Genomic DNA, 48,740 nt, shown 5'->3' with positions numbered 1-48,740 from the left:
GATACTACCAAGTACCTTATTCACATCAGCCTCACTGCAGAGGGGGTGGTCGAGAAACCTGACGTAGTCGGTGCCATATTCGGGCAGACTGAAGGGTTACTCGGCGAAGATCTTGACCTGCGGGATCTCCAGCGGACCGGACGTGTAGGACGTATAGACGTCCAGATCACGAGCAAGAAGGGCGAGACAAAGGGCGAGATCCTGATAGCTACCTCGCTCGACCGTGCGGAGACCGCTATTCTTGCTGCTTCCCTCGAAACAATCGATCGCGTTGGCCCCTGTGTAGCCCACGTGGCCGTGGAATCGATCGAGGATATCAGGGTCAGCAAGCGGAAACTGATCGTTGAGCGGGCCAAAGAGATCCTGATCGAACGATTCGATGACGGGACAATCGATAGCGATGAACTGCTGGATGATGTCCGCCAGAGCCTCCGCGTGGAGAAGATAGGCACTGTCGGGGAAGAGAGATCCCCCGCCGGCCCGAACGTGCTGGAATCGGATGCAATCATCATTGTCGAAGGCCGGGCAGATGTGATAAACCTGCTCCGGTACGGGATCAAGAATGCCGTTGCCGTTGAAGGGACCAATATCCCCAAAAGTGTCGTGGATCTCTGCGAGAAGAAGACCACGACCGCGTTCTTTGATGGCGACCGGGGCGGCGAACTGATCCTGCGGGAACTGATGCAGGTCGCCGATATTGATTTTGTCGCCTTCTCTCCCAAGGGCAAGAGCGTGGAGGACATGACAAGAAAGGAAGTCATCAAGACGCTTCGCAATAAGGTGCCCGTGGAGTATGTCCGTGACCAGTATTTCGAGACATCAGCAGAACTTCCGGCGGATTTCAGGATCAGCCGTGCCTCCCCTGATACAGAAGACTCCCATGAACGAAAAGGAAAATCTGCGGACCCGGCAAAACGCCCTCGTGATGCTTCCGGCGGCCCTTTGAGCCTCCGGGAGCATATTGAGGATGTGAAGGGACAGAACATGGCACGGTTCCTGAACAATGACCTGACGGTGGTCAGGGAGATGCGGTCGGACGAAGTGGAGAAGGTGATCGAGACTATCGATCCCTCTGCAACCGGTCTTGTCGTGGATCGTCCCGTTGACCAGAAACTCCTTGACCGGCTGGTCTGGAAAGGGCTCTCGTATGTTGCAGCACGGGATTTTAAGGGAATAATCAAGCGTCCCCTCTCGATCCGTCTCCTGAAAATGGGGTCGTAATCATCCCCACACAAATTTATTTATGCTGCATGGGACCATTTTACTGTCTGAAGTGGTAGCATGCACAAAGATGAACTTATCAGCCTTCACCAGATGCTCTCTGAGGTCAAGGACTATTTTGAGGAGATCAATCCCGATCTCAAGTTCACACAATATACTGCTCTCAAAATTACTCCGTCTCAACAGCATAAGAGTAAGATGGAGCATAAATATGCAATTTTCGTCCTGGGGACAGAGATTGCGAACGCGATGAAAGAAGTGGATTACAGTTCTTCCAGCAGGATCTCGGCACGCATGAAGGAACTTGCTGACAAGGCCTTAAAAGAGATGGATTACCAGCAATAGTTCTTTTTTTATCCCGTTTCACCGGTCCGCCTTTGCAGACCATATTGATACCAACCTTCAAATTCCGGTAGTGTGCATTCCCGTTCATGGAATACTTCACGGATACCGACATGGGGCTTGATATGGGGCTTGTCAACCGTGCCGTGGAATCGGCATTCGCGGATCACGGGAGGGGGCAGATCCAGATGCCCCCTAAAGTGTATGTCACGCTTCCCGAAGGTGACTTCCGGACCATGCCTGCATATCTCCCGTCCCTGGGGATTGCCGGGGTGAAGATCGTCAACGTCCATCCCGCCAATCCCGCCCGGGGCCTGCCGACCGTGATGGCCCTGACGGTGATCCTGGATGTCGGAACCGGCCAGCCGGTTGCAGTCATCAATGCAACCCGGCTGACTGATATGCGGACCGGGGCAGCCGGGGCTGTAGCCTGTAAGTACCTTGCCCCGAAAAAAGAGATCGTCCTTGGCGTCATCGGTACCGGACGGCAGGCAGAAGTACAGGTCATGGCGATATCGCAGGAATGCAGGATCCGCCAGATAAAGATCTGGAGCCGGGATCCGTCTCATGTCCGGAAATTTGCTGATCGGTTCATGGCGTTTCCCTGTGTTGCCGCACCTGTGGAGAAAGCCTGTGACTGTGACGTTCTTGTGACCACGACCCCCTCCCGTGTCCCCATCATACGGGATGATTGGATCCACGAAGGCACTCATATCAATGCCATTGGTGCGGATGCACCGGGAAAGGAAGAACTCGACCCTGCGATCCTCCAACGGGCACAGGTCTTCGTGGACGATCCCGCGCAAGCCGTCCACTCCGGCGAGATCAACGTGCCGATCAGCAAAGGTCTCTATCGTGAATCGGATATCGAAGGAACGCTTGGGGAGGTTGTCATCGGAAAGAAGAAACGGAGGGATGCAGAGGCTATCACGGTCTTTGACTCGACCGGCCTTGCGATCCAGGATCTTGCGATCGCGAAGATCGCGATGCAGCATGGCAGGAAGATTGAGCTGCCATTTCCGTGAATCAGTGCGTTCCTGATCAGGGGGGGTCTGCGTGAGACCCCCCCACAAGTTTGTTTTTAAAACGCTGATACCCCCCCACCCGCATGGGGGGAGGTATCCGGCATACCCCTCCCCCCTTTGGCTGGATCAGACCCCCCATGATCACTATTGAGTAGCCTTGATAAACGGCGGTTTCGTCTGAAGTCGCGTGCAATGCATAGATCCTGGACGTGTGCAATAATGCACAATTCTCATTTTTGAGAAGGGGGGTATCGGGCAGACCCCCCCCTTTGTCAGGATTTTGGGAGGGGATACCCCCCTGCCCGTCCGGAAATTGCTGGTGGGTACCCCCTCTCCTGCTGTATCATGCTGAGCAAAATCTCTCGATTAGATGCGGTGGCAAGAGGGGGATTTCGTGGATTGCATCGAGGGGGTACCGATCATCTCCCTCACATATCACTGTTGGGTTGAACGTGATCCAACCGGTATCGGATGGGTAAGGAAGTTTCAAGAAGGGGCACATCAGATCCGTATCACAGAGCAAAGGAAGGATTTGGCGTGGCCCCCAGAAAAAGACCCGAATATGAAATAAAGGAGGATACTTCCGGCTGTTTCAGCGTCGGACAGATCATTCCTGATTCTCAATACAATTCCGTGAAAGAAGACTATGATATCCGGTTGAAAGAATGGGCCGGCAGTGAAACGCTCGTGCATATCTCCGGCCGGAAACGGGATCTGATCAAGGGTTTTCTCGAAGAGAAACGGTACGCTGTCACCGCTGAATATTTCCATTACACGGTAAGGGCACGCGGGAAGAACATTGATGCTGGAGCCATTTCGATGAGGATCCAAAAACTGGGTCTGAAATTTCTGCGGGTACGCGTTATCGGTGAAACCGGTCCTGACGGGGATTCGGGAAACCGGAAATCAGGGTAAAATACCAATAGTCTCTCTCATTTCTCTGAAATTGCGAGACTGCCCGCCTCCTCCGGCGGCCTAATACCTGTTCGTGGTTGGATGAACAGGTAAGCACAAGGGAATCGCGCCGTGGCTTGCCTGATAAAGAAATTGTAAAAAAGATACAACCCGGAAATCACTTGTTTTCCGGCTGTTTTGCATACTTCTTCCAGATCTGCTCGCGGTACACCGGCCCGCTGTTGTAGGTACAGAAGGGGATCAGTTTGCCATCGGGCGTAGCATAGTGAATGCAGCACCGCTGGACGCGGTCGATGTCATAATTGTACTTGTCCATGAAGTGCATGGTACCGATGAAGAGGGCGTTCCAGTGGAACTCCCGCAGGGCATCGAAGTTCTGGCCAATCAGCGACTTGCTGATCAGCTTCCAGAACTCTGTTGTGCTGCTCTGCTCGCTGTTCTTCACCGAGTCGTGCATGCTCTTCACACCTTCGAGAAGCGCCTTGTACTTGTTGATGGCACCGCCCTTCTTCAGCGTCTCGGCCATGTGCTCGATCGATTCGAATAACGAGTCGACATCCACCATGCGGTTAACCGGGACGATCCCCCCTTCACGGGCAAAGACATACGTTGCCGCCCCGCAGTGCTGGTGGGCGGTGAACCTTACCTGCGGCCGGCCGGTGTAGGCCTCGACCAGGTCCGAGAACGGGAGGACGCAGGGCACCGGGTAGAAATCGTCTTTTTTGAGCACGCCGCCCATCTGCGTTTCGATCTCTGCAAGGACATCCGGAATGGTGATCCGGGCCTTCTGGAGATCCTCGTCGCTTGCGGCCCCGGTGAATGCAACCGGCTGGAAGTTGATCCCTCTTACCACAGCTATGTTGTCGATGGCAAACCGGATGATGTCACCGAGTTCCTGGTCATTCCGCCCGCGGATCACGGTTGGCACGAGGACTGTCCCAAGACCCACCCGTTTAAGATTCTCAAGAGCTTTTTTATGGATCTCGAGGAACGGGTTCGTCTCCTTTGTTACCCCGTCAAAATGGAGATAGACTGTACTGAGCCCTGCATCCTTGAGCTGCTGCGCGAGTGCCGGGTCCTTGGATATCTTCACACCATTGGTGGCGATCTGGACCTGCGGGAATCCCATGCTCTTGGCTTTCCGGATGATCTCGACAAGATCGTCCCGCATTGTTGGTTCTCCCCCGGAGAACTGTACTGCCGGAGCCGGAACGGGTTTCTCGTCCCGCAGGACCTGGAGCATCTTGACAACCTCGTCGAAACTCGGCTCATACACAAACCCGCATGCCCTGGCATTCGCAAAACAGAAATCGCAGTCCAGGTTACACCGGTTGGTAAGGTCGATATTCGCAAGCAGGGTTGCCGAATGATGGTTGCTGCAGAGACCGCATGCCGTCGGGCAGCTGTCCGGCGGTGCGATGTTCTGTGGATTTGCAACACCATTTCCTATGGCTTCGTATTCCTGGAAACGGTGGTACATCGGTGCATCGGACCAGTAGAGATGCCGGGAAGTCCCATGTTCCGGGCACGTCCGCTTCAACCAGATCTTGCCCTCCTCTTCAACTATCTCCGCGTCCACGACGGAACTGCATGTGGGGCAAAGACTTCTTGTCTTTTTTATCAGCATTAACGTCCACCCGAAGGATGTTATTGAATTATTTTCGGTAGTGATTCCGGTTTTAGTAACCTTAATCTTTCTGCCTGTTCTTTATTACAGGTATTGGAGTGCTACATTATTAGTGTTGAGTTCTTCATAATAGCATTGCTGTCAGCACTGTGGATCATGCTGCCTGCCTATCTTCCTAACCCCGTAGCCGCGCTATGTGGCGGAGGTACCCCCATTGATCTCGGGCGGAACTTCACCGACGGCCGGAGGGTGTTTGGTGATGGCAAGACCTACCGGGGGTTGATCACGGGTATCCTTGCCGGCATCATCATCGGGCTCATCCAGATATGGGCTGCCGGTGCATACGGGCTGGAGTACCTGCCCCAGCAGACGGTGCTGTCGGTTACGCTCCTTTCAGTCGGTGCACTGCTCGGGGACCTGATCAAGAGTTTCTTTAAACGCCGGTTCGGCAAGGAACGGGGGGCAAAGTGGCCGGTTGCCGACCAGTATGATCTCGTAGCAGGTGCATTCCTGCTCCTGCTCGTCTTCAACCCGGCATGGCTCTTTGCTGAAGTCACACTCGCGGCGTTTATCTGCATTCTCATCCTCACGCCCCTGCTCCACCGCGCCGTAAATATCATCGGCTATCTGATCAAAGTCAAGGAGGTACCATGGTAACCAATCCGCTTGCGGAGATGCTCATCCGCTACAAGGCCATTGAATTCGGGGATTTCACCCTTGCATCCGGTGTGAAAAGCCCTTATTATATTGACGTGAAGACCGCTGTAACCCGGCCGGAACTCCTCTCCGCAGTCGCAGAGACGATCGCATCATCCCACGATTTCGATATTGTTGCCGGGGTCGCCGTGGGCGGAGTCCCGCTCTGCGTGGCCACAGCCCTTGCCAAGAAAACGCCCTATGCAATTATCCGATCAGCCGAGAAGGATCACGGCAAGAAGAGCCTTATCATCGGCGATGTCAAGGGCAAGGATGTTCTCCTTGTCGAAGATGTAACTACCTCGGGAGGTTCTGCCCTGTATGGCGTCAACATCCTTCGTGCGGCGGGCGCCCGGGTTGACCGTGTCGTGACGGTTGTCGACCGGGAGCAGGGCGCGGAAGCGATGCTTGCATCCAATGGTGTCCGGATCATCCCGCTCGTCAGGTTACACGAGCTCCTGAAACAATAAGGCGCGGGAATGGAAAGAGAAGGAATTTTTATTCTCAATGTAAACTAGGATGGTACTATGAAGATTCTTGTTGTTGGCGGGGAGGCAGGGAGCATGCGATTGCTGCAGCCCTTGCCCGCAACACAACGACCACATTATTCTCCGTCATGGCAAAGCGCAATCCCGGGATTGACGCACTTGTTCGCGATGTCCTTATTCTCAAAGAGACCGAGGTGCCTGCGATTGTTGCTTATGCACGGGAAAAGCAGGTGGATTTTGCCTTTATCGGTCCCGAGTCTCCGCTCGAAGCCGGTATTGTCGATGCTCTTGAAACCGCAGGAATCTCCTGTGTCGGACCGGTAAAATCCGCGGCCCGCATCGAGACGGACAAGGCATTCTGCCGTGACATGATGGAGCGCAATGCCATCGAAGGATGCCCGAAATACCGGGTCTTCCATTCGGTTCCCGAAGCGGTGGAGTTCATCGGCGGGTATGATGGCGATCTCGTTATCAAGCCGATCGGGCTCACCGGGGGGAAAGGTGTCCGGATCATGGGCGAACAGGTTGACCGTAACGGTGCGATCGAGTACGTCAAATCCCTGAATGGCGAGGCGGTGCTTGAGGAGCGGTTGCTTGGGGAAGAGTTCACGCTCCAGGCATTTGTTGACGGCACCCATCTTGTCCCCATGCCCCTGGTGCAGGATCACAAACGGGCATTCGAGGGGGACATTGGTCTGAACACCGGTGGGATGGGTTCGTATTCAATGCCCGATCACATGCTGCCATTCGTGACTGGTGCGGATTATAAGAAGGCAATCGCGATCATGAAAGCCGCAGTAGCCGCAATGGAACGGACGGGCCAGCCCTACAAGGGGATCCTCTACGGCCAGTTCATGAACACCGCCAGGGGCCCAAAAGTAATCGAGTTCAATGCCCGGTTCGGCGACCCGGAGGCAATGAATGTTCTCTCCCTGCTCACGTCAGACCTTACGGAGATTGTGTCCCACATTGCTGAAGGCTCGCTCCTGCCGTCCCATGTGACCTTTGACGCGCAGGCAACGGTCTGCAAGTACCTGGTTCCGGAAGGATATCCGGACGCACCCCTTGCCGGCAATCCGATTACTCTTGGACCACACAACAATGCCCTTCTCTACTATGCAAATGTCGAGAAAAATCTGGGAAATCTTGTCACCATGACCTCCCGGACCCTTGCATTTGTCGGTATCGGGGAGACCCTGGAGTACGCGGAGCAGGCTGCCGAACAGGCTGCATCGGAGGTCAAGGGAAAGGTGCGCCACCGCAGGGACATTGGAACCAGGGAGTTGCTTGACCGGCGTATTGCCCATATGAAGGAGCTGCAATGAAGAAGGATTTTATCTCTATCCTCGATATCAACGAACTTGAGCTTGAACAACTGCTTTCCGAAGCGCACCAGCTCAAGCGCCAGAAGAGGGCAGGTACACCACACCTGCTGCTGGCCGGCAAGACCCTTGCTATGATCTTCGAGAAGTCCTCGACACGGACGCACATCTCGTTCGAGGTCGGGATGAACCAGCTGGGAGGGCATGCGCTCTTCCTGAACGCCCGCGACATGCAGATCCGGCGCGGCGAGGAGATCCGCGACACGGCCCGTGCGGCATCCCGGTATGTCTCGGGTATGATGATCCGTGCCTACAAGCACAGTACGATCGAGGAGTATGCAAAGTACGCGACCATCCCGGTGATCAACGGTCTTTCGGACCTGGAGCACCCGTGCCAGCTCCTTGCCGATATCATGACCATGCAGGAACATTTCGGGTCCACCAGGGATCTGAACGTCGCGTGGGTGGGAGACGGGAACAATGTCTGCAACTCCCTGATCCTCTCAACCGTCCTCACCGGCCTCAATGTAACGGTAGCAACACCCAAGGGATATGAACCCGCAGAAGATATTGTTGCAAAAGCGCGGTCTCTGGGTGGCAATGTGACTCTCGTACGGGAACCAGAGGCCGCGGTTAAGGATGCAGAAGTGATTGTGACAGATACCTGGGTCTCGATGGGTGACGAGGACGAGAAGGAAGATCGTATAACGATCTTCAGGGACTACACGGTTGATTCTGAGCTGATGAAACTTGCATCTCCTGATGCCCGTGTACTCCATTGTCTCCCGGCACACCGTGGCGAGGAGATCTCCGATGAGGTGATGGAGGGCGGACAGAGCCTTGTATGGGACGAGGCCGAGAACCGGCTCCATGCGCAGAAGGCGCTGCTCGTGCGCCTGCTGAAAAACTAGCAATAAAAAAAATTTTCAGATTTACTTTTCGTCGATGAACGCTTTTAGCTGCTCGATCATATACTTCTCAACTTTTTTGACTTCATCCATTTTTCCCCGGAACGCGAGCAGTTCCCGCTCTTCGCCTTCCATGTTGGCGAACTTGAGCGGCTCCATGCGCTCGACAACCTTGACGTCAAACTTGTTGGTTACGTCAAAGATGATCTTCTGGGGGACGCCGGGGGGAATGAGGACATCGAATAACTGTTCGTCTTCTGTATCGGTCATGATTCTTCACCAGTCTTATTTACCTATCTTGATCCGTCGGCTCATAATACATGGGCCCCCACGGACGCCCCCAATCGGGTTTTTGGGCTTGCCAAGGGAGTTCATGCACCGCCCCATGAGCGCCGCGCCCCGGGCAAGGCCGTCATCGACAAAGACCAGGTGGTCGTTCGGATCGTCAAAGAGGTTCCGTTCCGTAATCCCTTCGAGGATATATTCCGGTTTCCGCCCGGAGATTGCCGCCCTGCCGGTGAAACCGATCGAGGCATTTGGTGGCACGAGCTTCTGTTCCACCGCAACATCGATAAGGCGCAGCGCCATCTGTGCACAGACCCGATCGATCACCTCGTTAAGGGTTGCCAGCCCGTGGTTCTTGTGGATCTCGGCACCAATGGCAAGCAGACTTTCCAGTTCGCTGCTGTTAACTCCACAATCGCACCCGATCATCGCGATACCGGACTCCATGGCAAGGCGGGCATTGACCGGGACCCTGCCGAACCGATCACGATCCGCGGGAACGATCCGGATATCAATATGCTCGTGGCACCGGTTCACAAAATCGTCCACGACCTTTCGGTTGCCGCCGGAAAAGAGCCCCCCGGTCACGCTGTGTTCCCCGAAAATATCCAGCGCTGTACCCGTCCGCTCCTGGACAAGCCCGGTGCCCCGCACGATTGCGTCGGGGATGGCACCGGCAAGCCCGCAGAAATTCCCGACTGTCTTGGCAAACGGGTTGGGATCTGTCGGGCTTACGTCGGTTGTGATGCGGCCGTCCAGTGTGGTCCCGAAATCAATGGATATACAGGGATTGCGGAAATCCACCGGGGTCCACTTTGCTCCTTCCTTGATCCCTGCCATGGCAAGTTCGCCTTCCATCTCGTTTGCCACCATCTCGACACCGGTGGAACCGACCGGGGGAACCACACCGGCAACCGCCCCGATAAAAACGACCTTGTCGGCAAAACTGAACGGCTGGAGTTTCTCCGGCTGGTTCTCCTTTGACATGGGGGGGGTCATCTTCCGTGGCGGAACACCGGCAACAAGGCAGCCGTTCGCGAGCGCGATGACGAAGTCCCCGACCTGGTCCGGGGATTCCATCTCCGCTACTACGCCGGTACTCCGGACAACGAAATCCAGATCTTTCTGGACATCGAGATGTGCATCTTCATGACACTTCAGCAGCGTATCCCGGACCAGTTCGGTCACTGCCTCCCGGGTGAGTCTGGTACCGTCCAGCGTTGCCCCGAAGATCGTCTCACCCGGTTTGGGGGGACGGATGTCGCGGCTCATGCTGACGGTCTTGTTGATGACATACGACATGCCTGTCTCGAGGCTCACACCGGTCAGGATACATTTTGTGGTGGTGTTGCCCATCTCGACCGAGGCCACGATAAAATAAGGTTTGTTCTTGTATTCCGGGATCTGCATCCCCGGGCCGTGGCTGATGGAGGGTGGTGACGGGCTCTCCACGATATGCGGCTTTGGTTTTATGAAGCGGGAGAAAAAACTGGCGCACATATACACCGAATCTTGTCTGTCACGCCATATAAGTTTCTCTTTTATGCCGGCGATAACCCGGGCCGCAGCACCAGATTTTCGGAATCTGATCATCCCGTGATGGTGCCTGCAACAGCAAGAGTGATACAGGATCCTGCACGGGGGAGTGCGAAAAAAGAATTACCTGGTCTTCTTATGCATCTGTCTGACCATACGGGCCTGGATGCCGAAATAATGGGAGACGCCGATCGCATGGCACTGGTCAATAGATGCGCTGTCGAATGAGACCATGTCGCTCGAATAGATTGCATTGGGGGATGTCCTACCCAGCACACGCACGCTGCCTTTGTACAGTTCGAGATCAACGGTACCGTTCACCCGCATCTGTGTAGTATTGATGAACGCATTCAGGGCAGCATAGAGTGGTTCATACACGAGTCCTTTATAGGCGAGCTCGGACCACTTGTCATCAACCATCCGCTTGAAGACGAGTTCCTGCCGTGTCAGGGTAAGGCTTTCCAGATCCCGGTGGGCAGCAAGGATGACCGTGGCGGCCGGGTGTTCGTAATTCTCCCGTGCCTTGAGCCCGAGAATGCGGTCCTCGATCAGGTCATTTCGCCCGATCCCATGCTTCCCGGCAAGGACATTGAGTTTCTGGATCAGGTCATACCCGGCATACTTTTTCTTATTGAGCGCAACGGGGATCCCTTCCTCGAATGTGATGGTAAGTTTCTCGGGTTTTGCCGGTGCCTTTTCAGGTGAGGCAGTCCAAAGGTAGATCTCCTCGGGAGGGTGGAAGGCAGGGTCTTCAAGTCTGCCGCCTTCGATACTCCGGCTCCAGCAGTTCTCATCCATACTCCAGGGCTTGTCCTTCTTCACCGGTACAGGGATGCCATGCTGTTTTGCATAATCGATCTCCCAGTCCCGCGTCAGGTTCAGCTCGCGAATAGGGGCAACAACCTCAAGGCCGGCACCCCGGATGATGAAATCGAACCGGAGCTGGTCGTTTCCTTTGCCGGTACATCCATGCCCGATCGCTGTCGCCTTCTCCTTCTTTGCGATCTTGACGACCTCTTCGGCAATCAGGGGACGTGCAAGCGATGTTCCCATGGGGTATCCTTCGTAAGACCCGTTGGCCCGGATTGCCGGGAAGATATGTTCGGCAACAAATTTTTCCCGGACATCGATGGTGTAGTGACGGTCGGCAAGTTTTTTGCCTTTTTTGGTCGCGACATCGATCTCTTCGTCCCGCTGGCCTACGTTGACCGCGACCGTGACGACCCGGTCATAATCGTATTTCTCCTTCAAGAGCGGGATGCAGATTGAGGTGTCGAGCCCGCCGGAATATGCAAGAACTATGGTGCCTTTTCCCATGCTTGTCTCCTCCTATATCGTGTAATACTCATTGGCAGTACCAGAATATATGTTCAGGGGCGGAATCAGGACTTCCCCGTGCAACAGAATTCTTTTACGAAGAAGAGAAAGAACAAAAAAGTGGTTGTTCAGGCATTATAATCCTGAACGGTTATTTTTACTTTACGTATATTACCCCAGTAGTCTCCGGCTGGAACACGGTTGTGTACTCGTATGCACCGGTCTTGTTGAAGGTGACATCAAGAGATGATCCATAGGGAATTGTTGCGCTGGTCATTCCACCGAACCATGCACCATCGGACGGATCCGTTGCCATAACTGAGTGGGGCTTCAGGGAGTCGTTGTTTACCCAGATTACCTTGCTACCGACCGGAATGGTTGCTGAGGTGCCCGGGATGATCGTCATGTCCTGAGTGAATGTAATCGTATATGAGGGGACCGGGGTCGGGGTTGCAGTCGGGGTTGCATTGGGGGTCTTGTTGACAACCACAACGACAACTTCCTTGGTTGGTTCAGGGGTTGGGACGGCCGTTGTGACAACGACGGTCGGAACAGCTGTTGGCGTGGGAGTAGCGGTCGCGGGTGCTGTCTGCTGGGATGTGCATCCCGCAAGCAGAATCCCGATAAACAGGATTGCAAGAACAACAAATAATTTCTTCATGCATGTTTTTTGGTTATTTCGGTATTTAAGGATATTCAATTCTCCTGTATAATTAACCATGATTCCCGAACAGCGAAGATACCGGGAAATACACCGCGAAAAAAATAAAAACGCTGGAAATCAGTGCTTTTGTCAATATGTCCTCAATTATTTGAGATAATAACTGATCGGCTCCAGCGTTACTTTCTCCCGCTTGATGGCATCAATGGCGAGTGCAGCAGCCCGCGCTGCCTGAAGGGTGGTGATATAGGGGATTTGGAAGTCTACTGCCGCACGCATGATCTGGTAATGATCCTGGCGGGACTGCTTATCCTGGGGGGTGTTGATGATGAGGCGAATCTCACCGTGGCGCATCATGTCGAGCACGTTGGGAGAGCCTTCCTGGACTTTCCGCACGAGATTTGCTTCCACGCCTGCTGCATACAGGTAATCCACGGTACCTTCTGTCCCGTAGAGGGTGAGGCCGAGATCGCGCAGTTTCCGTGCTATCGGGATGGCCTCTTCTTTCTGTTCCATATTCACGGAGATGAAAATATTTCCCTTGAGGGGCAGTTCATTGTCTGCCGATATGCAGGCCTTGTAGAACGCAAGCCCGAAATCATAATCTATCCCCATGACTTCCCCGGTGCTCTTCATTTCGGGCCCGAGCATCGTGTCGACGCCGCTGAGCTTGTTGAACGGGAGGAGTACCTCCTTGACCGCAACGTGCTTGATCTCCTTCTCCTTGTATCCCAGGTCGTGGAGTTTCTTTCCGATCATGACCTTTGCGGCGATCTTGGCAATCGGGATGCCGGTTGCCTTTGAGACAAACGGTACCGTCCTGCTTGCCCGGGGATTTGCCTCAAGGATATATACCACGTTGTCCTTGACAGCCATCTGGAGATTGACGAGGCCAACGACACCCAGCCCAAGGGCAAGTTTCCTCGTATAATCCCTGACTGTATCAACAATTGCCGGGGAGAGCGACTGGGTCGGGATGACACAGGCAGAATCTCCCGAGTGAATACCTGCCTGTTCGATGTGTTCCATGATGCCACCGATCAGGACTTCCGTGCCATCGCAGACCGCATCGACATCGAGCTCGATAGCATTCTGGAGATAGGAGTCGATAAGGACAGGATGGTTATGGCTGACCCGGACCGCCTCTCTCATGTACGTTTCGAGTTCGCGTTCATCGTGCACGATCTCCATTGCCCGGCCGCCAAGAACATACGACGGCCTGACCAAGACCGGATACCCGATCTTCTCCGCCATGGCATGTGCTTCATGTTCAGAATACGCCGAACTGTTGGCCGGGCAGGGTATATTGAGTTTCTTTAAGAGCACGCTGAACCGGTCCCGGTCCTCGGCAATGTCCATGGCGTCGGGGCTTGTCCCGAGGATACGGGTTTTGAGGTCGAGCCGTTTGATCTCTTTCTCAATGGGCACGGCAAGGTTGACCGCGTTCTGCCCGCCGAACTGGACCATGACGCCGTAATATGTGTCGGATTTCAGGATATTGATAATATCCTCGAGCTGCATGGGTTCGAAGAAGAGGCGATCAGAGGTATCGAAGTCCGTGGAGACAGTTTCGGGATTATTGTTCACGATGTGGACAAAAACACCCTCTTCCTCCCGGAGAGCCTGCACTGCGTGGACCGTGCAGTAATCGAATTCGATTCCCTGACCGATCCGGATGGGACCGGATCCCAGGATCAGCACCTTTTTACTGTCCGTGGGGACGATCTCTGACTGCTGCCCGAATGTTGAGTAGAAGTACGGGGTATTGGCGGGAAACTCGGCTGCGCAGGTGTCGACCATCTTATAGGCTGGAGCACCGGCGATGGCATCGATCTCCTCCGGTGCTTTCTCGCTGATCTGGACGATCTCCGCATTGGAGAAACCGTATTTTTTTGCCTGTATGATATCATCCCTGTTGCACGGGCATGTAGCCAGGCGTTTTTCCAGTTCCACGATATTTTTGATCTTCTCCAGGAAGAACGGGGTGATGGACGTGAGCTGTGCGATCTCATCAAGGGTGAATCCCTGGCGGAATGCATCGAAAAGGCAGTGGAACCGCTCATCGGTTGGCCGCGAGAGGATCATACGGATCTCGCTCGGACTCGTATGGACCTGCACATCGGTGTCGAGCGAACGCTTTGCCTTCATGAAGGCTTCTTCAATCGTCCTCCCGATTGCCATCACTTCCCCGGTGCTCTTCATGGCGGTTGAGAGTGTCCGGTCAGCGCCTTTGAACTTGTCGAACGGCCAGCGGGGGACTTTGACGACGATATAGTCGATTGCAGGCTCAAAGGATGCCGGCGTACAACCGGTTACGGTGTTGGTGATCTCGTCGAGCCGCAGGCCGATTGCGATCTTGGATGCAACCCGTGCGATGGGGTAGCCGGTGGCTTTGGAGGCGAGTGCGGATGACCGGGAGACCCGGGGGTTGACTTCGATGACGCGGTAATCCCCGTTTTTGAAGGCGAACTGGACATTGCATCCACCCTGTACATCGAGTGCCCGGATGATCTTGATGGCAGCGCTGCGCATCATCTGGTACTCATCGTCGCGGAGAGTAAGGATGGGTGCAACGACCACGCTCTCCCCGGTATGGATGCCCATGGGGTCGACATTTTCCATACCGCAGATGATGATGCAGGTATCGGCCGAGTCACGCATAACCTCGAACTCGATCTCTTTCCAGCCAAGGACGCTCTCCTCGATGAGAACCTGGTGGATACGGGAACGTGAAAGTCCCAGTTCTACGATACGGCAGAGTTCCTCGCGGGTCCGCGCTATCCCACCCCCGGCCCCTCCCAGCGTATAGGCCGGACGGACAACGGCAGGGAGCCCGATGGCTCCGATTGCATCATCGATCTGGTTCAGGCTGGTCAGGATGACGCTCTTCGGTACCGGCTCACCGATCTCGAGCATAAGGTTCCGGAATTTCTCCCGGTCCTCCCCCTTGTAGATCGCCTCGAGCGGGGTTCCGAGGATCTCGACATTTTTCAGTGCCCCCATTTCCGCAAGTTCTGCGGTCAGGTTGAGCCCGGTCTGGCCTCCCATGCCGGAAAGAACCCCGTCCGGCTTCTCTTTCTCAATGATCTTGGCGATGATATTTGCCCTGAGCGGCTCGATATACACCGCATCTGCCATCTCAGGGTCCGTCTGGATCGTGGCCGGGTTGGAATTGACGAGAACGACTTTCACTCCTTCTTCGCGCATAGCGCGGCATGCCTGGCTCCCGGAGAAGTCGAACTCTGCGGCCTGGCCGATCTGGATGGGGCCCGACCCGATGATCAGGACCTTTTTGATGTGCATCTTCTTGGGCATTATACGAGCCTCCGGAAGACACCGTCAAAATAGTGACATTCGGTATCCATGGGACCGGCATGGGCTTCGGGATGGAACTGGACGCAGTTGATCTTCAGGTCCTCGTTCTCGAATCCTTCAACCGTTCCGTCATTGGCGTTGACAAAGGTAACCTCGCAGCCTTCCGGTAGAGAGTCTGCGTCAACAGCAAAGCCGTGGTTCTGGGTGGTGATGAAGATCCTGCCATCATAATATTTCACCGGCTGGTTGGACCCCCGGTGGCCGAACTTGAGCTTGTAGGTGTCCCCGCCAAGGGCGAGTGCTGCGATCTGGTTACCCATGCAGATCCCAAAAATGGGGAGCTCGCCGATGCATTTTTTCACGGTCGCGATGGTTTCCGTTGCCTGTTTCGGGTCGCCGGGGCCGTTGGTGATGAAGAGGCAGTCGGGTTCGCACATAAAGATCTCGTCATGGGTGGCATTATGGGGGAATATATAGAGGTCGCCATTTCTTCGCGAGAGGCTGGTGATGATATTGGTCTTGAGGCCGAGGTCGAGGATGGCTACCCGTTTTCCCTTTCCCGGGATACGATACGGGGCCTTGCACGAGACTTCGGGAATGGGCGTGCATTCAGAAATGGAAGGGGTCTTTCTTGCGAGTTTCACGGCATACTCGCCATCGTCGCTGCCGACAACGAGGGCAGCACGCATGGTGCCGTGGACACGGGTCTTGATCGTGAGGCTGCGGGTGTCCACGCCGTACATCCCGAGAAGTTTCTTCTGCTCGAAATACTCACGAATCGAAGGTTTCACATCAGGGGCGTCGCAGATCTCGTGACAGACGGCCCCGAGAACTTTGGTACTCTGGCTCTGCATGTTCTGCGCGTCCACGCCATAGTTGCCAATGGTCGGGAAGGTGAACATCAGGATCTGGCCAAAGTAACTGGGGTCGGAGAGTGCCTCCATATACCCGCTCATCTGGGTGTTGAACACGAGTTCACCGGAACATTCGCCCTCAACACCAAATCCATCCCCCGTAATATACTGCCCGTCCTCAAGACCCAGAACCGCCTTCATAATTATCCATATATGGTATGCACGAATGGTTATTAACGATAGTGCAGAACAAAATTCACGGATGGAAGAATGCCCATGTGTCCTGAATTTTTACCGTCCGGATGCCTCGTGAAGATACCTGCGAACCTCCTCTGTTGCCATGACGGATATGCATTTAAACGATCCCTGACGATAATGAAATATTACTTCGGATAGGGTGGTGAATTCAGATGGGAACACAAGGACGGAAGATTGTAGGAACTGATGTGAAGGATCTCGTGAACCTGCTCAACAAGGCATATTCAGACGAATGGCTTGCGTATTACCAGTACTGGATCGGCTCAAAGGTCGTGAAGGGGCCCAACAAGGAGGCAGTCATTGCCGAGCTCACGCTCCATGCGACAGAAGAACTGGCTCATGCCACCCTCCTGACAACCCGTATCATCCAGCTGGGCGGGACGCCGGTTACCAAGCCGCAGGACGGGTTCAAACTCACCAACTGCGGGTACGATGCACCTGATGATCCATTCATTGTCAGGGTGCTGGAGCAGAATATCAAGGGCGAGCAGTGCGCCATCAAGACCTATAATTCACTCCTGAAGAAGACACGGGACAAGGATCCTGTCAGTTACAATATGTTCCTCACCATCCTCTCGCAGGAAGTGGAGCATGAAGAGGATCTCCAGGCCCTTCTCGAGGACGTAGAGATCATCATGAAGAACAAGTGATGGCACGAGCTACCTTTTTTTATCCCGCCGTGCCGGATCGCACTATCCCCGGGTATAAATAGTTATTACACAATTTCCTTTCATAGAACAGATCGGTGGCTCATGGCGGTTGAACATGTTGACGGAAAGAACAGGGGGCATGTCATGCTGTATGCCCTCTCCACCTGCGGGTGGTGTGCAAAGACCAAGGAACTCCTGCGCCAGACGGGGGTTGCCTTTGATTACGTGTATGTCGACCTCCTTGAGGGCAAGGATCTGAATGATACGATTGATATCGTGGAAAAGTTCAACCCGAGCGGTTCGTTCCCCACGCTCGTCATCGACAACCGCAAGGTGATCGTCGGATTCCGCGAGCAGGAGATCCGGGAGGTGTTGGGAGCATGAACTTTGCCGGTATCAGCGAACAGGATGTGGAGCGGGCGTACGAGATCCTCCGGAAGGACGCGGCTGAAGGGGGGTACCGGATCAACCCGGATACAGAGTTTGTCAAGAACCTGGTGCAGGGCCTGCTCAGGAACGAACAGCGGTACGGGTACCGGGCCTGCCCCTGCCGCCTTGCCTCCGGGAAAAAAGAGGATGATCTTGACATTGTCTGCCCCTGTGATTACCGTGATTCGGATATCGAAACGCATGGGGCCTGTTACTGTGCCCTGTACGTGAATGAGGCAATAGCGAGCGGGACACAACAAGTGACATCCGTTCCCGAGAGCCGGCCGCCACGCTCGCAACGCGGAACCAAAAAAGAGCGTGCTGTCCAGACTATCCAGATCGGTGCATCGCCCCTCCCCACCCTCCCGTATCCGGTCTGGCGGTGCAAGGTCTGCGGGTATCTCTGCGCACGCGAAGAACCCCCGGGAATCTGTCCCGTCTGCAAGGCAAAGAAGGACCGGTTCGAGCGGTTCATCTGAATTCCCTCTTCTTTTTGTGTCGTTTCCGAATTCTCAAATACTGCCCCGACCAAGAATATGGGTATGGCAGGTACCGTCAAGATCGAGATCATTGGCCTGAAGACCTCGGAATGCTCCCCGTTTCCCTGTGACGAGAACCGCACCTGCGGGTTAGAGGGATGTTACCATTCGGGAAAACTGCTCGATGCATTCCGGGAACTCAAAACCGCCCTCCAGACAATCTATGGCAACCGCGTTGAACTCACGCTGACACTTGTCGACGATGGTGTCCCCGATCGCATAAAAGCGATTATCGAGCGCGAGTATCCCCCGATCCCCATGGTGCTGGTCAATGGCCGGGTGACAAAGATCGGCAGGATTGTGCTGGACCGGATCAAAACCGAGATCGAGAAAGAACTCTAATCGTCTGCATTGCATTGCGCGCATCCTGTGAAAAACTTCAATTTTCCTGTATTTTTCCCATTCGGGCGTCATTTTTTTGTTTTTCCTGATCCTTCACGAATCAGGATCAGTACCTGCGTGTAAATTGCTGGCAGAATTGTCATTTCTCACTATATCCTCGCCATTATAAATATAAGGATAGAGAAATAACCGTGTTAGATTGACATCTGCCGAGGATACACATGTCCATCCTTACGATAATCCCCCGTGCGTTGCCTATCCCTTCTGTACGGTTCGTGGCCGGTACCCGAAGTGGCAGTGACGCGTGCACTCTCCTGCCGGTGATTGCATGATCCAAGAGACCTTGTTCGTCATAGCCCTGCTGGTGTTTGTGGCTGGCATTCTCATCCCGCTTGCAACCGCTTCGCGGGATCAGCGCATCTTCAGGATCGTCTCGCACGGATGCACGGTCATCGGGTCTGCAGCCCTTGGAATCCTGGCTCTCCTTGTTCTCCTCACCGGAGATGGACTCTCCTGGACCCTCTACCAGCCGCTCCCCGGCTGTTCCCTGAGTGTCACCATCGATCGCCTTGCCGCGTTCTTCCTCCTTCTCATCGCTGCGGTATCTGCCTGCGTTGCGCTCTATACCGCAGAATACGTTGAACATCTCGAAGGCGGCTCCCGGAGGAACCTGCTCTGTGCCTGCACCAACCTCTTCATCCTCGCAATGGCACTCGTGGTCGTATCGGCCAACACCTTTGCATTCCTCATCTTCTGGGAACTGATGGCCGGGTGCTCATTCCTTCTCGTCATGTATGACTATGCCGGGCCGGAGACCCGGAAAGCCGGGATCTTCTATTTCGTGATGACTCAGCTCTCCACGCTCTTTGTCCTGCTGGGCATAGTCCTCCTGTACGGTCAGACGGGCTCGTTTGCCTTCACCAGGACCGGTGTATCTCTCATTGCCACGCTCGCATTTATTGCGCTGCTCATCGGTTTCTCGATAAAAGCAGGGATCATCCCGTTCCATAAGTGGCTCCCGTATGCCCATCCCGCAAGCCCGACCCCCATATCGGCGCTCATGTCAGGGGTCATGCTGAAGATCGCAGTCTACGGTCTCCTCCGGTTCCTGCTGGATGTCTTCTCCCCTGATCTGTGGTGGGGAATCCTGATTCTCATCCTTGGTATCGTATCCGCGGTGCTGGGGATCATCTATGCCCTGAAAGAGTACGATATCAAGGCGATGCTTGCCTATAGCAGCATCGAGAATACCGGCATCATCTTCACCGGTATCGGCCTGTATGTCATCTTTGCCAGTTCCGGCCAGCCTGTGATTGCTACCATCAGTCTCCTTGGCGCACTCTTCCATGCGCTCAACCACGCGATGTTCAAGAGCCTCCTCTTCCTGACCGCGGGATCGGTGGTCCATGCAACGCATACCCGTGATATTGAGCATATGGGCGGGCTTGTGCACCGGATGCCCTGCACCTCTGCCCTGTTCTTTGTCGGAGCACTCGCAATCGCCGCCCTGCCCCCGTTGAACGGGTTTGCGAGTGAGATCCTGATCTTCATCTCGTTCTTCTCGTCGGTCGCTGTGGCAGATCCGCTCTTCAAGGTCTTCCTGTTCCTCTGTCTCGGGCTCTTTGCTCTCACGAGCGCGTTATCCGCGGCCTGTTTTGTCAAGGCGTTCGGGTCGATCTTCCTTGCTCTCCCCCGGTCCCCGGAGAGCAGCAGGGCACAGGAAGTGCCGTTCCTGATGCTGCTGGGCCCGGCCCTGCTGGCTTCTGCCTGCATCGTTCTCGGTCTCTTTGCCGCGCAGCTCTTCCTGCTGGTCGGGCTCTCGGTGCCAATCCCCGACATGTTCCTTGTCGGCCTGCTGCTCCTTGCCATGGCATTCCTTACCTTCGCGGTCTTATACTTCACGGCCTCCCGCGAAGTGAGGGTGACCGGGACCTGGGGTTGCGGAACCCCTTCGCTCAAGCCGGCCATGGAATATTCCGGCCACGGATTCTCGGAACCGATCGAGATCATCTTCTCGACTGTTTACCGCACGGAGATGAAGAACGAGCGGAAATTCTTTGACGCAAAGAACTGTATCTTCGCTGAAGGCACGGCGGATATCCGGCTCATGAAAATCTTTGAGGAGTATCTCTATCTCCCGGTTGCCCGGTTCTCGTACCTGGCAGCAACAAAAATCTCCCGGTTCCAGAACGGGTGCCTTGACACGTACCTCCTCTATGTCTTCTGCGCCGTGATCGCCATCATAGTGTACCTGGGGTGGCTGGCATGAGTCTCTCGTTCATCATCTATCTCGTGATCAACACGCTTGTCGTTCTGGCAATTGCCCCGCTCTTTGTCAGCATCATCAAAAAGGTGAAGGCCTGGACGCAGGGGAGGCAGGGCCCCTCCCTGTTCCAGACGTATTTTAACCTTGCCAAGCTCGTGAAAAAGGAGACGATCTATTCCGCCCACTCATCGTGGATCATGCGGATCACCCCGCTCGTCAGTATCGCGGCGATCCTGGTTGCGGCGCTCTTTGTCCCGCTGGTCTTCGTGCCGGAGCCGGTTGGGGGAATCGGCAACATCATCCTCCTGCTCTACCTCCTCGCGCTTGCCAAATTTTTCATGGCACTTGCCGGCCTCGATGCCGGCAGCTCGTTTGGGGGGATGGGCAGTTCCCGTGAGATGAGCATATCCGCCATCATCGAGCCCACGACCATCATCGTGTTTGCCGCGCTCGCATTTGTCTTCAAGACACTCAATGTCTTTACCATGTTCTCCGCGTCGGTGGCATCGGGCACGACCTCAACGCCGACCCTGATCCTGCTGGCCATCTCACTCTTCATCATCCTGATAGTCGAGACCTCCCGGATCCCGGTCGACAACCCGGAGACCCATCTCGAACTGACCATGATCCACGAGGGCATGATCCTCGAGCAGTCCGGCCCCAACCTGGCCCTCATGGAACTCTCATCGGCTGTCAAACTGACGCTCCTGATGGCGCTGCTCATCAACCTCATTGTTCCGTTCGGCCTTTCGACCACCCTGACCCTTGGTGCACTTGTACTTGCGATAGTCCTGTTTGCCCTGAAGGGGACCATCCTTGCCGGGATCATCGGGCTCTTTGAATCATCGATGGCCAAGATGCGTTTCTTCCGCCTCCCCAGTCTCTTTGCCATGGCGTTCTTCTTCTCCACGCTCATCATCATCATCGAGGTGTTCGCATGATCGATCCCGCACTCATCCAGTCCGTTATACGGGTACTGTTTGCCGTCGTCATCATCACGGCGGCATATATCATCTCCACGAGGAACCTGAGCACGCTGGTATCGGCCTATGCTTTCCAGTCGCTGACACTGGTCTTTATGGCGCTCGCCCTCTGGTCCCTTGAAGACGCACCAATCCTCCTGGCCATCGCCATCATCACCTTCATCAGCAAAGTGCTGATCATCCCCTACTTCATCACCACCATCCAGGAGCGCATCCGGATCAAACGCGATATCGAGTTCCATTTCCTGAGCCCCACAACATCACTTCTGCTCTCCATGGGTCTCATACTCTTCATCTACATCGCGCTCTCGAACATCCTCAAGGACACCGCGGCCCGGGAGAGCCTCTTCTTCTTCGGGGCCGTCATCGGCCTCTCCCTGATGCTCATGGGTATGATGGTCACATTCTCGCGGAAGCGGGCTATCACGAAAGTTCTCGGTTACCTTTCCATGGAGAATGGCGTCCTGCTTTTCGGTATGTTCGTCACCGAACTGCCGTTCATCATCGAGTTCCTGATCGTCATCGACCTGATCATCCTCGTCATGCTGACCACGATCCTCTCGGTGGGCCTCGACTCCACTCTGGAAGAATACCACGACCGCCTCCACCGCTTCCACCTTGTTGAGGATACGGAGGAAGGATCATGATCCTGGCGGCCTTTATTGTCACTGCCCTCGCAGCGCTGGGGCTCATTGCGGTCAGTCGGACCCACCGCCAGATGAATTCGATCTGTATTGGCGAAGCAGCTGTCTTCCTTGGCCTTGAGATCTGGCTTCTCCTCTCCGGGCAAATTCCCGTATTGTCCCTGGTGCTCGGAAACCAGTACTTCTTCATCGACCATCTCGGTCTCTATGAAGCACTTATCGCATCCATCATCTTCCTGCTTGCCGCGATCTATGCCCGGGGGTATGTCGACAACCTGCTCGAAAGCAGGGAACTCGGGAGAGGGAGTCTGAAGCTCTTCTACGTGGCGTGGGCGTTCCTCCTTGCCCTCATCGTCTTTGCGTTCTTCTCGGACAACCTGGCCCTCTTCTGGATCTTTACCGAACTGACAACCGTTGTCTCGGCTATCCTCATCGCAATCCTGTATGCGAGGGACAATATCGATGCCGCCATCAAGTACATCTTCATCGCATCGGTTTCGATGCTCTTCTCGTTTGTCGGCCTCATCTTCCTCTTCCAGATCTCGCGGTCAACCTTTGACCCCGGCACCCTGAACTGGACAGTCCTGATGCAGCAGGCACCGGCATTTCCCGCAGGTATGATGCTTGCGGCCTTTGCTCTCCTCTTCATCGGGTTTGCGGCCAAGTCCGGTATCTTCCCCTTCCATACCTGGCTCCCGGAAGCCCACGTGCGGGCACCGTCAGCGGTCAGCGCCCTCCTCTCAGGTGTGCTCCTGAACGTGGGGATCTATGGTATCATCCGCATCTTTGCGCTCGTCCACCGGACCACCGCGGTCTCTACGGTCTCGATCCTGCTCCTGGTATTCGGTCTCCTTACGGTCGGCATTGCAGCCATCTCCATGCTGCCGCAGAAGAAACTCAAGAAACTGATCGCATTCTCCAGTATCGAGAACATGGGTCTCATCCTGGTGGGTCTTGCCATTGCGACACCCGTCGCCATCTTCTGGACGCTCTTCCATGTCATGGCCCACTCCTTCACCAAGGCCGGTCTCTTCTTCTCGGCCGGAATCCTCCACCGCCAGTATCACAGCCCGCTCTCTGCCGATGCAGTGGACGATATGCATGATGTATTCCGGTTCCAGCCGGTGGCCGCATGGGGGATCATCCTTGGCGGCCTTGCGATCATCGGCATGCCGCTCTTCCCGGTCTTCCTCTCCAAGTTGTTCATCCTCACCCAGCTCTTCACCGTCTCGCTGCCTGCTCTGGTCCTCCTGCTGGTCCTGTTGTTCATCGCGGCTGCGTCCTTTGGGTATTACGTGATCAGCACGTTTACGCAGGTATCGCAGCCGGGACCCGATGCCCACGATATCGTGGCGTACAAGACCCCCGCCGGCATGCAATGGCCAATCATCATCCTTATTGTCATGATCTTTATACTCGGCACGGTGTTCACGTCCGGGGAGACCGGATTCCTTAATACGATTGTTGCGGAGCTGATGTTCTGATGGCAGAAGAGACCCTGATGGAAATGGAATCCGTGCAGGACCTCATCGGATCCGCTGGTCTTGCGGCAAAGATTGTTCCCGGGCCCAATGACGAATATTACCTCACGGTCGGGGAACCGGCGTTCGACCCGCTGGTGACCACCCTTGCATCCCGCAAGTGCGTCCTCATCGGCCTCTTCTGCACGGAAGGGTTCTCTCCCGATGCCCGCTTCTCGCTCCTGTACGTCTTTGAGAAGAAGAATATCGTCCTCATCCTCGTACGGAACAGCGACGGGACTGCAACCTCGGTTGCCCGCATCTTCCCCTCGGCCTCATGGTTCGAGCGCGAGTGCCGCGATGGCTTTGGCATCCGGTTTGATGGGGCGTTTGACGAGCGGCGACTCTTCCTGCACGAGACCTATCCCGATGGCTTCCACCCGCTCAGGAAGGATGTTCGGAATATACCGGTCACCATGCGGTCAACCATAGATGTAGTCGGTGAATATCCCTTCCGGAGCGTTTCCGGCAATGGTGTTTACCAGGTTGCAGTTGGCCCGGTGCATGCAGGTATCATCGAACCGGGACACTTCCGGTTCAGCGTGATCGGCGAGAAGATCTTCAACCTCGAGATCCGGATGTTCTACAAGCACCGTGGGATTGAGAAACTCGCGGAGGGAAAGACGCCGCAGGAGGTGGTGCGGATCGCCGAAGCGGTCAGTGGTGATGAATCTGTGGCCAATGCAACTGCCTGCTGCCGTGCCGTTGAGGCGATTGCGCAGATGACCGTGCCCGAACGGGCCCACTATCTCCGGACTATCCTGCTCGAACTGGAACGGATCGGATCGCATCTCGGGGACCAGGGCGGTATGCTGGTTGATGTCGGGTTCCCGCTGGGTGCCAGCCAGTTCGCGGTGCTCCGCGAGGAGGTCTTCCGCATGAACGCCAGCCTGACCGGTTCACGGTTCCTGCGGGGGATGGTCGACGTCGGCGGCCTTTCGCGTGATATCCCAAAACGGCAGCTGGATGAACTCGGGGAATTTATCCGGGAACTGAAGAACCGGTACCGCATCGGGCTGAAGATCGTTCTCTCGACGTCGTCAGTCCTGGACCGGTTTTCGCCAACCGGAGTAATCCGGAGATCGCTCCTGCGCCCGCTCAATATCACCGGGCCGATGGCCCGGGCTTCCGGAGGCCGGGTGGATGTGCGGATCAACCACCCGTACGGCCTCTACGACCGCTACCCTCCCACCATGAAGACGCTCAATGACGGGGATGTGCTCTCCCGGTTCACGGTCAAGGCATCCGAGTTCCTCGACTCTCTGGACCTTATCGAACGGCTGCTGGCAGATATTCCTGAAGGCGGCGTCAGGACAATTCCGGAGATCAAAGACGGGTATGCTCTTTCCCTTGTCGAGTCGCCACGGGGACAGGACCTCTGCTGGGTCTGGATCCGGAACGGCACGATCGAGCGCTACAAGGTACGGACTGCATCGTTCTGCAACTGGCAGGCTATCGAACACGCGGTTCAGGGAGAGATCGTCCCGGACTTCCCGCTCATCAACAAGAGCCTGAACCTGTCGTACGCGGGAACGGACCTGTGAGGGAACAGATATGGTGAATTCGTTAACCTGCCTGCTCAAAAACAAAGTAACGGAAGAGGATATTGTCCGCGACGACGAGATCGAACACCTGGGTCGGGAGATCCGCCGTGAAATTGACGCCGTGTTCGGGAGGAGTCTTGCCATCCGGGAGCTCGATACCGGCAGTGATAATGCTGCCGAGATCGAGATCAACAACCTCAGCAACCCCTATTACGACGTCGAGCGGTTCGGTATCACGTTCGTTGCCTCCCCCCGCCATGCGGATGTGCTGATCGTGACCGGCGCGGTGACGCAGAATATGGTGATTGCGGCACGGAACACCTATGATGCAATGCCCTCCCCGAAATTCGTGGTCGCGGTCGGTGATGATGCCTGCACTGGCGGGATCTTCAAAGGGACCTATGCCGTGCTGGGCGGGGCTGACAGGATCTTCCCGGTGGACATGAAGATCCCGGGCAATCCCCCGACCCCCCGGGAGATCCTGGCCGGCCTGCTGGCCCTGATGAAAACCGCCGGCAAGACCCGGTGATTGCATCGTTTTCCTGTCCGCAGGACACAATTTATACCCCGGCAGGATAACCGGTTAGCCATATGAAACCGGTACGGATGTGGGGGCCCGGGCCCTATAATGTGGCCGTCATTCATGGAGGCCCGGGAGCGCCCGGCGAGGTGGCACCGCTTGCCCGCGAACTCTCCACGCTGACAGGGGTGCTTGAACCGTTCCAGACCGAGACCACGCTGGACGGGCAGGTGCATGAGCTCCGGTCGGTGCTGGTAGAGCACGGTAACGTGCCGGTAACCCTCATCGGGTTCTCGTGGGGGGCGTTCCTCTCGTGGATGCTGGCTGCCCGTTTCCCGGCACTTGTCAAGAAACTTATCCTCGTCAGCAGCCCTCCCTTTGAAGAGCGGTATGTTGCCGGAATCACCCGGACGCGGATGACCCGGCTCCAGGACGCTGGCAAGGCACATGCCGAAGCACTGCTGGCAAAACTTGATGATCCTGCCCAGGCCAACAAGAACGCGATCCTTGCCGAACTCGGGACCCTGCTTGCCCGTGCAGATGCCTATGACCCGGGCAATGTGCCGGACGAAGGCTTCCACTGCCAGTATGATGTCTTCCGCGGGGTCTGGGACGAGGCCTGCGATCTGCGGGAGAAGGAGATCCTCCTCCAGATGGCAAAGGCGATCAAGTGTCCCGTGGTTGCGATCCACGGCGACTGGGACCCCCACCCGGCCGAAGGTGTCAATGACCCGCTCGCAAAAGCCCTTCCGGACTTCCGGTTCGTCCTCCTGGAGAAATGCGGCCATCGCCCGTGGACCGAGCGAACCGCGTCCGATGCATTCTACAAAACTCTTGTCGGGGCGATCTGATCCCGGGTCTCCCCTGCGATTTTCTGGATCACTTCAGAATTTTCCCCAGTCTTTCCTCCAGTTGCCTGCCATGCGACCCGTTCCAGTAGAGTTTCTTACAGTGCTCGCACCAGAAGAACGAGAACCCGTCACGATCCCGGGGTGCATAGTCCGCCCCGCTGATCTCCCCGTGACTGGCATCCCGGAGTAGCGTGTTGCAGAGCGAGCACCGGCTCAGGGTCAACCGCCGCTCGATAAGGCCGGCATCGATCAGCTGTTGTACCTGATCCATCACGTTCCCGGGCCGGACAAAGACCGCACGTTCTTTTCCGCGACGGGCGAGTTCTGCATCCCGGGTCAGGAGGATACGATTCTCCTGTGAGGCCATGTCGAGGAGGAGGGTGTCCTCCTTGGTGTTCCCCTCCGCGAGCCGGTTCGCGCTCGTGGTATCGTACCCCATGAATCTCAGGTAACGTGTCAGGGTACCGAGCATGCGATCAGCGATGAACCGTGTTTCATCACCCGAATCATCAGGCATGGGTAGCGATCCCGATTGTCTCACCGCACTTCCGACACTGCGTCCCGTCCAGCCCGACAAGCCGGCTGGAGAAGCCCTCCCGCTCGATCAGGGTGGCACCGCATGCCGGGCAGTACGTATTCTCGTACCGGTGGTGGTATACATTGCCGAGATAGGGATGCCGGAGCCCGAGTGCCTTTGCCCGCTCGTAGATCTTCTCGAGGGTGGCGATCGGTGTCCCCCCCCGGTCGGTCATCTGGTAATCCGGGTGGAATGCCGAGAAGTGCATCGGGGTATCGGGACCGAGATGATCGATCACCCAGCGGATCAGCGCTTCCTGCTCTTCCATGGTGTCGTTCAGGCCGGGAATGACGAGTGTCACGGTCTCGATATGCATGCCCAGTTCGCGGGCAAGCATGGCAGAGTCGAGGACCGGCTGGAGCCGGGCACCGCAGATCTTTTTGTAAAAATCGTCCGTGAATGCCTTGAGATCAACCCGGTACGCGCCCAGCATCGGAGCAAGTTCGCGGAGAGCCTCTTCTGTAATGTACCCATTTGTCACGTACACGGTGCCGAGCCCCCGCGCCCGGGCAAGCGTGCCCATGTCGAGCGTGTACTCGTGCCAGATGGTCGGCTCATTGTAGGTCCACGCGATGCTGGCGGATCCGCTGCCAATTGCCCGGCTCACGCCCTCCTCTGGTGAAAGGGACCGCAGGTGTGCGGTCTCTCGATCAGCCCGGGAGATGTGCCAGTTCTGGCAGTGTCTGCAATGGAAGTTGCACCCCACACTCCCGAGCGAATAGGAGGTTGTGCCGGGCAGGTAGTGAAAGAGCGGCTTCTTCTCGATCGGGTCGACCGCCTCTGCGCTGATCTTCCCGTATGTCCCTGCGTACAGGATCCCGTTCTCATTGATCCGGACCCCGCAGATCCCGTGCTTTCCCTCTTTGATCACGCACCGGTGGTTACAGAGGGAACAGGTTGCCGCGTTATTCTCTGTCTTCCGATATTGGCGGGCCTCGTGCATGGGGGACTCCACCCCGGATCAGCGGGGATTTTTCTTTGCGTCCCGATCCGCTTCTTCCAGTGCTGCGGGGTCGTCGATCTCAAGAACGAACGATCCACGGTATTTGCACTTCTTGCAGAGATAGACCTGGCCGATATATCCCCCCGCAACCGGGAAGATATCCTGGCTTTTACAGACCGGGCAGTAGAACATGGTCAACAACTCTATATGAGCACCCGGTACAAAAACTAGTGCAATGAAGAAGGTTGTCATCTCGCTGGGCGGCTCCATCCTGATCCCGAAGCTGGACGAGCACCGGATAAAAGAATATGTCCCCGTACTGAAGAAGATCGCACAGAAGCACCATCTCTATGTTGTCGTTGGCGGCGGAGGCATGGCCCGGAGTTATATCGACATCCTCCGGGATGTGGGGAGTGATGAGGGCACCGCGGACGAGGTTGGCATCCTGATCACCCGGCTGAACGCGACCCTGCTGATCGCGGCGCTGGGAGAAGCCGCGTATCCCTCGGTAGCCACGAGCCACGCGGAGGCACTCATGTTCGGGGAGTCCGGCAAGATCGTGGTGATGGGCGGCATCACCCCGGGCCAGACCACCGATGCCGTTTCGGCAGTCCTTGCCGAGCGCGTGGGCGCATCGGTTTTCATCAATACAACCTCCGTTGACGGGATCTATACCGAAGATCCGAAGAAGAATCCGAAAGCAAAGCGGTTTGATACCCTGACACCCGAAAAACTGCTGGAGATCGTTGGCGGAACCGCGCTCGGCGCCGGCTCCAACAACGTGCTCGACATTGTTGCCGCCCGGATCGTGGAGCGGAGCGGCATCCCCCTTGTGGTCCTTGACGGGAGCGTGCCAGGGAACCTTTCGGATGCGATCCTTCTTGGAAAATTCCGGGGCACGGTTGTATCAGATGAGAAGAAGAAACCGCTGCCGGTATGAGTAATCTCCCTCTTCCACCACCACCCTTTTTTATTCCCCCGCCCCAACTATGATACCGCGGGGTAGTAGGGTAGCCTGGTCCATCCTAGAGCGTTTGGGACGCTTTGACGGCGGTTCGAATCCGCCCTACCCCATTGGACCATGAAAAAACAGGATGCCGCACGGATCTATGCCGCTCTTCTGAACCGGTATCCTGATGCCCGCGAGCGCCCGGAGTCGGTTGCCCGGGGCACGCCGTTTGAAGTGCTCATCCTCACGATCCTGTCCGCCCAGACAACGGACAAAGCCGTCCTGAAAGTAAAAAAATCGCTCTTTGCGAAGTATCCCACTCCCGTGAAACTCGCGAAGGCACAGATCGCGGAACTGGAACCCATCATCCACAGCCTCGGCTTCTACCATGCGAAAGCGAGGAACCTCATCGCTGCATCCGGGACCCTGCTCGCGGAGTTTGACGGGAATGTTCCGGAGACGATGGACGAACTCCTGACAATCCCGGGTGTGGGACGGAAGACGGCAAACATCGTCATGTATCACGCGCTGGGCAGGAACGAGGGGATCGCAGTGGACACGCATGTCCGCCGGCTCGCGCAGAGGATTGGGTTTTCTGATACCGACAATGTCGAGGTGATCGAACGCGATCTCATGAAGATCTTTCCCCGGGATCTCTGGGGGGATCTCACGGATGTCCTCATCGCCCATGGGCGGGCGACCTGCGATGCGAAGAAGCCCTTGTGTGCTGATTGTGTGATCAGCGGGGAATGCCGGTATTTCCGGAATGAAAAATCCTGATAGGAAGAATAGGTTTTCGTACATCCGGGCATGGTGTCGCTCTGTTGCCGGCAGGGTTACGGATCTGACCGGATATATCCTGCAGATTCTGTTTGTATGGGTTCGACCGGATCTTTTTTCATAACCAGACCCTGCTCTAAAAAATTTCATGCAGGGTCCGGTTGATCTGCTCGCGGATTTCAGGCAGGGTACGAGGGGTTGATGAAAATTTTTTATGCAAGGTCCGGCAAAAAAATTTCAGGCAGAGTCTGCTCTACATTTTTCAAGCAAGGTCTGCTCTGAAAATTTTAATCAGGGTCTGGTTGAAATCCCGGTTTTTTTCACGTCGGAACCTTGGTTTTGAGATTCCGGTTCATGCAAACCTGGTTACCTTTTTCACAGCAGAGTCTGCTGAAAATTTTTCATGCAGGGTCTGCTCAAAAAAAATCAGGCAAGGTCTGGTTGATCTGCTCGCGGATTTCAGGCAGGGTACGATGGGTTGATGAAAATTTTTCAGGTATGGTCCGGCAGAAAAATTTCAATCAGGGTCTGCTGAAAAACCCTGTCCATGTATGGATCAGTACCCGATGAATACCCGGATCACGGTGAATGCAACAAACCCGATGAAGGCGCTGATGGGTATCGTGAGGACCCATGCCGACATGATCCTTCGTGCCACCCCCCATTTTACTGCACTGGCGCCCATGGTCGACCCTACGCCCATGATGGATGTGCAGATTATATGGGTGGTGCTGACCGGGATCCCGGCAACCGATGCCCCGAGAATTGTTGCCGCACCAGCAGTCTCCGCAGCAAATCCGTGGACCGGGCGGAGTTTTGTGATATTGTACCCCATGGTCTTGACAATCCTCCAGCCTCCGGAGAGGGTGCCGAGTGCAATCGCGGTATAGGAGGCAATGATCACCCACATCGGCACCGGCAGGTTGTTGGGATCCACGGATGCACCGAAATACCCGATCGAGAAGAGGAGGGGAAGGATGATCCCCATCGTCTTCTGGGCATCGTTGGTTCCGTGGCTGAAACTGTAGGCTGCTGCCGAACAGAGCTGGAGCCTCTTGAAATAATGTTCAGCAGACTGCTTGTTGGCTTTTCGTGTAGCCCAGAGGACCACAACCATGAAAAAGAATCCGGCGATCAGGCCGATAACCGGTGAAGCGAACATAAAGGTCACAACGAGCAGGACAGTCTCTATCTTGATTGCGGCAAGTCCCGCTGCCGCGATACCGGCACCAACAAGACCGCCGATTAATGCATGAGAGGACGACGTGGGGAGGCCGATGAACCACGTGATCAGGTTCCAGGTAATTGCACCGATCAGAGCACAAAGGATGATATAGGGAACCACAGCGGTTTCAACGAAGTCGAGGTGAATGATCTTACTGACCGTGGCCGCAACGGCAACGCCGAATCCGAATGCAGCAACGAAGTTGAAGAAAGCAGCGAAAAAAACAGCATTGCGGGGGGAGAGGACCTTCGTTGATACCACCGTTGAGATCGAGTTGGCCGAGTCATGGAACCCGTTGGTAAAATCAAAGACCAGCGCTATGCCGATGATGATGACGATCAGTTCCCATGTTGCTTCGATCATGCCAGCCTCTTAACTATTCCCGGTATCATGAATGCCGAATCGCGATATCCGAGAGCACGTTTGCCACATCTTCGCACCGGTCGGTTGCGGTCTCGAGATGCTCGTAGATGTCCTTGAACTTGATGATCATGATGGCATCGTTGGTCTTGAAGAGGTCGGTGACGGCCTGGGCGAGCACGTCATCGGCAAGGTTCTCCAGCCGGTTCACCTCGATGCAGCGTTCATCTATGTAGCGCGGATCCTTGATCGACCGGATGCCCTTGACCGCGCTCTCGACCTCGATCGTGGACATGTGGATCAGCTTGGCGAGTTCCACCATATGTGAATCGGCAGAGTCGATGCCATAATAGAGCATCTTCTCGGTTGCACCGTCAATATAGTCCAGTACATCGTCCATGGTTGAAGCAAGCCGGGAGATCTCTTCCGGATCCAGCGGTGTAATGAACGTTGTATTCAGCTGGTGGTAGATATCGTGGGTAAGGAGGTCGCCCTTGTGTTCGAGTTTCTCGATTGCGTGGCGTTTCTCCTTGACATTGGAAAAATCTTCAGTGAGGGCGACCAGCTGCCACGCAGCCTCCTTCACAATTCCTGCCTGTTTTTCAAACAGATCAAAAAAAACTTTGTCCTGAGGTATCAGCAATTCCCGCAAGCCCATAACAAACACAAACCCAGTGGTAATCGGCGGTGAATCTTAAAAATATAGCGAAACCCTGCGGGCCTCAGAATGCAGCCATGGCAAGCGAGACCACGGAGTACCCGGCCCATGCCACCGCAATGGCAAGCGGGATCGTGATGATCCACGCGGTCATCATCTCACGGACAACCCGCCACTGTACCGCGTTTTTGCCCCGTGTTGCCCCGACTCCGATGATCGTCCCGTTGATCGCGTGGGTTGACGAGACCGGGATCCCGGCCACCGTAACGGCAACCAGGAGCGTGCTGCTCACGGTAGCGGCACAGAACCCCTGGTAAGGACGGATCTTCGTGATCCCCTTTGCCATCTTGTCCACGACCTGCCACCCGCCGAAACAGGTGCCCAGGCCGATGGTTATGGCACAGGCAAGGATCACCCACAGCGGGACATCGAATGTCAGGAGGATTCCGGATGAGAGGAGCAGTGCCGTGATCACCCCGACTGCGAGCTGGCCGTCGTTTGCACCATGGGCGGTTGCCTGGATCAGGCATGCGAGGATATGCAGGGGCCGGGCAACCCGGTTCACCCGGTTCCGGCGGGAATGCCGGAAGAGGTGGGTGATGAGGAGATCGAAGGAAAAGGCACCCACGGTCCCGATGATGGGGGAGATGAAGATGAAGAGCACGATCGCGAGCAGGCCGGAGAGTTTTAACATACCTGCCAGCATCAGGATGGGAATGATCAGGGTGGCGCCGCAGATGGCCCCGAGCAGGATACCGAGCCGGACATCTTCTTTGCATGATGCGGTGAAGAGTCCCAGTCCGGCTCCCCCGATAGTCCCTCCGATCAGGCCGTAGAAGATGACCTGTTCAACGGTTGTGAGTGAAGGGAGAATTATGGCAGCAGGTCCCATGACCGCGATACCGGCGCCGATCAGTCCCCCTACCAGCGCGTTGCTGCTGGAGAGGGGGATGCCCGCCCGGGTTGCGACAAATACGAGGAGAATGGCGGCACCCGTTGCAACAACAATGGAGAGCGGGGTGAGGCCGTCCTGGTTCACGATGGCAGTCCCGATCGTGGCAGCAACGGCGGTCGTGAAGATGAACGGCCCTGCCATATTGCAGATCGCAGTAGAGAGAACGGCCTTGAATGGCGAGAGGGCTTTGGTCGCAACAACGGTGGCGATGGAGTGGGAGGCATCATTCAGCCCGTTGACAAAACTCAGGCCCATGGCGAGGATGATGCCGAAGAGAACTAGGGGCTCCATACCGGTCATACGTGGGCCATCGCGATGTCGTGCAGGGTGTGCCCCACATCATTGCACTTCTCCATCACTTTCGCCAGCCCCTCGTAAATATCCTTGAGCTTGATGATCAGGAGGAGATCCTGCGTCTTGAAGAGTTCAAGGACGGCGCGTGAGAGGAGTTCCGTGGAGAGATTGTACAGCCTGCTGATCTCGCGGGTATGGGTCTTGACCTCCTCGGGATTCTTCAGCGTGGCAAGGCTGTTCACCGCATGGCTGATCTCGGCACTGGTGAGCAGGATGAGGTACGAGTATTCCTTGAGCACATCGTTGGTTGCCGGGATCCCGTAATTGCATAACTGGTGGGTGACCCAGTCGATTTTATCGAGGACATCGTCAAACGCCGGCGCAAGCCGGGCGATCTCATCGGGTTCGAGCGGGGTGATGAGCGACTCGTCGAGCCGTTCGAAGATCTTCCGGGTGATTTCGTCTCCCATATGTTCGATCTGCCGTATCTTGTGGGCTTTCTCGGTTCCCCCGGGCAGTTCGTGGGTGATCTCGTTGAGCGTGGTCGATGCCTCGGCGATCTTCTCCGTCATCTCAAAAAACAGCGTGAAGAAGACCTTGTCTTCCGGCAGGATCAGGTCACGGATACGCATAATCTTCAGACTTATCCTTACCCCGTGAACATAAAAAAGTGTGTATGGTACCCGGGGACAGGAAGAGAGAATAAACACAGGATTGCGGGAGATACCTGACCGGAATTCTGCCCGGGCCTATTAACCCGCCTGTACTATGAGACCCCCGGCACACTATTCCTGGACCGGCCGGAAGCCGTCAGGAGGCACGGTGATCTCAAAGTATGCCCCTTTGCCCGGGGTGCCCTTCTCCCAGATGGTAATGCTGGTGATGCCAAGGATCTCCCGGCTCAGGAACAGGCCAAGCCCGGTATTCTTCCCGAACCCCTTTAAGAAGATCCGGTCCTTGTCCTCCGCTGAAACACCCTCCCCGTCATCCAGGTACCCGACGGTCATCGCCCCCTCCGCATTTTTGGCCATGGTGATGCAGATCTTCCTGACCTGCCTGCCGTGACGGATGGAGTTATCGACCAGGTTCTCGAAGACCTTTGCGAGGAGCGGATCGGCATACACTTCGGTGGCCAGGTTTTTTGTCTCAAGCTGGATCCCCGCAGCCCTGATGATGGGCCTGAGCACATCCACGATCTTCCTGATGTCCTGCCACCGGGGGACCTGTATCCCGATATCCTCGTACTGTTTGGTGAAGACAATCTGTCTCTGGATGGTCTCCGTGGCAAACTTCGCTTTCCGGAGATGTTCAAGAACGGCCGGGTTCACGCTCTCCGATTCCGCGAAGTCGATATACAACTGGAGAGCGGTGATCTGGTTGTTGATGTCGTGGCGGGTGATGCTCGTCATCAGGTTGAGTTTCCGGTTTGCATCGGCAAGCGCCTTCTCGACCCGTTTCCGTTCGGCATTCTCCAAGGAGAGGTTCGCGTTCGCGGTCTTGAGATCCGCAACCGTTGTCGAGAGTTCCTCGTTGAGCAGGCTCATCTGTTCCTGTGTTTCCTGCAGTTCGGTGTTCTTCCGCAGGGCATACTCATAGGTGGAGAGGAGGATATTGAGGATGCGGGAAGGGTCGGAGGTGATCCGGTGCTGCTGGTGGCCGAAGATAAACTCAACAGGGGGATGATGTGGGAACTTGTTCAGGCTGGCTGCCTCCAGCATGGTTGCGATGCATGAATAGATGTGCCCTGCATCATACGGCTTGACAATGAAATTGTCAGCCCCGGCTTCCAGCCCTTTGATCACATCCGCCGGGTCATAGAGCTGGGTGACGAGGATCACGGGGATCCCGGAGGTGCGGGGATTTGCTTTCATCTCCCGGCAGAGATCGTATCCGTCCATCTCCGGCATGACAATGTCCGTGAGCACCATGGCCGGGAGATCGCTCTGGATTAGGTCGAGCGCTTCCCGGCCATGGGTTGCCATGACAACGCTGTAGCCCCCGGTCTCAAGGATATAGCGGAGATACTCTGCCTGGGTACGGCTGTCCTCGACAACAAGGATCCTGCTGCCGGCGAACCTGCTGCTCTTGTCAGGGAGAACATCCGGTTTCTCCTGACGGGGGCTATCTGGTATATCGCCATGTTCCCGGGATCCCTTTCCTGTTGTCAACGTCGTAGCCACTCAGGAATCGTCTATTTAAATTCAGGTCTCATAAGCATTGTGAAACAGTCCGCCGTCGGTACGCAAGAGTCCTGCAGGCCAGTGTCCCGGGGGATCACCGAAACCGTGCAGATACAACTGGCATGATTATCAGGAAATTTTCCGGCAACCTGTCGGGGGAGCGTATCGATCCCGTGTTCAAAAAACAGTCCTGCTGAAGCGGAGATGGACCGGGCGGGAATTGAACCCGCGGCCTCTTCCATGCCAAGGAAGCGATCTACCACTGATCTACCGGCCCGCTCCTATCTAGTAAGTTGTCCATGGTTAAAGAATTGTTTGTTCACCCTGCGGGCCGGATCCCCCGGGCCCGGCTCGCTGCAAAACACGGGGAAAACGGCGCTAGGTATTAGTATTCACTCGCCAACATTTCTCCAGCGAAGGGATTTGGATGATGCAGGTCAGAGATATGCCGGAAATCGCCCGAGCCGCCGGGGGATGCTGATGCTGGGAATTATCGGCGGCACCAGCCTCCTCTTCTCCACGCTGCCGGACCTTGCAAAGCAGGAGATTGCAACGCCGTTTGGCACCGCAGAACTGCTCTGCGGCGACAACCTCGTGATGCTGATGCGCCACCAGCTCAACCGGCCACCGCACCGGATCAATTACCGGGCGAACCTTGCGGCCATGGCCATTGCCGGAGTCACGGATATTGTCGCGTTCGGGTCATCGGGCTCGCTCAGGCAGGATATTGCGCCCGGCTCGCTGCTCATCCCCACGGACTATGTCAGCATGTCCGATATACCCTCCATCCACGACCATGCTATCGAGCATGTCCGCCCCGAACTCTCGGACCGGCTGGTGAAAAAACTCGCGGAGCGGATCCCGTCGGCACGGTTCGGCGGGGTATATGTCCAGACCCGGGGGCCCCGGATCGAGACGATCGCTGAGGTGAAGGCGCTTGCAGGGTTCGCCGATGTTGTGGGTATGACGGTGGCATCCGAAGCAACCCTTGCCTGCGAACTTAAGATGGACTTTGCTGCGCTCTGCACCATCGAGAACTATGCAAACGGCCTGGGGAACGAAGTGCTGACGTACGAGCACATGCTTGAGATTGCACGGGAGCACCGGGACCGGAACGAGAAGATTGTAGCAGATATCATCAAGTACATGAGTTGACGGAGAGAGGACTATGTCTGATTACGAGATGAATGCGCTTTTCCGCGGGAACCACTCCCTGCTGATCAGCAATGTTGTTGTAGACGGCCGCACGGTCGATATTTCTATTGACGAGAAGGGCATGATCGCCAGTATCGGCGAGAACGAGCGGAAGGAATGGAAAGGCGAGGCGGATTTTCTTATCGACGGGAACGGGGCGCTCGCCCTGCCAGGCCTGGTCAACACCCACACCCACGCGGCCATGAGCCTTCTGCGGGGGTATGCCGATGACATGATCCTGCAGGACTGGCTCTCGCAGAAAATCTGGCCGCTCGAAGCCCACCTGACCCCAAAAGACGTGTACTGGGGGACACGGCTCGCGTGCAACGAGATGATCCGGTCCGGCACGACTGCGTTCAATGACATGTACTTCATCATGGACCAGGCAGCCAAGGCCGTGGACCAGGCCGGTATCCGGGCCACGCTCTCGTACGGGTTCATCGATCTCGCGAACGCGGAGAAGCGCGAGGCCGAATGCAAGGCCACCGAGCAGCTGGCAGCTCACATCCGCACTCTCGCCAACCCACGGATCAAATTTGCGGTCGGCCCCCACTCGCCCTACACGTGCTCGCCCGAAGGGCTGAAGTGGTGCGCTGAATATGCACAAGCGCAGAAGTGCGGGATTCATATCCACCTCTCCGAGACCGAGAAGGAAGTCAATGACTGCGTTGCGCAGTACGGCAGGCGCCCGGCCGCCCATGTCGATGAGTGCGGCATCCTTACGCCGCAGACGGTTGCAGCCCACTGCTGCTGGCTGGACGAGGCGGAGTGCCAACTGCTCGGGAAGCGTGGCGTCTCGGCTGCCCACAACCCGGTGAGCAACATGAAACTCGCCACCAACCGGGCCATGCCCTACCCCTGGCTCAAGGCTGCGGGGGCAAACGTCAGTCTCGGGACGGATGGCTGCTCCTCGAACAATAACCTCGACATGTTCGAGGAGATGAAGGTCGCCGCCCTCCTCCAGAAGTTCTACTGGAACAATCCCACGATCCTGCCGGCACCGGAGGCCCTTGCCATGGCAACGGCGAACGGGGCAAAGGCGCTCGGCCTCCCGACCGGGCGGCTCGCGGCCGGCACCCCGGCCGATATCATCCTTGTCAGCAACCGGGATGCCTGCAATGTCCCGATCCACAACGCGACCTCGAACCTGGTGTATGCCTGCAACGGCTATTCCGTGGAGACCACCATCTGCAATGGCAGGATCCTGATGCTCGACCGCGGCATCCCGGACGAGGCCGAAGTGCTGAACGAGGCGACCGAGGCTGCATTCAAGCTCGTGGACCGGGCAAAGTCAGCCTGATGCAACCAGAGGCAGCAATGCGACCCCTCTCCCGTTCTTCAGCCCGGGTCAGTACCGTCATCGCGGTACTCCTGGTACTCGTCCTCGTTTCTGCGGGGTGTACCAGTCCGCAGCCCGGTGCACTGCTGAACCAGAATACCACCGGTGACCTCCACGCGTATTTCCTGGATGTCGGGCAGGGGGATTCATCGGTCATCCTCTTCAGGGACAAGGTAATCCTGATCGATGCCGGTGAAACAGACCGGGGAGACACGGTTGTCAGCGACCTGAAAAAACTCGGCGTCACGAAGATCGACCTCCTCGTTGCAACCCACCCTCATTCAGACCATATCGGCGGGATGCAGAAGGTTCTCGTTGCCTTTCCCGTAGGGAAGGTGCTCGATACCGGGATGCCCTCGACCTCTTCGCTGTACGAGCATTTCCTCGAAACGGTGGACGAGAAGAATATCCCCTACATTGTGGCAGAATCAGGACAGAACATTGACATCGACCCGGCCCTCGGGATCCTCGTTCTCTCTCCACCCAAAGAGCGGATAGGGGACGATATCAACACCAACAGCATCGTCCTGCGGATCTCGTACGGCACCATGAACCTGCTGTATGCCGGCGATGCTACGGCTGCCGCCGAAGAGGTGATGACAAAGACCGGTTATCCCCTGGATGCCCGGGTGCTCAAGGTCGGCCACCACGGGAGTTCCGGTTCGAGCTCGGCAGCGTTCCTTGCAAGGGTGAACCCGGATGTCGCGGTCATCTCGCTCGGGAAGGACAATGACTACGCCCACCCGCACACGGCCACGCTCGAACGGCTCGCAACCGTGGGTTCGAAGGTATTCCGTACGGACAGGGACGGGACGGTCCGCGTGGTGAGCGACGGGAGCACCTTCTCGGTAACAACGGAAAAAGGAGATTCAGGTTTCTGGAACGCGGCGGTCTATGCAACTACGCCCTCCCCAAAAGTCACCGTGACGAATTCCGGAACAGCGATTCCCCTGCCCGCGATCACCCTGAATGCCACCGGCCTGGTGCCCGACCTCTCCAATATCTCCCTCACCAATGTCACGATCCCGGTCACCCTGCCCCCGGTCCAGATAGGCAATGCATCGTCAATTGTCATCAGCGCCACGCAGTTCAATGCACCGGGCGATGACCGGGAGAACCTGAACGGTGAATGGGTCCGGATCACGAACAGGGGAAGCGGCTCCGTGCTCATTGCCGGCTGGACGCTCTCCGACAAGACCGGCTCGCACCCGTACACCTTTCCCGCAGTGGTCCTCATTCCTTCGACCTCCGTGACGGTCTTCACCGGCAGCGGCACCATGAACGACACGGCGCTCTACATGGGGCAATCCACACCGGTCTGGGGAAACAGCGGGGATGTTGCCATTCTCCGTGACGGTACGGGTAAAATCATTGACGAAGAAGGAGAGGATATACCCGCATGAAGGCCACCATCGATCGCATTGAGGAGGGGATCGCGGTTCTTATCCTTCGCACGGATGAACCCCTGCGATTCCACCTCCCCGTATCCCTCCTTCCCCCTGAATGCAGGGAAGGCGATATCGTCACGATTGCGGTTGAACGGGACACCAAAGCCACTGCCGAAGCAAGGGACCGGGTTGCCGGCCTGATCCATGACCTGCAGAAAAAAGGTGGTACCTGATACCTGTATTGAATTCCCGGCATAACCCGACACGTTTTTACCTCTTTGCAACGAAGATGCGGGATATGACGCACCACGAATCGTTTGAACATCACAATCACCAGGAATCCGGCAAGGGCCCGGCAAACAATACCGGAAAAACCTGCAGGGTTTGTAAAACCTCCTACATCCACGATGAGCACCCCTCTTTCTTTGGGATTTGCCCAACGTGCGGGTACAAGATCCTGATCGTGCTTTTGATCATCATGGTCGCGACATCCTATGTCGCGTGGTTTGGCGTGTTCTAGGTATCAATGCAATAACCTCAATCCCGTTTCTCTTTTTTCATTTTCGTGATCGGTAGGATACAGATACATAAATAGATCCCCGGGATACAGAGAACTCAAAAGTACAGGTGGATCGTTCATGTACGCCATTGAAGCCCTCTCGCTCTCGAAGCGGTTTGGTGATATCCAGGCTCTCACGCATGTGGATTTTTCTGTGAACGTCGGGGAGACCTTCGGGTTCCTCGGCCCGAACGGTGCCGGGAAAACAACCACGATCCGCATTCTCACGGGGATTTCTGCACCCACGGAAGGGACTGCCCGGATCTTCGGCAACGACATCGTGCAGGAGACTATCGCCGCCCGCAGGCAGATGGGGATCGTGCACGAGACCTCGAATATCTACACCGACCTTACCGCATGGCAGAACCTGATGTTCACGGCCGAGATGTATCATGTCGGGAGAACGGAGCGCGAGAAGCGGGGATCTGAACTCCTCGACCTCTTCGGGCTTACGGAACGGAAGGATGACAAGACGAACGGGTTCTCGAAAGGTATGAAGCGCCGGCTCACGCTTGCCATGGGCCTCATCAACGACCCCCGTCTCCTCTTCCTGGACGAACCGACTTCGGGCCTCGATGTGCAGAGCAACCTGATCATCCGGGACGTGATCCGCGACCTCAACGAGAAGGATGTCACGGTCTTTCTCACGACCCATAATATCGAGGAAGCGAACCTTGCCTGCGACCGGGTGGCGATCATCAACCACGGGCGCATCGCGGCAATTGATTCTCCCGAACGGCTGAAAAAGACGATCCAGAGCGTCCAGTCCGTGGAAGCCGCGTTCGATCTTCCCGCGCCACCGGAACCGGAAGACCTGGAACAGATCCCCGGGGTCACCGAAGTCATAAAGCAAGGCGATAAGTTCCGGCTCATCACCGAGGACCCGTCGGCTGTTATCGAGGGTGTCATGGCCTTTGCCGCACAGCGGAAAGGGAGGGTCATCAGCGTCAACACATTGGGCCCAAGCCTGGAGGATGTCTTCATCCGGTTGACCGGTCTCGATATCCGGACAAAGGGGGTGAAGACCGTTGACTGACCTGGCGGGCTGCTGCGGGGAGCTCGTGAGCGAACTGACCGCAGCATGGGCGATCGCGAAAAAGGACATGCTCATCTACTACATCAAACCGAATATCATCGTCTCCGGCATGCTCTTCCCCCTCTTCATGTTCCTTGCCTTTGCAGTCGGGAGGCCTGCGGAATCTTCCGTGATGATCCCGGGGCTTATCGCGATCACGATCCTCTTCTCAGCGTCCTCTATCGAGCCCGTCTCCATCCCCATCGAACGGCGGATGAAGACGTTCGACCGGCTCCTCTCGGCCCCCATCTCGCTCCACGCGGTTGTCCTTGGCGAGAGCCTCTCCGGGTTCATCTACAGTCTGGGGATTGCCGTTGTCCCGCTCGTTGTCGGGCTTATCCTTTTCCCCACGCCGATCACGAACATCGCCCCTCTTATCGTGGGTATTATCCTCACGTCGTTCTGTTTTGCAACCATGGGTACGCTCTTTGCCGCATATCCCACGGAAAGCCCGGGCGATATCATGTCCATGCTGAATCTTGTGAGGCTCCCGTTGATCTTCATCTCCGGGGTGTTCATCCCCCTCTCCCAGATTCCCGATGCGGTCCGGTTTGTCACGTACCTCTCCCCGCTCACGTACGGAAACGACCTGATCCACGCGGCGTTCAGCGCGGAAACCCACTTTCATCCCGTTGTCGATATCGCGATGATCTGCGTCTTTATCCTGATCTTCCAGTTCGCCGCAAACCGGTTGTATAAAAAATTCAATGAGTGAAGCAGGTCAACAGGTACTGAACAGATCCTGCGGAGGGGGCCGGATGCAACCGGCCCCCTCTCATTGGTGATGGAAGGACAAGCCATGAAGATCGCCTTTGTGATTTACGACAACCTGACGCTGCTGGATTTTGCCGGTGTTTACGACCCCCTCACCCGGCTGAAAACAATGGGTTTTATGGATGACCTTGCGTACGATGTCTGCGCCCGTACCGAACGGGTCCGGTCTTCAGAAGGGGTTGAACTGATCGCAGACCTGGTGGGAAATGACCTCTCATCCTATGATTACGTGATCATCCCGGGTGGCGACGGGATCAAAGGACTGATGAAGGATACGGAGTTCCTGCACTGGATCTCCGCTGCATACGGGAAATCGACCGTTGCAGCGGTCTGCGGGGGTTCGCTGCTGCTCGGTGCTGCCGGCCTGCTGCGTGGAAAGAGGGCGACTACGCATCCCAATCTGACGGGCGTGCTGAAACACTTCGCAGGTGAAGTGTCGACAGATCGGATCGTTGACGAAGGAAATATCATCACGGCCGGGGGTGTGACTTCAGCCATTGACCTTGGTCTTTACCTCTGCGAGAAGATTGCCGGGAAGGATGCCCGGGAGAAGATACAGGTGCAGATGGACTATTCCTGTTACCGCGTGCGGTGACACCTGTATCCGTATTGTGTTTTTTCCGGAACCTGTTTTATCTGTCCCGGGCCGGACCGGCGGCAGGCGCCCCCCATTTCCCACCGGTATCCCTGCAGAGTATCATTTCAGAAGAATGCCCTCCGCTCCCTGATCACCGGCTCCAGCTCGTAGGTGTAGAGATCCGGGTACCCGGTGCTGACCGAGAGGTTGAACGGGACAATCTCATGGTACCCGACATGACCCACAGATCCCTCGGAAGAAACAAACGCCTTCCCGTTCCGGTCATAGAATGTCCCGCGGACAATCAGGTTCTCCATGGGCCGGGTGCAGGTGTTGCTGACATACCCGGTTATGGTGATCTCCCGGGACGATCCTGTATTCCCGCTGTGTGCGGAATCATTGACGCGGAAGAAGCAATCGCTTGCTGTTACGGTGTCAGATTCGGTGATCTGAGTACCTGGTGCCACCGTCTCCGGAGATGACGATACGCATCCGGCAAGTGCCGCTATGACAAGTACCAGGACAAGTACACCCCCGGCTTTCACCAACGGATTGTTCTTCATGTACTGCATGGTGTAGCCGTATCTTCACAAAGCCTTTTCCCCTGGACCGGAGGTGAGGATAACCATGGACTCCAGGATCCGGCATGGCCGGTTGTACCAAAAAAAGGGAGGATAATGGGGGGATTATGCGGTCAGGACCTTGTCGGCTTCCTGGAGGCCGAGCACCTTGATCGACTCTTCCCGCATCTTGAACTTCATGATCTTGCCGGAGATATTGATCGGGAAATCGTTTACAAACATCACATACCGCGGGATCTTGTAGTGGGCAATCTTCCCCTTGCAGAAATCCTTCACGTCCTGCTCGGTCATGGTCTGGCCGGGCTTTGTCTTCACCCATGCACAGAGTTCCTCGCCGTACTTCACGTCCGGGACCCCGACAACGTACACATCGGCAATCTTCTCATGGTGGTGCAGGAACTCCTCGATCTCGCGCGGGTAGATATTCTCCCCGCCCCGGATCACCATGTCCTTTAACCGGCCGACAATCTTGAAGTAACCTTCCTCGTCCATCGTGCCGAGGTCGCCTGTATGGTTCCAGTGATCCTTGTCGAGCGTTGCATGGGTTGCCGAGGGATTGTTGTAATAGCATTTCATGACGCAGTAGCCGCGTGCGCAGATCTCGCCGATCTCCCCGTGCGGGACGATCTTGCCGGTCTTGGGGTCGATGATCTTGAGTTCGGTGTGCGGGAACGCCCGCCCGATCGTGGTGACACGGCGTTCTACCGGGTCTTTCGTGGTCGTCATCGTGACACCGGGGCTCGTCTCGGTCTGGCCGTACACGATCACGATCTCGCTCATGTGCATCTTGGTGTTGACTTCCTTCATCACTTCGATCGGGCAGGGAGAGCCGGCCATGATGCCGGTGCGGAGGGTTCTCAGGTCGTATTTTGCAAAGTTCGGGTGCGTGAGCTCGGCAATGAACATGGTCGGGACGCCATGCACTGCGGTGCACCGTTCCTTCTCGATGGTCTTGAGGACCGATTCGGCATCGAAGGTCGGGGCGGGCAGCACCATGGTCGTGCCGTGGGTGACGCAGGCAAGGTTGGAGAGGACCATGCCGAAGCAGTGGTAAAACGGGACGGGAATACAGAGCCGGTCCTTCTCGGAAAATCCCATGCCTTCTCCGATGATGAACCCGTTGTTGAGGACGGAATGGTGGGTGAGGACAACGCCCTTGGGGAACCCGGTGGTGCCGCTTGTGTACTGGATGTTGATGGGGTCATCGAACGAGAGCCCTTCCCCCCGCTCCCGGATATCGTCCATCGACATCGTATCCGCCTTCTTCAGGAAGTCACCCCACGTGTACATGCCATTATACGGGATGTCGCCCATGAAGACCGCGTTCTTGAGGAACGGGAACTTCTCGCTGGAGATCTTCCCGGGTTTGCATTCGTATGCCTCGGGGCATGCCTCGTAGAACATCCCCACGTAGTCCGAGGTCTTGAACCGGCCCTGCACGATCAGGGTCGAGATCTCGGCCTGCTTGAGCACGTACTCGAGCTCGTACGTGCGGTACGCCGGGTTGATGTTCACCATGATGGCGCCGATCTTCGAGGTCGCGAACTGGACTACCACCCACTCGGCATGGTTCATGGCCCAGATGCCGACCCGGTCGCCCCGCTCTACGCCAAGGCCCATCAGGGCGCAGGCTACCAGGTTTACCTGCTCGGCGAATTCCCGGTAGGTATACCGGATATTCTGGTGCACGGACACGATGGCCTCGGTGTCCGGGTATTTTGCTGCTATGCTATCGACCATCTCGCTGATGGTCATTCCCAGCAGCGGAACTCCTGATGTCCCGCATATGTAACTGCCCTCAACCATTGCAATAGTACTGGGACATGAGGTATTATATGCGTGATGATTTGCCCGGACCGTGGTGCACCACCATCCGGCTTTGTATGAAAGAACAAAACTCTTAAGTTTATACAGCGCGATTTTATTGAGTCAGCATGGGAATACCGTCCCTGTTGGTGTAATGGGGTTGTGGCCTAGCCCGGTATGGCGACGGGCTCCAGCGGTCTTTGCGTTCTTTGTGCTCGCAGATGATGAACAATGGGTCTACTGAATTCAAGATGATGACCCGTTGGAGCACTGATGCATGTCGGAGAGACCCGTCGATCGTGAGTTCAAATCTCACCAACCCCACGTTTTCTCATATCTGCTCTTTTATCGTGCTGGTTTTTTCAGCCACTTCTGATCTCCGGTGCATAAGCCAGCTCCCGGCAAGAGATAAGCCGGCAAATACTGCGCTCACCAACATTACGACGGGAAAAATAAAAATGGCATATCCCGTCACAAATGCCAGCCGGGGCATGAGACCGGGTTCCAGGTACGGGACATACTGGTTCGCGGAGAATACCGCCATGATCAGGTTGCATGCCACAAATACCCCGAGGAAGCCGGCACAATAGGGATCGGGCAGTACCCGGCCGGATCGGGGTTCCCGCTGGTGGAGTATCTCTGAAAGAGCCCCGGCGATCACCAACAGGGCCGGCGCGATAAGGAACACCATGGTAAGAGACAGGAAGCCCCCCTTCAATCCTGACGGGAGTGTTGGTTCAAGATACGTCATGGTCACAAAGAAGATGACCGGGTACAGGATCCCGAAGAGCATGCCTGGGATGATGATCGTGTTCGTGTTAATCTTTTCAAACATCGCGTGCCACCTCTCACGTTATCCGGTATCCTCTTCACGTCTCGCACGGATACGGTATATATAATAACCCCCGGCAAGAGCGAACAGCGCGAAGAATATGCCCAGTATTGCCGCGAAGGTCAGATATTCAAGTGCCCTATCCAGGGCAAACAGCAGGCGGGGGGTAAGTCCGGAAGGGAACTGGGGGAGATACTGGTTCATGCCAGATTCGAACCCGGTTATGAGTCCGGCACAACACATTCCAAGGAACCCGGCAAGATAGGGAATTACCGGCTTCCACCGGGCATGGGGATTACAGGAATGCATTTTTTCTGCAGCCGCGCCCGTTGCTATCAGCAGGACCGGTACGACTGACAACATGGTAAACAAAAACAGGGTCGCTCTCCAGCCCTCTGTTCCCAGTACGGTGAGGCAATTGGATCCCCCGATAACCACCGCCCATATCGTGATCCCGGACACCAGCCCCGGGATAAGTATTTCAGACCCCCTGAATCGGAAGAATGCTGGTACTGTCACAATCACGGTATTTGCATAAGACCCCTAATAGATTTCCGAATACCTGCAAGACCGGACCCATCGATCCGTCCCCGAAAAACCTGCCCCTTCCGATCCTTTATTTCCCCCGGCACACAATCACTCATCCATGCAAGCAGAACTGCACCTCGTCGACGCCTTCACGAGTTCGCCGTTCCGCGGGAACACGGCGGGCGTCTGCATTCCTGATGGCCCTGCCGATGCTGCATGGATGCAGCAGGTGGCGGCCGAGCTCGCGCACTCGGAGACCGCGTTCCTGTTTCCTGAAGGTGAGAACTGGAACCTGAAGTGGTTTACGCCCGCAAAGGAACTGGAGCTCTGCGGCCATGCCACGCTTGCGGCCGCGTTTGTGCTCTGGGAGACCGGCCGCGTTTCCCGGGACAAGGCGATTGTGTTTGAGACGCTCTCTGGCAAGCTGACTGTCCGGCAGGAAGATGACTGGATCAGCATGGACTTTCCGGCAGAACCTCCCGCCACGTCCATGCCGGTGCCCGGCCTTGGCCCGGCGCTCGGGGTCGAGCCGTTGTATTACGGCCGGAACCGGTTCGATATCATCGTGGAACTGCCCCTCGCGGATGATGTCTGTAGTCTCGAACCCGATATGGCTGCCCTCTCTGCCATCCGTGCCCGGGGGATCATCGTCACGGCGGCCTCCGATCTCCCGCACTTCGATTTCGTCTCCCGGTTCTTTGCACCGTCCGTGGGAGTTCCGGAAGACCCGGTCACCGGCTCGTCCCACTGCTGCCTTGCACCCTACTGGGGAGCAAAACTCAACAAAACGGAGATGACCGGGTTCCAGTGTTCGGCCCGGGGCGGATCGGTCCGCGTGACCTGTTCGGGCGACCGCGTCATCCTCAAAGGCCACGCGGTCCACGTCTTCTCGGGAAAACTTCTTGTCTGATTTTTTTAAAATAATACACCCTTCTTGGTGTGTATTTATGAATTTCCGGGCGCTTTTGAAACTCACATGAACCGGAGTTCTCACCCGAAGTATAAAAAATTCCCAAATTGTCCGTTCGAGAAACCAAAAACTCCTGGACCTGTCGAACTAATCGACACATCCTCGAAACGTGTCGAAAAAACTTAAAAATTTCGACATATCCTTAAGACTCTGAAAGCAATTTCAGGAGAGCGGGATGGAGGTAGATTTTCTCACGCCCGACTTTACGGGATTCCAGTACACCGATTCCCTCAAGCTGCTGAAGATATTCAGCCGCAGTCTGTCGTTTTGCAATACCCGCATCAACAACGAACGAGATTTTACTGTAGGGCTGAATAAAAATCATCTCGACAAGTTCCCTGGAATAGATCTTATGGGGAAGGTTTTCACGGCATAATACGGTTGTCTCAAAAGGGTGTCTGCAGATTCGTTCGATGTCCCGTTTTATCGCGGTCTGATCAAAAATGGCAAAAAAATGGGATAACTACTTCGTCGGAACAGGCAGCACGAAGGCAGGTATCTCCGAAGGGCCGACAAATACCGGCCGCTCTGATGGCGGCGTTCCGCGGATGAAGACGCCCAGATGGTAATACTTCTTTGCATCGGGTGGCAGCGGGATGTCCGCTTCATAATCATGCCAGCTGGCAACAAACTCTTCGCGGGTCATACGGAGCCGGGATCCCAGGAGGAACGGGTCTTCCAGGTACACATACCGGTCATCCATGCCGATGACAACCATGTAATGCCCGGCAGACCAGGTGTTCTCCCAGGTGCTGTTCGGATCCATAAACCGCTGCCCGTCAATGATGACCGGGGTGCCCTGGCTGAGAGCCGATGCAAGGTCATTCAGGGTACAATTCTCTTTCCACTCGGCATCAAATCCCTGTTGTTGTGCGACCCGGACCATGTCCCAGGGTAATGTCCCATGGGAGGGGGTGGTGTTCAGCATCGACCGGATGTCGCACTCAAGGGAATTTTTTCCATAATAATTCATGACGGCCTGGAATGACGAGGCGCCGCAGGAATAATACTCAGCCTCAGTACTTCACTAAATTTTCCTCCATGACCTTTGGATAGTCAACAACACTTACCAACCTCCGATCAGCCGAGAGATCGAAGAATAGAAACCAACGAGACGAATTTGAGTTTTTTCCGTAGT

The 48,740-nt window shown here is 56.1% G+C and carries 49 protein-coding genes, 3 tRNA genes and 2 pseudogenes; 32 read left to right on the top strand and 22 right to left on the bottom strand.

The genetic code is table 11. The features are described 5' to 3' along the window. From dnaG to LUQ43_RS11780, 4 genes are all read left to right on the top strand, one after another. Window positions 1–1,221 (top strand): DNA primase DnaG (gene dnaG, locus LUQ43_RS11795; RefSeq protein ID WP_299967932.1); only part of this gene is annotated, 1,221 nt, incomplete at its 5' end. 60 nt (window positions 1,222–1,281) lie between these two features. Then, window positions 1,282–1,566 (top strand): UPF0058 family protein, encoded by a 285-nt coding sequence (locus LUQ43_RS11790; protein WP_299967930.1) that lies wholly within the window; start codon window positions 1,282–1,284, stop codon window positions 1,564–1,566. Window positions 1,567–1,652: 86 nt separating this feature from the next. After that, window positions 1,653–2,588, top strand: a complete 936-nt coding sequence (locus LUQ43_RS11785) for an ornithine cyclodeaminase family protein (RefSeq protein WP_299967927.1) — start codon at window positions 1,653–1,655, stop codon at window positions 2,586–2,588. 633 nt (window positions 2,589–3,221) lie between these two features. Then, entirely contained in the window at window positions 3,222–3,503 is a 282-nt protein-coding gene (locus LUQ43_RS11780) for a hypothetical protein (RefSeq protein ID WP_299967925.1), read from the top strand. A 157-nt stretch (window positions 3,504–3,660) separates the two neighbouring features. Here the strand turns inward: LUQ43_RS11780 and tes are convergent, their stop codons facing one another. Next, window positions 3,661–5,130, bottom strand: a complete 1,470-nt coding sequence (gene tes, locus LUQ43_RS11775; RefSeq protein ID WP_299967922.1) for a tetraether lipid synthase Tes — start codon at window positions 5,128–5,130, stop codon at window positions 3,661–3,663. A gap of 156 nt (window positions 5,131–5,286) precedes the next feature. Between tes and LUQ43_RS11770 the strand changes: the two genes are divergently transcribed. The 4 genes and pseudogenes from LUQ43_RS11770 (at window position 5,287) to argF (ending at window position 8,547) form a co-directional block, all read left to right on the top strand. Further along, the gene (locus tag LUQ43_RS11770) at window positions 5,287–5,787 is read left to right on the top strand and encodes a CDP-2,3-bis-(O-geranylgeranyl)-sn-glycerol synthase (protein WP_299967920.1); all 501 of its coding nucleotides are present in this window, start codon (window positions 5,287–5,289) and stop codon (window positions 5,785–5,787) included. Then, window positions 5,781–6,296 (top strand): orotate phosphoribosyltransferase, encoded by a 516-nt coding sequence (gene pyrE / locus LUQ43_RS11765; protein ID WP_299967918.1) that lies wholly within the window; start codon window positions 5,781–5,783, stop codon window positions 6,294–6,296. The genes LUQ43_RS11770 and pyrE overlap by 7 nt, the downstream gene beginning before the upstream one ends. 57 nt (window positions 6,297–6,353) lie before the next feature. Next, window positions 6,354–7,639, top strand: a pseudogene (gene purD / locus LUQ43_RS11760) (phosphoribosylamine--glycine ligase). Further along, window positions 7,636–8,547: an ornithine carbamoyltransferase gene (gene argF, locus LUQ43_RS11755; protein WP_299967915.1), complete on the top strand. Its 912-nt coding sequence runs from the start codon at window positions 7,636–7,638 to the stop codon at window positions 8,545–8,547. Before purD ends, argF begins: the two are co-directional and overlap by 4 nt. 21 nt (window positions 8,548–8,568) lie before the next feature. Here argF and LUQ43_RS11750 read toward each other — a convergent pair whose 3' ends face one another. From LUQ43_RS11750 to carA, 6 genes are all read right to left on the bottom strand, one after another. After that, on the bottom strand, window positions 8,569–8,814 hold the full coding sequence (locus LUQ43_RS11750; RefSeq protein ID WP_299967913.1) for a hypothetical protein: 246 nt from the start codon (window positions 8,812–8,814) through the stop codon (window positions 8,569–8,571). A gap of 15 nt (window positions 8,815–8,829) precedes the next feature. Then, window positions 8,830–10,329 carry a methanogenesis marker 14 protein gene (locus LUQ43_RS11745; RefSeq protein WP_299967911.1) on the bottom strand — a complete coding sequence of 500 codons (1,500 nt, stop codon included), beginning with the start codon at window positions 10,327–10,329 and terminating at the stop codon, window positions 8,830–8,832. Window positions 10,330–10,488: 159 nt separating this feature from the next. Further along, window positions 10,489–11,682, bottom strand: a complete 1,194-nt coding sequence (locus LUQ43_RS11740; RefSeq protein ID WP_299967908.1) for an argininosuccinate synthase — start codon at window positions 11,680–11,682, stop codon at window positions 10,489–10,491. 157 nt (window positions 11,683–11,839) lie between these two features. Continuing rightward, complete coding sequence (locus LUQ43_RS11735; RefSeq protein ID WP_299967905.1) at window positions 11,840–12,343, bottom strand: hypothetical protein; 504 nt, start codon at window positions 12,341–12,343, stop codon at window positions 11,840–11,842. Between the two features lie 147 nt (window positions 12,344–12,490). Further along, complete coding sequence (gene carB, locus LUQ43_RS11730; RefSeq protein ID WP_299967902.1) at window positions 12,491–15,658, bottom strand: carbamoyl-phosphate synthase large subunit; 3,168 nt, start codon at window positions 15,656–15,658, stop codon at window positions 12,491–12,493. Next, a complete protein-coding gene (carA, locus tag LUQ43_RS11725) occupies window positions 15,658–16,713 on the bottom strand; it encodes a glutamine-hydrolyzing carbamoyl-phosphate synthase small subunit (RefSeq protein ID WP_299967900.1) in 1,056 nt (351 codons plus the stop codon). Before carA ends, carB begins: the two co-directional genes overlap by 1 nt. A gap of 209 nt (window positions 16,714–16,922) precedes the next feature. On the opposite strand from carA, the gene LUQ43_RS11720 reads away from it, so the two are divergent. The 11 genes from LUQ43_RS11720 (at window position 16,923) to LUQ43_RS11670 (ending at window position 27,058) form a co-directional block, all read left to right on the top strand. Then, window positions 16,923–17,420: a ferritin-like domain-containing protein gene (locus LUQ43_RS11720; RefSeq protein WP_299967897.1), complete on the top strand. Its 498-nt coding sequence runs from the start codon at window positions 16,923–16,925 to the stop codon at window positions 17,418–17,420. Between the two features lie 102 nt (window positions 17,421–17,522). Next, window positions 17,523–17,804, top strand: coding sequence for a glutaredoxin family protein (locus LUQ43_RS11715; RefSeq protein ID WP_299967895.1), 282 nt, complete (start codon window positions 17,523–17,525; stop codon window positions 17,802–17,804). Beyond that, window positions 17,801–18,328 (top strand): ferredoxin-thioredoxin reductase catalytic domain-containing protein, encoded by a 528-nt coding sequence (locus tag LUQ43_RS11710; RefSeq protein WP_299967894.1) that lies wholly within the window; start codon window positions 17,801–17,803, stop codon window positions 18,326–18,328. The genes LUQ43_RS11715 and LUQ43_RS11710 overlap by 4 nt, the downstream gene beginning before the upstream one ends. A gap of 63 nt (window positions 18,329–18,391) precedes the next feature. Next, a complete protein-coding gene (locus LUQ43_RS11705) occupies window positions 18,392–18,730 on the top strand; it encodes a hypothetical protein (protein WP_299967892.1) in 339 nt (112 codons plus the stop codon). Window positions 18,731–19,058: 328 nt separating this feature from the next. Continuing rightward, complete coding sequence (locus LUQ43_RS11700; protein ID WP_299967888.1) at window positions 19,059–20,999, top strand: proton-conducting transporter membrane subunit; 1,941 nt, start codon at window positions 19,059–19,061, stop codon at window positions 20,997–20,999. Further along, window positions 20,996–21,937, top strand: a complete 942-nt coding sequence (locus LUQ43_RS11695) for an NADH-quinone oxidoreductase subunit H (protein ID WP_299967884.1) — start codon at window positions 20,996–20,998, stop codon at window positions 21,935–21,937. Before LUQ43_RS11700 ends, LUQ43_RS11695 begins: the two co-directional genes overlap by 4 nt. Further along, entirely contained in the window at window positions 21,934–22,626 is a 693-nt protein-coding gene (locus LUQ43_RS11690) for a hydrogenase subunit (protein WP_299967882.1), read from the top strand. Before LUQ43_RS11695 ends, LUQ43_RS11690 begins: the two co-directional genes overlap by 4 nt. Beyond that, the gene (locus tag LUQ43_RS11685; RefSeq protein ID WP_299967880.1) at window positions 22,623–24,107 is read left to right on the top strand and encodes a proton-conducting transporter membrane subunit; all 1,485 of its coding nucleotides are present in this window, start codon (window positions 22,623–22,625) and stop codon (window positions 24,105–24,107) included. Before LUQ43_RS11690 ends, LUQ43_RS11685 begins: the two co-directional genes overlap by 4 nt. Beyond that, window positions 24,107–25,687 (top strand): NADH-quinone oxidoreductase subunit C, encoded by a 1,581-nt coding sequence (locus LUQ43_RS11680; RefSeq protein ID WP_299967877.1) that lies wholly within the window; start codon window positions 24,107–24,109, stop codon window positions 25,685–25,687. Before LUQ43_RS11685 ends, LUQ43_RS11680 begins: the two co-directional genes overlap by 1 nt. A gap of 10 nt (window positions 25,688–25,697) precedes the next feature. Next, window positions 25,698–26,216 carry an NADH-quinone oxidoreductase subunit B family protein gene (locus tag LUQ43_RS11675; RefSeq protein ID WP_299967875.1) on the top strand — a complete coding sequence of 173 codons (519 nt, stop codon included), beginning with the start codon at window positions 25,698–25,700 and terminating at the stop codon, window positions 26,214–26,216. A gap of 62 nt (window positions 26,217–26,278) precedes the next feature. Next, complete coding sequence (locus tag LUQ43_RS11670) at window positions 26,279–27,058, top strand: alpha/beta hydrolase (RefSeq protein WP_299967874.1); 780 nt, start codon at window positions 26,279–26,281, stop codon at window positions 27,056–27,058. Window positions 27,059–27,086: 28 nt separating this feature from the next. On the opposite strand, the gene LUQ43_RS11665 is transcribed toward LUQ43_RS11670, so the two are convergent. Genes LUQ43_RS11665 through LUQ43_RS11655 form a run of 3 tightly spaced genes read right to left on the bottom strand, consistent with a single transcriptional unit; the run spans window position 27,087 to window position 28,770 of the window. Beyond that, window positions 27,087–27,575 carry a Mut7-C RNAse domain-containing protein gene (locus tag LUQ43_RS11665; protein WP_299967872.1) on the bottom strand — a complete coding sequence of 163 codons (489 nt, stop codon included), beginning with the start codon at window positions 27,573–27,575 and terminating at the stop codon, window positions 27,087–27,089. After that, entirely contained in the window at window positions 27,568–28,578 is a 1,011-nt protein-coding gene (gene amrS, locus LUQ43_RS11660; protein ID WP_299967870.1) for an AmmeMemoRadiSam system radical SAM enzyme, read from the bottom strand. Before amrS ends, LUQ43_RS11665 begins: the two co-directional genes overlap by 8 nt. 18 nt (window positions 28,579–28,596) lie before the next feature. Next, the gene (locus LUQ43_RS11655) at window positions 28,597–28,770 is read right to left on the bottom strand and encodes a hypothetical protein (RefSeq protein ID WP_299967868.1); all 174 of its coding nucleotides are present in this window, start codon (window positions 28,768–28,770) and stop codon (window positions 28,597–28,599) included. Between the two features lie 43 nt (window positions 28,771–28,813). On the opposite strand from LUQ43_RS11655, the gene pyrH reads away from it, so the two are divergent. The 3 genes from pyrH (at window position 28,814) to nth (ending at window position 30,307) form a co-directional block, all read left to right on the top strand. Next, window positions 28,814–29,518, top strand: a complete 705-nt coding sequence (pyrH, locus tag LUQ43_RS11650; RefSeq protein WP_299967866.1) for a UMP kinase — start codon at window positions 28,814–28,816, stop codon at window positions 29,516–29,518. Window positions 29,519–29,577: 59 nt separating this feature from the next. After that, window positions 29,578–29,652: transfer RNA gene (locus LUQ43_RS11645), tRNA-Pro, on the top strand. 7 nt (window positions 29,653–29,659) lie between these two features. After that, window positions 29,660–30,307, top strand: a complete 648-nt coding sequence (nth, locus tag LUQ43_RS11640; RefSeq protein WP_299967864.1) for an endonuclease III — start codon at window positions 29,660–29,662, stop codon at window positions 30,305–30,307. A 556-nt stretch (window positions 30,308–30,863) separates the two neighbouring features. Here the strand turns inward: nth and LUQ43_RS11635 are convergent. The 6 genes from LUQ43_RS11635 to LUQ43_RS11610 all read right to left on the bottom strand — a co-directional run bounded on the left by LUQ43_RS11635 (window position 30,864) and on the right by LUQ43_RS11610 (window position 36,256). Beyond that, window positions 30,864–31,895 carry an inorganic phosphate transporter gene (locus tag LUQ43_RS11635; protein ID WP_299967862.1) on the bottom strand — a complete coding sequence of 344 codons (1,032 nt, stop codon included), beginning with the start codon at window positions 31,893–31,895 and terminating at the stop codon, window positions 30,864–30,866. A 25-nt stretch (window positions 31,896–31,920) separates the two neighbouring features. Further along, window positions 31,921–32,550: a DUF47 family protein gene (locus LUQ43_RS11630; protein ID WP_299967934.1), complete on the bottom strand. Its 630-nt coding sequence runs from the start codon at window positions 32,548–32,550 to the stop codon at window positions 31,921–31,923. 64 nt (window positions 32,551–32,614) lie between these two features. Beyond that, complete coding sequence (locus LUQ43_RS11625; RefSeq protein WP_299967860.1) at window positions 32,615–33,796, bottom strand: inorganic phosphate transporter; 1,182 nt, start codon at window positions 33,794–33,796, stop codon at window positions 32,615–32,617. Window positions 33,797–33,801: 5 nt separating this feature from the next. After that, entirely contained in the window at window positions 33,802–34,431 is a 630-nt protein-coding gene (locus LUQ43_RS11620) for a DUF47 family protein (RefSeq protein WP_299967856.1), read from the bottom strand. A gap of 153 nt (window positions 34,432–34,584) precedes the next feature. Beyond that, a complete protein-coding gene (locus tag LUQ43_RS11615) occupies window positions 34,585–35,967 on the bottom strand; it encodes a hybrid sensor histidine kinase/response regulator (RefSeq protein WP_299967854.1) in 1,383 nt (460 codons plus the stop codon). Window positions 35,968–36,184: 217 nt separating this feature from the next. Next, window positions 36,185–36,256, bottom strand: a tRNA-Ala gene (locus LUQ43_RS11610). Between the two features lie 203 nt (window positions 36,257–36,459). Here LUQ43_RS11610 and LUQ43_RS11605 point away from each other — a divergent pair. From LUQ43_RS11605 to LUQ43_RS11570, 8 genes are all read left to right on the top strand, one after another. Further along, entirely contained in the window at window positions 36,460–37,134 is a 675-nt protein-coding gene (locus LUQ43_RS11605) for an MTAP family purine nucleoside phosphorylase (RefSeq protein ID WP_299967852.1), read from the top strand. A 13-nt stretch (window positions 37,135–37,147) separates the two neighbouring features. Next, window positions 37,148–38,473 carry an amidohydrolase family protein gene (locus LUQ43_RS11600; RefSeq protein WP_299967849.1) on the top strand — a complete coding sequence of 442 codons (1,326 nt, stop codon included), beginning with the start codon at window positions 37,148–37,150 and terminating at the stop codon, window positions 38,471–38,473. Beyond that, window positions 38,473–39,915, top strand: a complete 1,443-nt coding sequence (locus LUQ43_RS11595; protein WP_299967847.1) for an MBL fold metallo-hydrolase — start codon at window positions 38,473–38,475, stop codon at window positions 39,913–39,915. The genes LUQ43_RS11600 and LUQ43_RS11595 overlap by 1 nt, the downstream gene beginning before the upstream one ends. Next, window positions 39,912–40,133 carry a DUF3006 domain-containing protein gene (locus LUQ43_RS11590; RefSeq protein ID WP_299967845.1) on the top strand — a complete coding sequence of 74 codons (222 nt, stop codon included), beginning with the start codon at window positions 39,912–39,914 and terminating at the stop codon, window positions 40,131–40,133. The genes LUQ43_RS11595 and LUQ43_RS11590 overlap by 4 nt, the downstream gene beginning before the upstream one ends. 65 nt (window positions 40,134–40,198) lie before the next feature. Then, a complete protein-coding gene (locus LUQ43_RS11585; RefSeq protein WP_299967843.1) occupies window positions 40,199–40,420 on the top strand; it encodes a hypothetical protein in 222 nt (73 codons plus the stop codon). A 118-nt stretch (window positions 40,421–40,538) separates the two neighbouring features. Next, window positions 40,539–41,495: an ATP-binding cassette domain-containing protein gene (locus LUQ43_RS11580; RefSeq protein WP_299967841.1), complete on the top strand. Its 957-nt coding sequence runs from the start codon at window positions 40,539–40,541 to the stop codon at window positions 41,493–41,495. Beyond that, a complete protein-coding gene (locus tag LUQ43_RS11575; RefSeq protein WP_299967839.1) occupies window positions 41,488–42,249 on the top strand; it encodes an ABC transporter permease in 762 nt (253 codons plus the stop codon). The genes LUQ43_RS11580 and LUQ43_RS11575 overlap by 8 nt, the downstream gene beginning before the upstream one ends. Window positions 42,250–42,333: 84 nt before the next feature. Next, entirely contained in the window at window positions 42,334–42,903 is a 570-nt protein-coding gene (locus LUQ43_RS11570; RefSeq protein WP_299967836.1) for a DJ-1/PfpI family protein, read from the top strand. 107 nt (window positions 42,904–43,010) lie between these two features. Here LUQ43_RS11570 and LUQ43_RS11565 read toward each other — a convergent pair whose 3' ends face one another. Continuing rightward, window positions 43,011–43,457: an FxLYD domain-containing protein gene (locus LUQ43_RS11565; RefSeq protein ID WP_299967834.1), complete on the bottom strand. Its 447-nt coding sequence runs from the start codon at window positions 43,455–43,457 to the stop codon at window positions 43,011–43,013. Window positions 43,458–43,571: 114 nt separating this feature from the next. Beyond that, entirely contained in the window at window positions 43,572–45,272 is a 1,701-nt protein-coding gene (locus LUQ43_RS11560; protein ID WP_299967831.1) for an AMP-binding protein, read from the bottom strand. A 156-nt stretch (window positions 45,273–45,428) separates the two neighbouring features. Between LUQ43_RS11560 and LUQ43_RS11555 the strand changes: the two genes are divergently transcribed. After that, window positions 45,429–45,596, top strand: a tRNA-Trp gene (locus LUQ43_RS11555). A gap of 7 nt (window positions 45,597–45,603) precedes the next feature. Here LUQ43_RS11555 and LUQ43_RS11550 read toward each other — a convergent pair. After that, on the bottom strand, window positions 45,604–46,107 hold the full coding sequence (locus tag LUQ43_RS11550; RefSeq protein WP_299967828.1) for a hypothetical protein: 504 nt from the start codon (window positions 46,105–46,107) through the stop codon (window positions 45,604–45,606). Window positions 46,108–46,125: 18 nt separating this feature from the next. After that, a complete protein-coding gene (locus LUQ43_RS11545; protein ID WP_299967826.1) occupies window positions 46,126–46,467 on the bottom strand; it encodes a hypothetical protein in 342 nt (113 codons plus the stop codon). A gap of 283 nt (window positions 46,468–46,750) precedes the next feature. Here LUQ43_RS11545 and LUQ43_RS11540 point away from each other — a divergent pair, with 283 nt between their 5' ends. Further along, window positions 46,751–47,542, top strand: coding sequence for a PhzF family phenazine biosynthesis protein (locus tag LUQ43_RS11540; protein ID WP_299967823.1), 792 nt, complete (start codon window positions 46,751–46,753; stop codon window positions 47,540–47,542). A gap of 202 nt (window positions 47,543–47,744) precedes the next feature. On the opposite strand, the gene LUQ43_RS11535 is transcribed toward LUQ43_RS11540, so the two are convergent. Next, a complete protein-coding gene (locus LUQ43_RS11535) occupies window positions 47,745–48,008 on the bottom strand; it encodes a hypothetical protein (protein ID WP_363318518.1) in 264 nt (87 codons plus the stop codon). 57 nt (window positions 48,009–48,065) lie between these two features. Continuing rightward, a pseudogene (locus LUQ43_RS11530) lies at window positions 48,066–48,602 on the bottom strand (C39 family peptidase); the annotation flags it as partial. Window positions 48,603–48,740: the final 138 nt, after the last annotated feature.

It is taken from the genome of Methanoregula sp. (assembly GCF_028679125.1).
Taxonomy (GTDB): domain Archaea; phylum Halobacteriota; class Methanomicrobia; order Methanomicrobiales; family Methanospirillaceae; genus Methanoregula.
This window is presented reverse-complemented; position numbering and strand designations above follow the sequence as displayed.

Coding starts and splice junctions, on each gene's coding strand:
- LUQ43_RS11790 (WP_299967930.1), top strand. CDS start 1,282: ATGCACAAAGATGAACTTATCAGCCTTCACCAGATGCTCTCTGAGGTC.
- LUQ43_RS11785 (WP_299967927.1), top strand. CDS start 1,653: ATGGAATACTTCACGGATACCGACATGGGGCTTGATATGGGGCTTGTC.
- tes (WP_299967922.1), bottom strand. CDS start 5,130: ATGCTGATAAAAAAGACAAGAAGTCTTTGCCCCACATGCAGTTCCGTC.
- LUQ43_RS11770 (WP_299967920.1), top strand. CDS start 5,287: ATGCTGCCTGCCTATCTTCCTAACCCCGTAGCCGCGCTATGTGGCGGA.
- pyrE (WP_299967918.1), top strand. CDS start 5,781: ATGGTAACCAATCCGCTTGCGGAGATGCTCATCCGCTACAAGGCCATT.
- argF (WP_299967915.1), top strand. CDS start 7,636: ATGAAGAAGGATTTTATCTCTATCCTCGATATCAACGAACTTGAGCTT.
- LUQ43_RS11750 (WP_299967913.1), bottom strand. CDS start 8,814: ATGACCGATACAGAAGACGAACAGTTATTCGATGTCCTCATTCCCCCC.
- LUQ43_RS11745 (WP_299967911.1), bottom strand. CDS start 10,329: ATGTGCGCCAGTTTTTTCTCCCGCTTCATAAAACCAAAGCCGCATATC.
- LUQ43_RS11740 (WP_299967908.1), bottom strand. CDS start 11,682: ATGGGAAAAGGCACCATAGTTCTTGCATATTCCGGCGGGCTCGACACC.
- LUQ43_RS11735 (WP_299967905.1), bottom strand. CDS start 12,343: ATGAAGAAATTATTTGTTGTTCTTGCAATCCTGTTTATCGGGATTCTG.
- carB (WP_299967902.1), bottom strand. CDS start 15,658: ATGCCCAAGAAGATGCACATCAAAAAGGTCCTGATCATCGGGTCGGGC.
- carA (WP_299967900.1), bottom strand. CDS start 16,713: ATGAAGGCGGTTCTGGGTCTTGAGGACGGGCAGTATATTACGGGGGAT.
- LUQ43_RS11720 (WP_299967897.1), top strand. CDS start 16,923: ATGGGAACACAAGGACGGAAGATTGTAGGAACTGATGTGAAGGATCTC.
- LUQ43_RS11715 (WP_299967895.1), top strand. CDS start 17,523: ATGGCGGTTGAACATGTTGACGGAAAGAACAGGGGGCATGTCATGCTG.
- LUQ43_RS11710 (WP_299967894.1), top strand. CDS start 17,801: ATGAACTTTGCCGGTATCAGCGAACAGGATGTGGAGCGGGCGTACGAG.
- LUQ43_RS11705 (WP_299967892.1), top strand. CDS start 18,392: ATGGCAGGTACCGTCAAGATCGAGATCATTGGCCTGAAGACCTCGGAA.
- LUQ43_RS11700 (WP_299967888.1), top strand. CDS start 19,059: ATGATCCAAGAGACCTTGTTCGTCATAGCCCTGCTGGTGTTTGTGGCT.
- LUQ43_RS11695 (WP_299967884.1), top strand. CDS start 20,996: ATGAGTCTCTCGTTCATCATCTATCTCGTGATCAACACGCTTGTCGTT.
- LUQ43_RS11690 (WP_299967882.1), top strand. CDS start 21,934: ATGATCGATCCCGCACTCATCCAGTCCGTTATACGGGTACTGTTTGCC.
- LUQ43_RS11685 (WP_299967880.1), top strand. CDS start 22,623: ATGATCCTGGCGGCCTTTATTGTCACTGCCCTCGCAGCGCTGGGGCTC.
- LUQ43_RS11680 (WP_299967877.1), top strand. CDS start 24,107: ATGGCAGAAGAGACCCTGATGGAAATGGAATCCGTGCAGGACCTCATC.
- LUQ43_RS11675 (WP_299967875.1), top strand. CDS start 25,698: ATGGTGAATTCGTTAACCTGCCTGCTCAAAAACAAAGTAACGGAAGAG.
- LUQ43_RS11670 (WP_299967874.1), top strand. CDS start 26,279: ATGAAACCGGTACGGATGTGGGGGCCCGGGCCCTATAATGTGGCCGTC.
- LUQ43_RS11665 (WP_299967872.1), bottom strand. CDS start 27,575: ATGCCTGATGATTCGGGTGATGAAACACGGTTCATCGCTGATCGCATG.
- amrS (WP_299967870.1), bottom strand. CDS start 28,578: ATGCACGAGGCCCGCCAATATCGGAAGACAGAGAATAACGCGGCAACC.
- LUQ43_RS11655 (WP_299967868.1), bottom strand. CDS start 28,770: ATGTTCTACTGCCCGGTCTGTAAAAGCCAGGATATCTTCCCGGTTGCG.
- pyrH (WP_299967866.1), top strand. CDS start 28,814: ATGAAGAAGGTTGTCATCTCGCTGGGCGGCTCCATCCTGATCCCGAAG.
- nth (WP_299967864.1), top strand. CDS start 29,660: ATGAAAAAACAGGATGCCGCACGGATCTATGCCGCTCTTCTGAACCGG.
- LUQ43_RS11635 (WP_299967862.1), bottom strand. CDS start 31,895: ATGATCGAAGCAACATGGGAACTGATCGTCATCATCATCGGCATAGCG.
- LUQ43_RS11630 (WP_299967934.1), bottom strand. CDS start 32,550: ATGGGCTTGCGGGAATTGCTGATACCTCAGGACAAAGTTTTTTTTGAT.
- LUQ43_RS11625 (WP_299967860.1), bottom strand. CDS start 33,796: ATGGAGCCCCTAGTTCTCTTCGGCATCATCCTCGCCATGGGCCTGAGT.
- LUQ43_RS11620 (WP_299967856.1), bottom strand. CDS start 34,431: ATGCGTATCCGTGACCTGATCCTGCCGGAAGACAAGGTCTTCTTCACG.
- LUQ43_RS11605 (WP_299967852.1), top strand. CDS start 36,460: ATGCTGGGAATTATCGGCGGCACCAGCCTCCTCTTCTCCACGCTGCCG.
- LUQ43_RS11600 (WP_299967849.1), top strand. CDS start 37,148: ATGTCTGATTACGAGATGAATGCGCTTTTCCGCGGGAACCACTCCCTG.
- LUQ43_RS11595 (WP_299967847.1), top strand. CDS start 38,473: ATGCAACCAGAGGCAGCAATGCGACCCCTCTCCCGTTCTTCAGCCCGG.
- LUQ43_RS11590 (WP_299967845.1), top strand. CDS start 39,912: ATGAAGGCCACCATCGATCGCATTGAGGAGGGGATCGCGGTTCTTATC.
- LUQ43_RS11585 (WP_299967843.1), top strand. CDS start 40,199: ATGACGCACCACGAATCGTTTGAACATCACAATCACCAGGAATCCGGC.
- LUQ43_RS11580 (WP_299967841.1), top strand. CDS start 40,539: ATGTACGCCATTGAAGCCCTCTCGCTCTCGAAGCGGTTTGGTGATATC.
- LUQ43_RS11570 (WP_299967836.1), top strand. CDS start 42,334: ATGAAGATCGCCTTTGTGATTTACGACAACCTGACGCTGCTGGATTTT.
- LUQ43_RS11565 (WP_299967834.1), bottom strand. CDS start 43,457: ATGCAGTACATGAAGAACAATCCGTTGGTGAAAGCCGGGGGTGTACTT.
- LUQ43_RS11560 (WP_299967831.1), bottom strand. CDS start 45,272: ATGGTTGAGGGCAGTTACATATGCGGGACATCAGGAGTTCCGCTGCTG.
- LUQ43_RS11550 (WP_299967828.1), bottom strand. CDS start 46,107: ATGTTTGAAAAGATTAACACGAACACGATCATCATCCCAGGCATGCTC.
- LUQ43_RS11545 (WP_299967826.1), bottom strand. CDS start 46,467: ATGTTGTCAGTCGTACCGGTCCTGCTGATAGCAACGGGCGCGGCTGCA.
- LUQ43_RS11540 (WP_299967823.1), top strand. CDS start 46,751: ATGCAAGCAGAACTGCACCTCGTCGACGCCTTCACGAGTTCGCCGTTC.